The following is a 56,172-nucleotide window of genomic DNA, read 5'->3' on the forward strand; positions in this document are numbered from 1 at the left end:
CCCGTCTCCCCCTCCCCCGTGCGTCCCCCATCGCTCTCAGTTTGCTGTGAGTCCCCCCGGAACGGCCTCGTTCAGAGCCGCCTCAGAGGTTCACCGAGCACAGTTTCCACCCGGACCGCAAGAAAGCAGGACGGACGGATGACGACGCTGTACGAGCGGGCCGACCCGCGCACGACACGAGGACGCGGGCGGCCCCGGCCCTCCCCCGCGGGACCGCTGCTCGCCCTGCTGTGGGCGGGAGCGGCCGGGGTCCTCGCCCTCTGGTGGGCCGACACCCGCTCGGTGGTGGGCGCGGCCGGCTGGCTGACCGACGCCGGACGGATCGCGGGACTGCTCTGCGGCTACGCCTGCGCCGTCCTGGTGGCGCTGATGGCCCGGGTCCCGCTCCTGGAGCGGCGCGTCGGCTCCGACCGGGTGGCCCGCTGGCACGCCATGGCCGGCCGGTACACGATCTGTCTGCTGGTCGCGCACGTCACGCTGATCCTGTTCGGCTACGCCGCCCAGGACGGGACGGGCGTCGTCCACGAGACGCTCAGCGTGGTGTTCGACTATCCGGACATGCTCAAGGCCACGGCCGGGACCGTCATCCTGTTCGCCGTCGGGATCACGTCGGCACGCCTGGCCCGCCGCCGGATCAGCCACGAGTTCTGGTACTACGTGCACCTGCTGACGTACGCGGCGGTCTTCCTGGCCTTCTTCCACCAGCTCGCGCTCGGCTCCGACTTCGTGGGCAACGCGGCGGCGCGGGCCGCCTGGTACGCCCTGTACCTCGGTACGGCCGCGCTCGTCGTGTGGTTCCGGCTGCTCGCCCCGGTGCGCCTCAACCGGCGCCACCGGCTGCGGGTGGAGTCGGTGCACCGGGAGTCGCCCGGGGTCTTCTCGGTGGTGATCCGCGGGGAGCGGCTGGACGAACTGGACGCGCGGCCGGGTCAGTTCTTCCGCTGGCGGTTCCTCGCGGACGGCATGCGGTGGACGTCGACGCCGTATTCGCTGTCGGCGCCGCCCCGGCCGGACCTGATGCGGATCACGGTGAAGGCGCTCGGCGACCACAGCGCGGCCGTGGGAACGCTGCGCCCCGGTACCCGGGTGTGGGCGGAGGGTCCCTACGGCTCGCTGACCGCGGACCGCAGTACGTCCTCGAAGGCCCTGCTGATCGCGGGCGGTGTCGGCATCACCCCGCTGCGCGCCCTGTTCGAGACCCTGCCCGGCCGGGTCACGCTCCTCTACCGGGCGCGCTCCGCGGAGGACCTGGCGCTGGGCGGGGAGCTGGAGGACATCGCGCGCTGGCGCGGTGCCCGCGTCCTGTACGCGCTCAACGGCGCCGACGGCAGCCGCCCGCGGTTCACCGCCGAGTCCCTGCGCCGGGCCGTACCGGACGTCGCCGAGCACGACGTCTATCTCTGCGGGCCCCCGGCGATGGCCCGGGACCTGTACGGGGCGCTGCGCGAGGCAGGCGTACCCGACCGCCGTATCCACCACGAGTCGTTCGAGCTGTGAGGCCGCCGTGCACGCCCTGAAGAAGAACCGTCCGCTGCGCCGGGTGACGCTGGCGGCCGCCACCACGGTCACCGGTTTCGTCCTGCTGCTGTCCCTGAAGCCGCACACCCCGCCGACGCCGGCCGAGGCCTCGTCGTCGGTGGGCCGTTCCTCCACCGCGTCCCCGGGCGACTCCTCCGGGAACTCCTCGGGAAGCGGCTCGGGAAGCAGCTCAGGGGGTTCGTCCGGAACGTCCGGGGGCTCGAAGAGCACGGGGACCCACACCGTCACCGGCGATACGGTGCAGACCCGTTGGGGTCCGGTCCAGGTGCGGATCACGCTGAAGGACGGCCGGATCACCGAGTCCGCCGCGGTCGCCTATCCTTCGGACAATCCCCGGGACCAGGAGATCAACAGTTACGCGATTCCCCAGCTCAGGCGCGAGACCCTGGCCGCGCAGAGTGCGCAGATCGACTCCGTTTCCGGCGCCACCTACACCAGCGACGGATACAAGCAGTCACTTCAGTCGGCACTCGACTCGGCAGGTCTCTGAACGCACGGGCGTCGTGGACCGTATCTCTGGGCCAGGGGGCCACTCCCCTCACCCCGTCTCTCCAGGACGAACACGGAGGAACCGTGTCCACGATCGCCGGTGGTCGCGCCGCGCGGCGCCAGACCATGCGCCGAATCCGCCCTCGCCGCTCGCCCGCCGTCCCGCTGTTGATCGCCGTCTGGGCCGGCGCCGCCGCCGTCCTGTGGCTGTGGTGGAACAACACCCCGTCCATCGCGGACAACGACGGCAGGATCCTCAACGCCGGCCGTATCACCGGGCTGCTGGCGGGCTATCTGATGGCCCTGGTGGTCCTGCAGATGGCCCGCGTCCCGGCCCTCGAACGCCGGGTGGGATCCGACCGGGTGGCGCGCTGGCACGCCATGACCGGCCGCTACACCATCTGCCTGGTCCTCGCCCATCTCTTCCTGACGATGTGGGGCTACGCCCTGCAGTCCGGGAAGGGGCTCGGCGGGATCGTGCAGCAGACCGTCGACTCGGTCAACCAGCTGCCCGACATGGGCAAGGCGGCGATCGGCACGGGTCTGCTGGTGCTGATCGGGTTCATCTCCGTCGGCTGGCTCCGCCGGCTGATCCCGTACGACACCTGGTACCACGTCCACCTGCTGACGTACGCGGCGGTGTTCCTGACGTTCTGGCACCAGCTCTCCACCGGCAACGACTTCGCGGTGGAGCCCATCGCGAAGACGGTCTGGTACGGGCTCTACGGCTCGGTGACGGCCCTGGTCCTGTGGTACCGAATCCTTTCTCCGATCCGGCTGAACCTGAAGCACCAGATGCGGGTCCAGGCGGTCATCGAGGAGACGCCCGGCATCGTGTCGGTGCTGATCAGCGGGCGCAAGCTGCACCGGATGGGCGCGGAGGCGGGGCAGTTCTTCCGCTGGCGCTTCCTGGCCCCCGGGATGCGGTTCAGCTCCCACCCGTACTCGCTCTCCGCGTCCCCCCGCCCCAACATGCTGCGCATCACCGTGAAGGCGATCGGTGACCACAGCGCCGCGCTGCGGGACCTGGAGCCGGGCACCCGGGTCTGGGCCGAGGGCCCGTACGGCGCCCTGACGGCCGGCAAGCGCAGCCAGGGCAAGGTGCTCCTGGTGGCGGGCGGCGTCGGCATCACCCCGATGCGGACGCTGTTCGAGACCCTGCCCGGCGCGTCGGGCGACCTCACGCTGCTCTACCGGGCCAACACCACGCAGGATCTGGCCCTGTGGGACGAACTGGCCGCCATCTCCAAGGAGCGCGGGGCGCGTCTGATGTACGCGGTGAACAGCCCCGACGGCGAGCGTCCGGACATCTCCGCGGACTCGCTGCGCCGGAAGCTGCCGGACATAGACGACCACGACGTCTTCATGTGCGGGCCGCCCGGCTTCGCCCAGGAGGTGTACGCGGCACTGCGCGGCGCGGGGGTCCCCGCCCGCCGCATCCATCACGAGTCGTTCGAGATGTGAGCGACGGGAGTCAGGAACGATGAAGACGAATCACCCCATCCGCCGGTTCGTGCTGGCGAGCGCCGCCACCGTGTCCGGCATCGTGCTGCTGCTGGCGCTGAAGCCGGCGACCGACCCGGCCGCAGCGTCGGCGCAGGCCGGTGCGGCCTCCCAGCAGTCGGCGGGGCAGGGGTCGCCGCAGGGCGGCACGGCCCAGCAGTCGGCCGCCGGGACCGTCCTGGGCGACGTGGTGCGGACCGAGTACGGGCCGGTCCAGGTGCAGCTGACCATGAGCGGCGGCAGGATCGCCAAGGCGGACGCGGTGCAGGCGCCCGCGGGCGGGACCAGCGACCAGAAGACCGAGCTCGCGGTGCCCAAGCTGAACCAGGAGGCCGTCGCCGCGGGCAACGCGGACATCGACAGCGTCTCCGGCGCCACGTACACCAGCGAGGGCTACAAGAAGTCCCTCCAGTCCGCGCTGGACAAGGCGAAGGCCGCGGGCGGCGCGGCGGGCTCCGCCGGGTCCTCGGGCTCCGCCGGGTCCTCCGGTTCCTCGGGCGCGGCCTCCACGGCCCCGGCCGCGCAGGCGCGGGTCGTCACCGGAACCGTGTCCGACACCCAGTACGGCCCGGTGCAGGTCCGCCTCACCCTCAGCGGCAAGAAGATCACCAAGGCCGAGGCGGTACAGGCCCCCAAGGGCGGGACCAGCGACCAGAAGACCGCCCTCGCGGTGCCCAAGCTCAACCAGGAGGCCGTCGCCGCGGGCAACGCGGACATCGACAGCGTCTCCGGCGCCACCTACACCAGCGAGGGCTACAAGAAGTCCCTCCAGTCCGCCCTGGACAAGGCCGGTGTCTGAGCCCGCCGAGGACGCGCCGCAGGAGCTGCGTCACGCCGAGGAGGTGATGGGGACCGTCTTCTCCTTCGACGTGCGCGGCGGTGAATCGGGCGCAGTGCGGGCGGCGTTGGAGGAGGCGATCGCCGGACTGCACCGCGTGGACGAGGTGTTCAGCACCTATCGCGAGGACAGTCAGATCTCCCGGCTGGCCCGCGGTGAGCTCACCGTCGAGGAGTGCGACCCGGAGGTCGCGGAGGTGCTCGGTCTGGGCGCCGAGGCGGAACGCGCCAGCGACGGCTGGTTCAGCACCCGGTACGAAGGACGGCTCGACCCCACCGGGATCGTGAAGGGCTGGGCGGCGGAGCGCGCCGCCGAGCGCCTCGCCGCGGCCGGGGCGAGCGGGGTGAGCGTCAACGGCGGCGGTGACGTCCAGCTGGTCGGCGTCCCCGGACCGCACCGCCCCTGGCGGGTGGGCGTCTCCGACCCGCTGCGTCCCGGCGCGCTCGCCGCGGTGATCTCCGCGGCCGGCGCCGACCGGCTGGCGGTCGCGACCTCGGGCACAGCCGAACGCGGCGCCCACATCGTCGACCCGCGCACCGGCAGGTCCGCGGTCACCGACCTGCTGGCCGTGACCGTGGTGGGCCCCCGGCTGACCTGGGTGGACGCCTGGGCGACCGCGGCCTTCGCGATGGGCTCGCGGGCGGGCCTGGACTGGCTGGAATCCCTCCCGGACGTGGAGGCCCTGCTCATCACGGCGGGCAACGAGGTCCGGTGCACGGGAGGCCTCGCCCAGCGCCTGGGCTGACCCCCGGCGCCCGCGCACGTGCCGGCCGACGACGGTGGAGGCGCACCCCGGAGCGGGGTGCGCCTCCACCGTCGTACGTCACTCAGTGATCGTTCTGGGCCAGCCGCAGCATATGGTCGGCCAGCGCCTGGCCGCCCGTGGCGTCGCGGCTGATCAGCATCAGGGTGTCGTCCCCCGCGATCGTGCCGAGGACGTCGTGCAGCTCCGCCTGGTCGATCGCCGAGGCGAGGAACTGCGCGGCCCCGGGCGGGGTGCGCAGCACCACGAGATTGGCCGAGGCCTCCGCGGAGATCAGCAGCTCCGCGGACAGCCTGCGCATCCGCTCCTCCTTCGCCGACTCCCCCAGCGGCGCGCGCGGGGTGCGGAACCCGCCCTCGCTCGGCACCGCGTAGATGAGGTCGCCGTCGTTGTTGCGGATCTTCACCGCGTTCAGCTCGTCGAGGTCCCGGGAGAGCGTCGCCTGGGTGACGTTCAGCCCGTCGTCGGCGAGAAGCTTCGCCAACTGGCTCTGCGAGCGCACCGGTTGCCGGTTGAGAATGTCCACGATCCGGCGGTGGCGTGCGGTGCGGGTCTGCGGCACGGCAGGCCCTGCGTGCTCGTGGTCCTGCGCCTGACTCATCGTCGTCGTCCCATTTCCCGGGATCACCCGTCCCCGTTGGCTGCGTCGAGGATGCCGGGGAGTGCCTGGAGGAGCGCGTCCACCTCGTCGTCGCCGATGTTCAGCGGCGGCATGAGTCGTACGACATCGGGTGCGGGCGCGTTCACCAGGAGACCGGCGTCCTGAGCCGCCTTCTGCACCTGGGGCGCGAGCGGCTCGGTGAGCACGATACCCAGGAGCAGCCCGGCACCCCGGACGTGGTGGATCAACGGGTGGCCGGAACCGTCACGAAGCCCCTCGATCCCGTCCCGCAGCCTCTCGCCGGCCCGCTTGACGTTCTCCAGGAGTCCCTCGGACTCGATGGTGTCGAGGACGGCGAGTCCGGCGGCGCAGACGACGGGGTTGCCGCCGAAGGTCGTGCCGTGGTGGCCGGGCTCCAGCAGGGTGGCGGCCCGGCCGAAGGCGACGGTGGCGCCGAGCGGCAGTCCCCCGCCGAGGCCCTTGGCGAGCGTGACGACGTCGGGCAGGACGCCCTCGTGGGCCTGGTACTCGAACCAGTGGCCGGTGCGGCCGATGCCGGTCTGCACCTCGTCGAGGACGAGCAGGGCGCCGTGGGCCGCGGTGATGGCGCGGGCCGCCTTCAGATAGCCCGGGGGCGGTACGACCACGCCGTTCTCGCCCTGGATGGGCTCGATGATCACCAGTGCGGTGTCCTCGGTGACCGCCTGGGCGAGGGCCTGGGCGTCGCCGTACGGGACGTGGGTGACGTCGCCGGGCAGCGGCAGGAAGGGATCCTGTTTGGCGGGCTGGCCGGTGAGTGCGAGGGCGCCCATGGTCCGTCCGTGGAAGCCGCCGGTGGTGGCCACCATGTGGGTCCGGCCGGTCAGCCGGCCGATCTTGAACGCGCCCTCGTTGGCCTCGGCACCCGAGTTGCAGAAGTACACCCGGCCCTCCCGGCCGAACAGCTGCAGCAGCCGTTCGGCGAGGGCGACGGGCGGTTCGGCGACGAACAGGTTGGAGACATGGCCGAGGGTGGCGATCTGCCGGGTCACGGCCTCGACGACCGCGGGGTGGCCGTGTCCGAGGGCGTTGACCGCGATGCCGCCGACGAAGTCGAGGTACTCGTTGCCGTCGGCGTCCCACAGCCTGGTCCCGGCGCCGCGGACGAGCGGCAGCCGCGGGGTGCCGTAGTTGTCCATGAGCGCGCCCTGCCAGCGCCGGGTGAGCTCCTCGTTGGTCACGCCGCCGGTCATTTCGCGTCCCCCGTTTCCTCGTCGTCCGGCACGACCATCGTGCCGATGCCCTCGTCGGTGAAGATCTCCAGCAGGATCGAGTGCTGGACCCGGCCGTCGATGACGCGGGCGGTGGTGACGCCGTTGCGCACGGCGTGCAGACACCCCTCCATCTTCGGCACCATGCCGCTGGCCAGGTCGGGCAGCAGCTTCTCCAGCTGGGAGGCGGTCAGCCGGCTGATGACCTCGTCGCTGTCGGGCCAGTCCTCGTACAGTCCCTCGACGTCCGTGAGGACCATGAGGGTCTCGGCGTCCAGCGCGGCAGCGAGTGCCGCAGCCGCCGTATCAGCATTGACGTTGTAGACATGTCCGTCGTCCTGGCTCCGGGCGATCGAGGAGACGACCGGGATGCGGCCGTCGGCGAGCAGGGCCTCGATCGCGCCCGTGTCGATCGCGGTGATCTCGCCCACCCGCCCGATGTCGACGAGCTGTCCGTCGATCCGGGGCCGGTGCTTGGTGGCGGTGATGGTGTGCGCGTCCTCGCCGGTGAGTCCGACGGCGAGCGGTCCGTGCTCGTTGAGCAGTCCGACCAGCTCGCGCTGGACCTGTCCGGCCAGCACCATGCGGACGACGTCCATCGCGTCCTCGGTGGTGACGCGCAGGCCGGCCTTGAACTCGCTGACGATGCCGTGCCGGTCGAGGGCCGCGTTGATCTGCGGGCCGCCGCCGTGCACGACGACCGGCCTGAGGCCCGCGTGGTGCAGGAAGACGATGTCCTGGGCGAAGGCCGCCTTGAGCTCGGCGTCGATCATGGCGTTGCCGCCGAACTTGACGACGACGGTCTTGCCGCGGTGGCGGGTCAGCCAGGGCAGCGCCTCGATGAGGATCTGCGCCTTGGGCAGCGCGGTGTGCTTGCGGGTCGGATTGCTCATGAGGAGTAGGCGCTGTTCTCGTGGACGTAGTCGGCGGTGAGGTCGTTGGTCCAGATCGTGGCGGTCGCGTCGCCGGCGGCGAGGTCGGCGACGATGTGGACCTCGCGGAAGCGCATGTCGACCTTGTCGCGGTCCTCGCCGACGCCGCCGTTCTTGCAGACCCACACCCCGTTGATGGCGACGTTGAGCCGGTCGGGCTCGAAGGCGGCCCGGGTGGTGCCGATCGCGGACAGCACACGGCCCCAGTTGGGGTCCTCGCCGTGGATCGCGCACTTGAGGAGGTTGTTGCGGGCGATGGAGCGGCCCACCTCGACGGCGTCGTCCTCGGTCGCGGCGTTGATCACCTCGACCTTGATGTCCTTGCTCGCGCCCTCGGCGTCCCGGATGAGCTGCTGGCCGAGGTCGTCGCAGACCGCGCGGACCGCCTCGGCGAACTCCGCCTGGTCCGGGGTGACTTCACTGGCCCCGGAGGCGAGGAGGAGCACGGTGTCGTTGGTGGACATGCAGCCGTCGGAGTCGACGCGGTCGAAGGTGGTGCGGGTGGCCGCGCGCAACGCCCGGTCCAGGCCGGCGCTGTCCACGTCCGCGTCGGTGGTCAGCACGACGAGCATGGTGGCCAGGCCGGGGGCGAGCATGCCGGCGCCCTTGGCCATGCCGCCGACCGTCCAGCCGGGCCCGGTCACCACCGCGGTCTTGTGCACGGTGTCGGTCGTCTTGATGGCGATGGCGGCCTTCTCGCCGCCGTGCGCGCTCAGTTGGGCGGCGGCCAGGTCGACGCCCGGGAGCAGCTTGTCCATCGGGAGCAGTACGCCGATGAGGCCGGTGGAACACACGGCCACGCTTCCGGCGCCGATGTCCCCGAGCGTCTCGGCGACCTTCTCGGCGGTGGCGTGGGTGTCCTGGAAGCCCTTGGGTCCCGTACAGGCGTTGGCGCCGCCCGAGTTGAGGACGACGGCGTTCAGTTCGCCGCTCTTGAGCACCTGTTCCGACCACAGGACCGGCGCGGCCTTCACACGGTTGGAGGTGAAGACGCCCGCGGCGGCGCGGCGGGGCCCGGTGTTGACCACGAGGGCCAGGTCCGGGTTGCCGTTCGCCTTGATCCCGGCGGCGACGCCGGACGCGGTGAATCCCTGTGCTGCCGTGACACTCACGGTGCGACTCCGATCGTGGAAAGCCCCAGGTCCTCGGGGAGGCCGAGGGCGAGGTTCATGCTCTGGACGGCACCGCCCGCGGTGCCCTTGGTGAGGTTGTCGATGGCGCTGATCGCGATGATGCGGTGCGCGGCGGCGTCGTACGCGACCTGGACCTGAACGGCGTTGGAACCGTAGACGGACGCCGTGGCCGGCCACTGCCCCTCGGGCAGGAGGTGGACGAAGGGCTCGTCGGCGAAGGCCTTCTCGTAGGCGGCCCGTACCGCCTCGGCCGTGACGCCGGGCCTGGCCTTTGCGCTGCAGGTGGCGAGGATGCCGCGGGGCATCGGAGCGAGGGTGGGCGTGAAGGAGACGGTGACGGGTTCCCCGGCGGCGGCGGTGAGGTTCTGGATCATCTCCGGGGTGTGCCGGTGGACACCGCCGACGCCATACGGGCTCATCGAGCCCATGACCTCGCTGCCGAGCAGGTGCGCCTTGGGCGCCTTGCCCGCGCCCGAGGTGCCGGAGGCCGCGACGACGACGGCCTCGGCCTCCGCCAGCCCCGCCCCGTACGCGGGGAAGAGGGCCAGCGAGGCGGCCGTGGGGTAGCAACCGGGTACCGCGATGCGCTTGGACCCCTCCAGCGCGGCGCGGCCACCCGGCAGTTCGGGGAGGCCGTAGGGCCAGGTCCCGGCGTGGGCGGAACCGTAGAACCGCTCCCAGTCGGCCGGGTTGCGGAGCCGGAAGTCGGCGCCCATGTCGACCACGAGGACCTCGGGGCCCAGCTGTTCGGCGACCTCGGCGGACTGCCCGTGGGGCAGCGCGAGGAACACGACGTCGTGGCCGCGCAGCGCCTCGGCGGTGGTCTCGGTGAGGACGCGGTCCGCCAGCGGGAGCAGATGGGGCTGGAGCTCGCCGAGCCGCCGGCCCGCGTTGGAGTTGCCGGTCAGGGTGCCGATCTCGATCTCGGGGTGCGCCAGGAGCAGGCGCAGCAGTTCCCCGCCCGCGTACCCACTCGCTCCCGCCACCGCCGCACGCATCGTCATGGAACCCTCCTCTTGGATGGCATGACTATACGTTTCGCTGCACGTTTATGCAATCCTCTTCGAGCGGCGTCGGTGGTCACCCGGGCGTCGGGGCCGACACTTCGACACCACCCGATCGGGCCCGAAGGAAATGTGCGGGCCTGTTCGGTGAATTCCGGTCAAAGCCTGGCATCCGCCTCGCCGGGCGGCACCCGCTTGGAACCATCCCCCGCATGCGTCTTTCCCGGGCTCCTCACAGAGCCCTCCTCCTCTGCGCCGCCGCGACTGTGCTCGCCGCCTGCTCCGCGTCCGGCTCCGCGGACCGGTCCGCCGGCGCTCCGGGAGCCGGCGGCGCCTCGTCCACCGTCACGACGGACCCCCGGCGGTCCGTGGTGACCTTCACCGGGGAGACGGCGCTGGGGGCGGAGGCCGTACGGCGGACCGCGGACCGGATGCGGGCGCGGGTGAAGGCGCTGGGGCTCAAGGACGTACGCGTCGAGGAGCGTGAGGGGCGCGTCACCGTCACGGGTCCCACCGCCGACGAGAAGCGCCTGACGGAACTGGGCGCGGCCGGCCGGCTGGGCTTCCGGCCCGTCCTGGCCGAGATGTCCGTCGGTACGGCTCCGGCACCGCAGCCCTCGCCCAGCGCCTCCTCCGGACAAGGCCGTGCCGTCACCGAAGGCCTGCGTCCGCGGGCCGCCGGGTCGGCGAGCGCGAGCGCCGGGCCGGGCGCGGCCCAGGGGGGCTCAGCGGACGCGGCGCTCCAGGCGCGCTTCGCGGCGCTGGACTGCTCGGCGCGGGAGAGGCCGGCGACCGAGCGGGAGGCAGCCGCCGCCGTGCGGGACTCCGTCGTCGCCTGCGGGACGAACGGCTCCGCCTCCGCCCCGCCCACGAAGTTCGTCCTGGGCCCGACGGCGGTGGACGGCAGTCATGTTGCCTCGGCCAGGGCCGTGTACGACAAGCAGGGCCAGGGCTGGCGCGTCCGGCTGAGTTTCGACTCCGCCGGGGCCCGGGACTTCGCGGCACTGACCGGGAGTCTGTACGTGAACACACCGCCGCAGAACGAGATGGCCATCGTGATGGACGGCGCCGTGATCTCGGCCCCGTCCGTCAACCAGCAGCTCGGCGGCGGCGGTGCCGACATCTCCGGGAGCTTCACCCGGGAGTCCGCCGAGCAGTTCGCGGTCACCCTCGGCTCGGGCGCGCTCCCGGCACCGGTGTCGGTCGCCGAGGTGACGCGGCTCCCGCACGAATAGAGCGGTGCCGTCCGGCACCGCTCCCCCGAGAACCACGGAGGAACAACCGTGTCATCGTCGTCGTCCGCGCATTGGAGCGCGTACGAGATCTTCGCCGTCCTGTCGGGAATCATCCTGGTCGGGGCGGCCTTCGCGCCCGGGCTCTCGGTCAAGAACCGTGCCGGGGCGGTCCTGGGCGGGGTCTTCCTCACCTGTTACGGGTGGTACGTCGCGCACCAGACGACGGGCACGTTCCAGTTCCCCGTCGTGATCTTCCTGATCCCGCCCGGTGCGCTGATCTATCTGCTCGTCAAGGCGTTCGGGCGCTCGGGCGGGCAGGCCCCGCCGCCCGGCGCGGGCGGCTCCGCGGCACCCGGGGGCGACGGACGCGGCACCCCGGGAACCGGCCTCTGAGCCCCGGAGGGGCGCCGCGGCCGACCGTCGGCGCCACGCCCGGGGCCGACGGTTCAGGAACGCCCGGCGTCGTTCTCCGCGTTCTTCTGCTTGATGCGCGCGGTCTCCTTGCGGACCTCCGCCTGGGTGGCGCGCTCACGGCGCAGCCACTCGGGCTCCTCCGCCTTCAGCGCCTCGATCTGCTCGGTGGTCAGGGCCTCGCTGACCCCGCCGCGGGCGAGTCCGGCGATGGAGACACCGAGCTTGGCGGCGACGACCGGCCGCGGGTGCGGACCGGTGCGGCGCAGCTCCTGGAGCCACTCGGGCGGGTCGGTCTGCAGCGCGTTCAGCTCGGCACGCGAGACGACACCCTCCTGGAACTCGGCGGGGGTGGCCTCGAGGTACACACCCAGCTTCTTCGCCGCGGTGGCGGGCTTCATCGTCTGGGCGGTCTGGTGCGAACTCATGGGGTCAAGGGTATCGAGCGCGCGGAGCCCCGCCGACCATCGCCGGTACGGCCGCGGCGGCCACGCCGGGTAATCTGACGTGGTGACCGGCTCCGAAGCATCCCCCGCATTCAGGCTCGCCTACGTCCCGGGGGTGACACCCTCGAAGTGGGTGCGGATCTGGAACGAGCGGCTGCCCGACGTGCCGCTGGTCCTCGTCCCGGTGGCCGCGGCCGAGGTGTACGACGTCCTGCGGCGCGGTGAGGCCGACGCGGGCTTCGTCCGGCTGCCGGTGGACGCGGCCGATCTGAGCGCGATCCCCCTCTACACCGAAACAACAGTCGTCGTGGTCCCCAAGGACCACATCGTGGCGGCGGTCGAGCAGGTCTCGGGCGAGGACCTCGCCGACGACATCGTGCTGCACCCCCTCGACGACCCGCTGGAGTGGGAGCGACTGCCGGGCAGGCCCGCCCTGGAGCGCCCGGCCGCCACCGCGGACGCCGTCGAACTCGTCGCGGCGGGCATCGGGGTCGTGGTCGTACCGCAGTCCCTGGCCCGGCTCCACCACCGCAAGGACCTCACCTACCGGACGGTCACGGACGCCCCCGAGTCGCGGGTCGCGCTCGCCTGGCCCGAGGACCGGACGACCGACATGGTCGAGGACTTCATCGGCATCGTGCGCGGGCGCACGGTCAACAGCACCCGCGGGCGCACCCAGCCCCCGGCCGCGGCGAAGTCGTCCAAGCAGGCTCCCCGGAAGACGGACTCGGGGGGCGGTGCCCGGCGCAAGCCCGCGCCCGGCAAGGGCGGTGCCAGGGGCGCGGCCAAGAACGCCCGCGGCGGCAACGGCGGCCCCAAGGGCGGCGCGAAGCGCGGAAAGCCCCGCCGCAGCTCCTGACCCACCCGGCGACCCCCGGGGCGCCCGCCCGATCCGGATCTCACCCCCGCCCACCCAGTCCGGATCTCGCCCCGGCGACCCGCCCGGCCGCCCGCCGATCCCCGGCTCCCGCCCCCCGGTGACCCACCCAGGCCGGCTGCCCGATCCGCCCAGGTCCGGCTCCGCCCCGGAATGCTCTCCGGCGGCGCTTGACCTGGAGCGCGCTCCAGGTTCTACGGTTTTCCCATGAGCAGCGGACAGCCCCTCTCGCACCCCGTGGAACCGACCCTCACGATCGCCCAGGTCGTCGAGCGCACCGGCCTCTCGCACGACACGCTGCGCTACTACGAGAAGGCCGGCCTGATCGAACGGGTGGGCCGGACCACCGGGAACCAGCGGCGTTACCGCGCGGCCGATCTGGCCTGGCTGGAGTTCCTGATCCGGCTGCGGGAGACGGGCATGCCGATCGCGGACGTCCGGAGGTTCGCCGAACTGCGCTCCCGGGGCGACGAGACGGTCCCCGAGCGGCTGGCGATGCTCCGCGAGCACGGGGCCGGCCTCAGGGAACGGATCCGCGCGCTGCGCCGCGACGCGTCCGCTCTCGAAGACAAGATCGACCACTACGAACGGCTGCTGGAGCGGCCGGGATCGGACGACCTGATATGAGCGACACGGTGAGGAACGGCGAGTCCACCACCCGCGAGGAGCGCTTCGGGCACGGCATGAAGGTGCTCGACGAGGTGGACGGGGAGGCCGGGCGCCGGGTGCTCGCCGCGCTCGGGGACATCAGCCCCGAGCTGGGCCACCAGATCGTCGCATGGGGCTTCGGCGACATCTACGACCGGCCCGGACTCGCCCCGCGCGACCGCCAGTTGGTCACCCTCGGCATGCTGACCGCGCTCGGCGGCTGCGAGCCGCAGCTGGAGGTGCACGTCAACGCCTCGCTGAACGTGGGGCTGTCCCCGGAGCAGATCGTCGAGGCGCTGCTGCACTCCGCCGTCTACTGCGGCATGCCGAAGGCGATCAACGCGACCCTGGTGGCGAAGAAGGTGTTCGGCGAGCGCGGGCTGCTGCCGGCCGGTGCCGAAACTGCCGCGGCGGGTTCGGCAGGATAGGGGAGGCCGGGGCGCGCCGAGGGGCTGCGCCGGGCCGGACGGAACGGAGAGCGGGACGGCATGGGTGGGTTCTGGCCGGTGGAGGACGTCCTGGCGTATCTGGGCGGCGCCTGGCGCGTGGAGCGCTCGGTGCGGGACCTCGCGAGCGGCGCCGAGGGGCGGTTCACCGGCATGACGGTGTTCGATCCCCTCGAGGGCTCCGGGCTGCTGCACCGGGAGTCGGGCACGTTCGTGTGGCAGGGCGTCGCGCGGCCCGCCGAGCGGACGCTGCGGTTCCTTCCCGGCGACGGCCCGGGGAGGGCTCTGGTCCGGTTCGCCGACGGCCGCCCCTTCCACGACCTGGACCTCACGAGCGGGCACTGGGTCACCGACCACCCGTGTTCGGCGGACCTCTACCGGGGCGAGTTCACCGTCCGGGACGAGCACCACTGGCGGTCGCTCTGGCGGGTGCGGGGGCCCGCGAAGGACCTGGTGCTCACCACCGACTACACACGACAGGCCACCGCCGGCTGACCCGCGTCCAGCCGCCACTGCCCGACACGCACCCGTCCGCCGCCGCCCGACCCGCGTCCGGCCGCCGTCGGCTACACGCGGCCGACCTGGGCCGGCGCGCCGTCGACGCGCAGGTTCCAGCGGCCCGCCCGGCCCGTCACGGTGATCGCCGACAGGGGGCGGACGTCGATGTTCCAGTAGGTCGAGGGCGGTGCCTTGAGCGCGTAGACCAGCGCGGCCCGGACGACCGAGGGTTCGGCGACCGCGACGATGCTGCCGCCGTCCTCCCCGGGCCGGGTGTCGAGCCAGGCACCGACCCGGGCGATGAAGGCCAGCAGGCTCTCACCGCCGTGGGGCGTGGAGCGGGGATCGGACAGCCAGGAGTCCACGGCCTCGGGCTCGCGGGCCATGGCCTCGCCCAGGGTGAACCCCCGCCACCGGCCCATGTCGCAGTCACGCAGGGCGAGCTGGACGAGGGGGGCGTAACCGAGGACGTCGCCGGTGGCCCGGCTGCGGGGTGTCGGCGCGCAGTAGCGCAGCTCGGCCGCGGCCAGCGGCAGCAGCCCGGCGGCGGCGCGCTGCGCTTCCTCCCATCCCGCCTGGTCCAGCGGCCGGTCGTCCTCGAAGCGCTCCGCCAGCAGCGCGGAGCTGCGTGCCGCGGCGACGAACGTGACCCGAAGATGCATGCGCAGATCGTGGAGCGCCCGCCTCCACAGGTCAAGGGTGTCACGCAGAGTATCCGAATATTCACTGCGGCATCAGCCACCGGCCTGTGCCCCGGCTGTGCGGCGTTCCCGGGTCCGGTCCTCGGGCGGGTACGGCCGGGGCGGCTCCCCCCGGGGGCGGGGTGTCGCGGAGTCCGCGCGCGTCCGGTCAGGTCCGCACCTCGTCGTACGCCTCGGCCAGCCGCCGTACGCCCTCCGTGATCTCCTCGGTGCCCGCCACCGCCGCGAAACTCAACCGGAGCTGCGCGGCCGGGGGTTCGGCGCTGTAGTAGGGGCGGCCCGGGGTCACGGCCACGCCCGCGCGCAGGGCGGCCGCGGTGAACGCGGACTCGTCGGTGCCGTCGGGCAGCCGCGCCCACAGGTGGTAGCCGCCGAACGGGACGTGGGGCAGGGCGAGTTCGGGCAGCCGCAGTCGCAGGGCCGCGGTCATGGTGTCGCGCCGGGCCTTCAACTCGGCCGAAACCGTACGCAGATGACGCGGCCAGGCGGGCGAGCCGACGAGTTCGAGGGCGGCCTCCTGGAGCGGGCGCGGCACGAAGAAGGTGTCGACGACCTGGATGGCCCGCAGCCGTTCCAGCACCGGACCGCGCGCGGCCAGGGCGCTGACCCTGAAACTCGGCGAGGTGGCCTTGGTCAGCGAGCCGACGTGCACCACGACTCCGTCGGGGTCCTCGGCGGCCAGCGGACGCGGGAGCGGCGGGGCGTCCTCGTGGACCAGGCGGCGTACGAAGTCGTCCTCGACGACGAAGGCCCCGGCTTCCCGCGCGATGCGGAGCACCTCGCCACGCCGCTCGGGCGCGAGCACGGCACCGGTCGGGTTCTGGAACAGCGGCTGGCAGACGAAGACCCGGGCGCCGGTCGCCCGGAAGGCGTCGGCCAGGAGGTCGGGCTTGACCCCGTCGGGGTCGACCGGGACGGGGACGGGGCGCAGCCCGGCGGCGCGGGCGATGGCGAGCATGCCCGGATACGTGGGCGACTCGACCAGGACCGGGGCGCCGGGCGGCGCGAGGGCGCGCAGGGCGGTCGTGAGGGCGGTCTGGCCGCCCGCCGCGACCAGGACGTCGGCGGCGCCGATCGCCCCGCCGATGCCCCGGGCGAACCACTCGCGCAGTTCGGGCAGTCCCTCCATGGGCGGCCGGGACCACGCGCCGGGGCGGCGGCCCGCCCGGGAGAGGGCCGCGCCCATGGCCCGCTCCGGCTGGAGCGAGGGGTGCAGATAGCCGCCGTTGAACTCGACGACGCCGGGAGGCGGCGCGGCGAGGGAGACCAGTACGCCGGAGGCGTCCACGGTGCGGGGGACGGCCTCGGCCGCGGCGTCCGCACTGAGGGCGATCTCCTGCCACGAGGTGTCCCCGGTGGACGCGACGCCCGGCCGGGGTCGGGCGCGGAAGGCGCCGGCGCCCGGCCGGGTGACCACCAGGCCCTCCGCGGCGAGCTGGGCCAGCGCTCGCGACACGGTCACCGGACTCACGCGGAACCGCTCGACCAGGACCCGGCTGGACGGCAGCTTTCCACCCGGAGAGTAGCGGTCGAGCTCTTTTCTCAGACTGTTCGCCAGGTCACCCACACTGCTACGCTCTTGCATGAGAGCACAGAGTAGCGCTATCGATCGGACCGGGATAGCGGTCCGCACCGGCGCCGAGTCCCCCGCCACCACGGCCGCCCCGAGCCCCGCTCCGGCGGACCGCCGCTCGGGCACGCTTCTGGCGGCCCTCGGGGTCACCGCCTTCTCCCTCACGTTCCCCGCGACCGCCTGGGGCCTCGAAGGGTTCGGCCCCTGGTCGCTGGTGACCGTGCGCTGCGTCCTCGCCGCGGTCCTCGCGGGCGGCTGTCTGCTGGCGCTGAAGATCCCCAGGCCCGCCCGTCGGCATCTGCCGGGGCTCGCCGTGGTCGCCGCCGGTGTGGTCCTCGGCTTCCCGCTGCTGACGACCCTCGCCCTGCGGTCCTCGACCACGGCCCACGCCGCCGTCGTCGTCGGGCTGCTGCCGCTGACGACGGCGCTGTTCTCGGCGCTGCGCACCGGCGCCCGGCCCTCGCGGACGTTCTGGGTCGCGGCCTGCGCGGGTGCGGCGGCGGTGATCGCGTTCACCGTGCAGCAGAGCGGCGGTGCCCTGACCGGTGCGGACGCCTATCTGTTCGGGGCCCTGCTGATCTGCGCGGCGGGCTACACCGAGGGCGGCCGGCTGGCCCGGGTGATGCCGGGCTGGCAGGTCATCGGCTGGGCCCTGGTCCTGTGCCTGCCGCTGAGCGTTCCGGGCGCGCTGCTCGCGCTGTCGTACGAGCCGGTGCATCTGACGGCGCACGGCGTGGCCGGGCTGCTGTGGGTCGCGGCCGGTTCGCAGTTCCTCGGCCTGGTCGTCTGGTACCGGGGCATGGCGTCGATCGGGATCCCGAAGGCCAGCCAGTTGCAGCTCGCCCAGCCGCTGCTCACACTGGTGTGGTCGGTACTGCTCCTGGGCGAGCGGCTCACCCCGCCGGCGCCCCTGACGGCGGCCGCCGTCCTCGTCTGCATCGCTCTGACCCAGCGGGCACGGGGCTGACCCGCACGCACCGGCCCGGGCGGCCGGCGCCCCGGGCCCTGACCCCAGGACCGCGGACCGCCGCTCCCGTACAGACGAGGAGACCGTTCAGATGCACGCAAGCAAGGGCGACAAGCTGGTGCAGCACGGCAGGACCGTCGGCCAGCACGACAAGGTCGCGGAGATCACCGAGGTCATGGGCGCGGAAGGCGCTCCCCCCTACCGCGTGCGGTTCGAGGACGGTCACGAGGCAGTGTGCCTGCCGGGCCCGGACTCCGAGATCCGCCACGGTGACATGCCGCGGCGGGACATGCCGCGGTAGGACGACGACAGCACGGCCGGACGGACGCCGGCGGGCTCTCAGCGCGGGGGCTTCGCCGGCTGCCGGTAGTGGTCGGCGACGACGCGTGCCATCGCGCCGATGCGGTCGGCGCCGGCCTCCGAGGCCGCGAAGAAGACGTGCCCGCGCACTTCGGGGTGGCTGCGGGCGAGGGTGAGGTGCCGGGAGAGTTCGGCCGGGTCCTGCCAGGCCGGGGGCTGCGCCGGGTCGCCCGCCTTGTACAGCGCCTCACCCGCGTACAGCTGCACGCCCGTACCCCGGGCGACCCGCGCCCACCAGGGGAGCAGCTTCGCGTAGTCGGCGGCGGGGAAGCCGATGTTCCAGTACAGCTGGGGGCAGATGTAGTCGATCCAGTGCTCCCGGACCCATTTCCTGGTGTCCGCGTACAGGTCGTCGTAGGTCTGGACGCCGGCCCGGGTCGGTGAGCCGAGCGGGTCGGTCGAGGCGTTGCGCCAGACGCCGAAGGGGCTGATCCCGAAGCGGACCCCGGGGCGGGCCTGCTTGACGCCCGCCGCCATCTCCAGCACCAGCCGGTCGATGTTGTGGCGCCGCCAGGCCGCCCTGCTTCCGAAGCCCGCGCCGTGCTCGGCGTACGCCGCGTCGTCGTCGAAGCGCTCGCCGCGCACCGGGTACGGATAGAAGTAGTCGTCCCAGTGGACGCCGTCGACGGGATACCGGCGCACCGCGTCCAGCATCGCCGCGCGGACGAACGTGCGGACCGCCGGCAGTCCGGGGTTGTAGTAGAGCTTGCCGCCGTACGGCACGGTCCAGCCCGGATGGAGTCGCGCGGGGTGCGTGGGGGCGAGCTTCCGGGGGTCCGGCTGTCCGGAGACGCGGTACGGGTTGAACCAGGCGTGCAGTTCCAGGCCGCGGGCGTGGGCCTCGCGCACCGCGGTGCCCAGCGGGTCCCAGCCGGGGTCCTTGCCCTGGACGCCGGTCAGGTAGCGGGACCACGGCTCGTAGGGCGAGGGCCACAGCGCGTCGGCCGCGGGACGGACCTGGAAGAACACCGCGTTGAGACGCAGACGCACCGCCGTGTCCAGACGGCCGAGGAGTTCGGCGCGCTGGCGTGCGGGGCTCAGACCCGTACGGGAGGGCCAGTCGCGGTTGGAGGCGGTCGCCAGCCACATGCCCCGCAGGGCACGGGGAGCCGCCGCCCGGTCCGGCGCGGCCTCCTTCCGGGCGGCCGTGGCATCGCCCGGCGCGGCGAGGCCCGACAGTGTCGCGAGCGCGGCCGCGGTGAACGCCCTGCGTGGCAGTCGCCCCATACCTGTACCCCCTACGTTGCGAAGTCGTCCGGTCACGGAACGTATCGCGCTCCAGCATGCACCACCCCGACGATCGATCATCGATACTTGGGGGTAACGTGCACGTTCGGAGCAGGGACCGAACAACGGACGACCTGCCGGGCCGTGCAGATCAGCGAAGGGGACGATGTGACCGACATCGAACGCGTCGGAGTGGTGGGCTGCGGCCAGATGGGAGCGGGCATCGCCGAGGTGTGCGCCCGCGCCGGACTGGACGTGAAGGTCGCCGAGACCACCGGCGAGGCCCTGGAGATCGGCCGCACCCGGCTCTTCTCCTCCCTGGCCAAGGCGGCCGAGCGCGGGAAGATCACCGAGGACGAGCTCAAGGCCACCCAGGACCGGCTGAGCTTCACCACGGACCTCGGCGAGTTCGCCGACCGCGACCTGGTGATCGAGGCCGTCGTCGAGAACGAGCAGGTGAAGACCGAGATCTTCCAGGTGCTCGACCAGGTGGTGACCCGGCCGGACGCGATCCTGGCCTCCAACACCTCCTCGATCCCGCTGGTGAAGCTGGCCGTCGCGACCTCGCGGCCCGACCAGGTCATCGGCATCCACTTCTTCAACCCGGCCCCGGTGCAGCAGCTCGTCGAGCTGATCCCGGCGCTGACCACCTCCGAGGGCACCGTCGGCCGCGCCCAGCTGTTCGCCGAGAAGACGCTCGGCAAGCAGGCGATCCGCGCCCAGGACCGCTCGGGCTTCGTCGTCAACGCGCTGCTGATCCCGTACCTGCTGTCCGCGATCCGGATGTTCGAGTCGGGCATGGCGAGCCGCGAGGACATCGACAACGGCATGGAGATGGGCTGCGCCCACCCCATGGGCCCGCTCAAGCTGTCCGACCTGATCGGTCTCGACACGGTGGCCTCGGTCGCGTACTCGATGTACGAGGAGTACAAGGAGCCGCTGTACGCCGCTCCCCCGCTGCTCCAGCGCATGGTCGACGCCGGCCGCCTCGGCCGCAAGACCGGCTCGGGCTTCTACACCTACCGCTGACCGGCCGGACGCGGGCCGAACGCCCGCTCCGCGCACGGCGGTTCGCGGGCCCGGCACCGTTCTCGGTGCCGGGCCCGCGGCGTTCACACGGCGTGTGCGCACCGGGCCCGCATATGCCCGGCGCACACGCTCCCCGCGCGCCCACCAGGCGAGTTGACTTTCCGTGCACAGACACAGGGATGTGCCGACCACGGAAAGGAGCGGACTCGTGACCGCCGACCCCGAGCATCCCTCGGCACCGAAGGAGATCGCGGAGTTACGCCGGTCGCTCGAAGTGGGGTTCACCCGCATCGAGGGCGGACTGGCGCTGCTCACCCAGCGCGACGACCAGACGGCCAAGGACCTCGACGACCTCAGCACCCGGATCGTCGCCCTCGAACACACCCGCTGGCCCCTGCCCACCGTCGCCGTCGTCGCGGCCGTGGGCGCACTGGCCGTCGCGGTCTGGCAGGCCCTCGGCCACTAGGCGTCCGGGACGCGGAGGGCCGGTCAGGGCAACACGTCCTGTCCGAGCCTGAGATGGTGCAGGAGGAGCAGTGCGGCCGCCATGTTGGCGGCCGGGACCTCACCGCGGGCGACCATGTCGGGGACGAGTTTCAGGGAGACCCATTCCCGGCGGTCGGACTCGAAGTCGTCCACGGGGTGTCCGATGTACGCGCCCTCGTCCGCCCAGTAGATGTGGTGCCGGGCGTCGGTGAGCCCGTTGGAGGGCTCGACACTCATCAGATGCCGCAGGGGTCCCGGCCGCCACCCGGTCTCCTCCTCGAGTTCGCGGGCCGCCGCCACGGCGATGTCCTCGCCGTCCTCCACGACGCCCGCCGGGAGTTCCCACCCCCAGCTGTCGGTGATGAAGCGGTGCCGCCACAGGAGCAGCACCTCGTTGGCCTCGTTCACCACCGTGGCGACGGCGACGGGCCGCAGCCGTATCAGGAAGTGATCGAGATGCCGCCCGTCCGGCAGCTCCACATCTGCGAGATTGACGCTGAACCAGCGGTTTTCATAGACAGTTTGTTCGTTCTGTTTCGTCCACTGCACGGTTCTGCCACCTTCCGCCGAGTGAAGGCAATATCGCAGCAGCGACGTCCCGACAGCAGGGCTCACTGGGGTCGGGGCGCAGCACGACGGCGGCGGACACCGACGGGCACGCAGGTGCCCGCGTTCCGGCGGCGCCCGCCCCCGGGCGCCTCGGCTCGGCGTGGGAAACGGCTCGTCCGGCGGGTTCCTACAGCGGTACGCGCAGTGCGCCGTCGATGAGTTCGGCCGCCTCGGTGGTACCCGCGCAGCCGCTGCGCACCAGGTGCTCGCGTACCGCGCGCAGTCTGTCGCGCAGCCGCTGGGACTCCATCCCGCGCGCCTGCTCCGCCATCTGCACGGCCGTCGCGACCGCCTTGTCGGCGTTGCCCTGGCGCAGTTCGATCTGGCTGAGCATGGCCAGCCGGTGCACGCGCCCCCGGTCGTGCGCCGGCGTGTCCACCGCTGCCGCCGCGTGCTCCGCGGCGGCGACCAGGTCGCCGAGGCTGAGCAGCGCCTCCGCCACCTGTACGTTGACCAGTCCCGGCTGGACATAGCCGGTCTCGTCGGGTTCGTAACCGCGCCGGATGCGCTCGGCGGCCTGCTCGGCACGCCGTATGCAGGACAGCGCGCTGCTGCCGTCGCCGAGGTGCGCGTACGCCTTGGCCTGCATGGCGTAGAGATCGGAGGCGAGCGCCGGGGTGATGTGGCGTCCCGCGGCCCGCAGCGCGGCCTCGGCGAACGCGACCGCCTGCCGGTACTCGCGCATGAACAGCGACTGGTTGACCAGCAGCGCTATCACGTACGCCCCGAGTCCCCGGTCGTTGCTGGCCTTCGCCAGCCGCAGCGCCTGGTGGAAGTAGCGCTGGGCCAGTCCGTGCGCGTCGGAGTCGTAGGCGCAGATGCCGGCGATGGCCACCAGGCCGCCGGTCGCCCGGTGGAGCTGGCGGCCGGTGGCGTCGGTGTAGCTGCCCCGCAGCAGGGGCGCTGTCTCGGAGTTGAGGAAGCCGACGATCCGAGTGCGGGTCGCCATGCCCCCGGCCTTGCGGTACATCTGCTCGTAGTGGGCCCGGGCCGCGCGCAGCATCTCGATGTCGGCCATGCTCACCCGGTGGCGGCCGCCGCGGGAGACGTCCACGTCCTCGGGCGGGTTCTCCCACTCCCACACCGGCATCACGGCGGGGGTTCCGGTGACGGCCGGGGCGCCGAGGATGTGCGGGCGCTGCTGTTCGTCGGAGCGCCACAGCGCGGTGGCCCGCTCGACGAAGCCGGAGAGCGAGCCGGCGTGCGGGGAGGAGGGCTCTCCGGGGACCCCGAGGCCGATGTCGTCGAGCGTGACCGGCCGGTGCAGCCGCCCGGCGAGCACCTCGCAGATCAGGTCGGGCACCTGGCCGCGCGGCCGCTGGCCCTTCAGCCACCGTGCCACGGCGGTGTGTTCGTAACGCAGGGCGAGACCGCGGGCCCGTCCCGCCTGGTTGACGTGGGCGGCGAGTCCCGCGTGCGAGATGCCCGCCTCGTCGAGGATCGCGTCGAGCAGGGTGTTGGGCTGCATGGGAGGCCCCCCGAGTGGCTCGTGGCCGACGGCGTGCGGTCCGGCGGGCCGCGCCCGACCGCATCAGAGAGAGTAGTGCGTCCCCTTTCACACGGGGTGTGTTGGGAATGCCCGTATCCGCACGGTGCGCGCGCTGTCGCGGAGGGTTTCGCACCGGTTGACTGATATGCCTCGCAAGAGGCCGGCCGGGCCGCCGGCTCCCCCTCGTACAGTGCGGCGGCCCGCTCCGCGCCGTCCGCCCGGCCGCCTGCCCGACACTCCGTGGCCGGGCGGACGGCAGAGCCGGTCGGCCGGGGCGACCACGGGACTGCGGTCGTCCGGGCGCGGGTCCCGTGGCCGGTCGTCCCCCGGAACGCGAGGGAGCGCGGGCCGCCCCCGGCGGCGCTCACCGAAGGCCCGGCCGGACACCCGGCACGGGGCCTGGGGCGACCTCATCCCGGCACGTGCCGGGAGACCCGTCCCGGGTTCAGGGCGCGGGGCCGGCGGTCGTTGTGCAGCACCAGGACGGCCACGTCGTCGTCGGGGCGGCCGCCGGTGTGGCGCAGCAGGCCGGTGAACACCGCGCCGAGCACGGCCTGCGGAACGACCGGCCCGTCGCGGACGGCCGCCGCGAGCGCGGGGAGCAGCGGGAAGAACCGGCCCCGGGCGTCCCGCGCGTCCTCGGCGCCGTCGGTGTGCAGGAAGAGCCCCTCGCCGGGCCGGAGCCGGCCGCAGTGCTTCGCGGGCAGACACGCGGGCAGCGGGAACGGTCCGAGCGGCGGCATCGGTTCGGCCCGGACGAGCGGGCGGACACGGCCCCGGGCGAGCAGGTACGGCCAGGGGTGGCCGCAATTGAGGGCGTGCACCTCGCCGTCCCCGCGGATCTCCAGCAGCAGGACGGTGACGAACTCCTCGGCGGACCGGCCGTCGGGATCGGTCTCCGCGGAGGGCTGTCCGGCCCGGTCCCGGTCGCAGAGGTGCCGGGCCAGGGCCCGTTCGAGTCGTCTGAGGACGCCGCCGAGTTCGGCCTCGTCGTGGGCCGCCTCGCGGAACGCGCCGAGGACGGCGGCGACGGTGCCGATGGCCGCCAGGCCGTGTCCGCGGACGTCCCCCATCACGACCCGCACGCCGTGTTCGGTGGCGATCGCCTCGTACAGATCGCCGCCGATGCTCGCGCCGTGGTCCGCGGAGAGCTGGGCCGCGGCGAAGTCCAGTCCGTCGATCCGCGGGGGCAGCGGGCGCAGCAGGACGGCCTGCGCGGCTCCGGCGACCTTGCGGATCTGTTTGAGCTCGCGCAGGAGGGTTCTTCTGACGTGGAGTATGAGACCGGCGCCGACCGCGAAGAAGACCGCGCTGGTGACGATGCGGGCGCCGAGCCCGTTCTGCTGCGCGAGCGGGCAGGCCATCTTGTACGAGATCGCCAGCGCGCCCCAGACCGCGGGCAGCGCCAGGTTCACCGCCCGGCGCAGCGGCGGCCTGCCGGGGCCGCGCGGGACCCGGCGTCCGGGGCCGCCGCGGGTGCGGCGGCCGCAGGTCTCACGGGTGAACCGGAGCCGGGATCCCCGGCCGCGCACCGCCCGGTCGAATCCCGCCCTCAGCCGGTCCCGTCGGCGCCGCGGTCCGAGGACCGCCCTGGCCGGGTTCCGCGAATGCGTCCGGAGCGTCGCCCGTCGGGGAGCCCCAGCCTTGATACGGATCATGCCGATTGGCCCCCCAATAGGCACGGACAGCGCAGACGGCCTCGGAGAGACCGCTCCGATTCTGTCGCCGCCCGGACCGGCCCTGCCGGATCACCCGGACATGTCACCCGAATGAGTGAGGTGTCTTCGCACGCCCGCATTTATGCAGGCAGGAGCGGTGCAGGCCCCGATCTGACCCGGCGAGACCCCGGACCCCGCCCCGCCGAAGCCGCTGCCCCGAACCCGGGGGCCCGGGCAGGACACCCCGGCGGAACCGGGCCCCCGCCGCCGGAAAACCTGCCCGGCCGCCCACCGGGAACCGGCCCCGAGGACCCGCCCGACCGTCGCCGAAACCCGGGCCTCCGGACCCGGCAGACCCCGCACGACCGCCCGGCGAGGCCGGGACCGTGACCCGCCGGACCTCGAACAAACCCCCGACGAGACCCGCGCTCCGGGCTCGACGGCGCCCGGCCCCGGATCGAGTGGAACCCGGGATCCCGGCCCGGTTGCCCCCGGAAACGGGAACGGGGAACCGGGCGGCCCGGCCGCGGAGTCGTCCGCGGCCGGGTGCCCGGTTCCCCGGGTGAGCTGATGGAGCCGTCAGGCTCCGCGCAGCACTGCTCCCGTGCGCTCCGTCGCCAGCGCCACCGCCGCGTCACGGGCCGCCGAGGCCTCGTCCACGGTCAGCGTGCGGTCGGCGGCACGGAACCGCAGCGCGTAGGCGAGGGACTTCTTGTCCGCGCCGAGCTGCTCGCTCTCGTACTCGTCGAACAGCCGGATGGACTCGAGGAGTTCACCCGCGCCCTCGTGCAGCGCCGCCTCGACGTCCGCGTGCGGGACGCTCTTGTCGACGACCAGGGCGACGTCCTGCGTGGCGACCGGGAAGGTCGAGATCTTCGGGCCCTTGGGGTGGCCCGAGCTCGCCCGCTCCAGCAGGTCCAGGTCCAGCTCCATCGCGCAGGTGCGCGCGGGCAGCCCCAGGGTCTTCAGGACACCGGGGTGCAGCTCGCCGGCGTACCCGACGACCTGCTCCGCACCGTCCACGACGACCGCGAGCTCGGCACAGCGGCCCGGGTGCCACGGACCGTACTGGCCGGAGCGGACGAGGAGTTCGGTCCCCGACTCGCGGGCCAGGATGCGCGCGGCCTCGATCGCGTCGGCCCAGTCGGCCGGGCGGCCCTTGCCCCACCAGCCGGCCTGCTCGCGGGCGCCCGCGAGGACGACGGCGGCGTGCCGGGGCTGGAGGGGAAGCGCGGCGGTCAGGGACGCGATCTCCTCGTCGGTGGGACGGCGGTCGACGGGCAGCCGCCCGGCGACGCGCAGTTCGTCCTGCGGGTGGAAGACCAGACCGGTCTCGAAGAGCGCCAGGTCGTGGCTGCCGCGTCCGTCGTTGCGGCGCAGGGCACCGAGCAGGCCCGGCAGCAGCGTGGTGCGCAGCGCCGGCTCCTCGTCGGAGAGCGGGTTGACCAGCTTGACGACCTTGCGCTTCGGGTCGTCGGCGGCGAGGCCGAACTGGTCGAAGACGTGCTCCCCGATGAACGGGTAGTTCGGCGCCTCGACGTATCCGGCGCCGGCCAGCGCGCGGCCGACGCGGCGGTGCAGCCGCTGCCGGTCGGTGAGGCCGAGGCCCGCCGGGGGCTTGGGCAGGGTGGAGGGCAGGTTCTCGTAGCCCTCGAGCCGGATGACCTCTTCCGCGAGGTCGTTCGGGTCGGTCAGGTCGGGCCGCCAGGACGGCACGGTGACGATCAGCTCGTCCTGGCCGTACACGTCGCAGCCGACCTGCTGGAGGCGGCGGACGACGGTCTCGCGGCCGTAGGGCACACCGGCCACCTTGTCCGGGTGGTCGGCCGGGATGGTGATGGTGTGCGGCGCGGACGGCGCGATCACCTCGGTGACCCCGGCGTCGGCGGTGCCGCCGGCGAGGAGCACGAGGAGGTCGACGGTCCGCTGGGCCGCGGCCGAGGTGGCGGCCGGGTCGGCGCCGCGCTCGAAGCGCTTGGAGGCCTCGGAGGACAGCTTGTGCCGGCGGGCCGTGCGCGCGATCGAGATCGGGTCGAAGTGCGCGGCCTCGACGACGACCTCGGTCGTGGTGCCCTCGGTGTCGTCGATCTCGGTGTGGGCGCCGCCCATGACGCCCGCGAGGCCGATGGGGCCGCGGTCGTCGGTGATCACCAGGTCGCCGGCGTCGAGCGTGCGCTTGACGCCGTCCAGGGTGGTGAGCTTCTCGCCCTGCTCGGCCCGGCGCACGCCGATCGTGCCCTCGACCCGGTTGCGGTCGTAGGCGTGCAGGGGCTGGCCGAGCTCCAGCATCACGTAGTTGGTGACGTCGACGGCGAGCGAGACCGGGCGCATGCCGGCCTTCTGCAGCCGGCGGCGCAGCCAGATCGGGGACTGGGCGTCGGGGTCGAGCCCGGTCACCGTGCGCGCGGTGAAGCGGTCGCAGCCGATCGGGTCGGCGACCCGCACCGGGTGACCGAACGCGTTCGGGGCCGGCACGTCGAGCAGCGCGGGGTCGCGGAGCGGCAGACCGTAGGCGATGGCGGCCTCGCGGGCCACACCGCGCATCGACAGGGCGTAGCCGCGGTCGGGGGTGACCGCGATGTCGAGGACCTCGTCGACGAGCTGGAGCAGCTCGATCGCGTCGGTGCCGGGCTCCATCTCCGGCGGCAGCACGATGATGCCGCCGCTGCCGTCGTCGCCCATGCCCAGCTCGTCGCCGGAGCAGATCATGCCGTGCGAGGTCCTGCCGTACGTCTTGCGCGCGGCGATCGCGAAGTCGCCGGGCAGGACGGCGCCGGGCAGGACCACGACGACCTTGTCGCCGACGGCGAAGTTGCGGGCGCCGCAGACGATCTCCTGGGGCTCACCGGTGCCGTTGGCGGTGCCGACGTCGACGGTGCAGAAGCGGATGGGCTTCTTGAAGCCCTCCAGCTCCTCGATGGTGAGCACCTGGCCGACGACCAGGGGACCCTTGAGGTCGGCGCCGAGCTGCTCGACCCTCTCGACCTCGAGCCCTGCCGAAATGAGCTTGGCCTGGACGTCGCGCCCGGTCTCCGTCGCCGGCAGGTCGACGTACTCCCGCAGCCAAGAAAGCGGGACCCGCATCAGATCTCCATCCCGAACGGCCGGGTGAACCGGACGTCACCCTCGACCATGTCTCGCATGTCTTCAACGCTGTGACGGAACATCAGCATCCGCTCGATGCCGAACCCGAAGGCGAATCCGCTGTACTTCTCCGGGTCGACGCCACAGGCGACGAGCACCCGCGGGTTGACCATGCCGCAGCCGCCGAGCTCGATCCAGCCCTCGGAGGAGCAGGTCCGGCACGGGCGGTCGGGGTTGCCGACGGACTCGCCCTTGCAGACGTAGCAGAGCATGTCCATCTCGGCGGACGGCTCGGTGAAGGGGAAGTAGTTCGGGCGCAGCCGGGTCTTCATGTCCGAGCCGAAGAGCGACTGGACCATGTGGTCCAGGGTGCCCTTGAGGTCGGCCATGGTCAGGCCCTCGTCGACGGCCAGCAGTTCGATCTGGTGGAAGACCGGGGTGTGCGTGGCGTCGAGCTCGTCCGTGCGGTAGACGCGGCCGGGGCACACGACGTAGACGGGCGGCTCGCGGTCGAGCAGGGCGCGGGCCTGCACCGGCGAGGTGTGGGTGCGCAGCACGACACCGGACTCGTCGCCGTGGGTGCCCTCGGGGCCCTGGACGAAGAAGGTGTCCTGCATCTGCCGGGCCGGGTGGTCGGGCGTGAAGTTCAGGGCGTCGAAGTTGAACCACTCCGCCTCGACCTCGGGGCCCTCGGCGATCTCGTACCCCATGGACACGAAGACGTCCGCGACCCGCTCCATCATGGTGGTGAGCGGGTGCCGGGCGCCGGCCGGTACACGGTCGTACGGCAGGGTGACGTCGACCGCCTCCTCGACCAGTACGCGGGCGTCCCGCTCGGCCTCCAGTTCGCCCTGGCGGGCGGCGAGGGCCTTGTTCACGGCGCCCCGGGCCTGGCCGACGAGCTTGCCGGCCGCGGCCTTGGCCTGCGGGGGCAGTGCGCCGATCTCGCGGTTGGCGAGCGCCAGCGGGGAGGTGCCGCCGGTGTGGGCGACCTTGGCCTCCTGGAGCGCGTCGAGGTCACCGGCGGCGGCGAAGGCGGCGAGCGCCTCGTCCCGCATGCGCTCGATCTCTTCCGGTTTCAAGGCCTCGACCTCTACAGGGTCGTACGACTTATTAGGTGCCGACATCTCTTCCCGTGCTTCCGGTTGGCTGGCTGAGGGTCCCCGTCATCGACTCGGAGACGAATCGTCCGCAGATGCGTGGACGCAAAGGTGCCAAAGGCCGAGTCTATCGGGGGTCGGGGCCCGACCAGGACGGGGCGTCCCGGCGGTGTGCCCGTGCGAAGGAGCCCGTGGGGGCCGCTGCGGCGCTAGAGGAGATACGCCGGGGTGCCCACGGGCAGCGTAAATCGGAACTCGGCGCCGCCGCCGGGGGCGCGGCCGACCGTGATGGAGCCGCCGTGGGCTTCGACGATGCCCTTGACGATGTAGAGCCCGAGACCGGTGCCGCCGCGCTTGCTGCCCCGCCAGAAGCGGGTGAAGACGCGGTTCATGGACTCCTCCGGGATTCCGGTGCCCTCGTCGCTCACGGTGACCGACGTGACGGCGTTCGCCGTGCCCTCCTCGTCCGGCCGCTCGCGCGGGGAGGTGGAGGGTGCCACGTCGATGGTGACGGTTCCCTCGCCGTGGCGCACCGCATTTTCGATCAGGTTGCTGAGGACCTGGTCGATCTTGTCGGGGTCGGCCCACAGGGCGGGCAGCGGCTGCTCGATGCGCAGCAGGAAGCGGTCGGCGGGCTGGCCGGAGGCGACGTAGGCCTGGATGTGGCGGCCGACGGCGGCGCCGATGTCGACGGGCTGGCGGCGCACCTCGAGGCGGCCGGAGTCGATGCGGGAGATGTCGAGGAGCTCGGCGATGAGCCGGGTGACCCGGTTGGCGTCGGCGTCGACGGTCTCCAGCATCAGTTTCTTCTGGTCGTCGGTGAACCGTTCCCATTTGGCGAGCAGGGTCGCGGTGAAGCCCTTGACGGAGGTGAGCGGGGAGCGCAGTTCGTGGGCGACCGTGGCGATCAGTTCGGCGTGGCTGCGCTCGGTGCGCCGGCGGGCCTCGGTGTCGCGCAGACACACGACGACCCGGCGGACCGGTCCGGTGGGGTGGGTGCGCACATAGCGCGCGGAGACGAGGATCTCGCGTCCGCCGGGGAGCAGCAGGTTCCGCTCGGGCTGGCCGTTGCGGATGGCCAGCCCGCCGTAGGGGTCGGTCAGCTGCCACCAGCGGCGGCCCTCGAGGTCCTCCAGCGGGAGGGCGGCGTCGAGGCGGCGGCCGAGGGCCTCGGCGGCGGGGGTCGCGGTGATCCGGGCGGCGGCGGCGTTGAAGCAGACGACCCGGCCGTGTTCGTCGGCGACGACGATCCCGTCGGGCAGGTCGTCGGGGTCTATGCCGAGTCCGGGGCCGGCTGCGGTGGCGGGGTCCTCAGGCCGGGACGCGGAGGGGCCGCGCGCGTCTCGCGCTCGCAGCGCGCTCTGGGCTCCGCCCGTGCCGACACTCATCCCCGTACCCCACCTCTCGTCTGGCGCAGAGGGCCCCCGGGCCCGTCACCCTACTAGCTGCCGGTGACGGAGCGGCACCCTGTGGAGGCGCGCTGTGCACGGGCTGACGCGTAGAGACATACGGCCGCGGCCGTGGCCAGGTTCAGGCTCTCGGCCTTTCCGTGGATCGGAACGCGCACGACGGCGTCGGCCAGCGCTCGGGTCTCCTCCGGGAGCCCCCATGCCTCGTTGCCGAAGACCCAGGCGGTGGGGCCGCCCATGGTGCCCTGGTCGAGTTCGTCGTCGAGGTCGTCCTCCCCGGCGCCGTCGGCGGCGAGGATGCGGACGCCGGCGTCCTTGAGTCCGGCCACGGCCCGCTCGACGGGCACGCCGACGGCGACGGGCAGATGGAACAGGGATCCGACGGAGGCGCGGACGGACTTGGGGTTGTACAGGTCGACGGACGCGTCGGTGAGGACCACGGCGTCGGCGCCGGCGGCGTCCGCGCAGCGGAGAACGGTCCCGGCGTTCCCGGGGTCGCGGACGTGGGCGAGCACGGCGACGAGCCGGGGTCCGGCGGCGAGGATGTCCTCGAAGGGGGTGTCGAGGAAGCGGCAGATCCCGACGAGGCCCTGCGGGGTGACGGTGGTGGAGATGTCGGCGATGACCTGCTCGTCGGCGAGGTGCACCCGGGCGCCGACCCGGCGGGCGTCGTCGACGATGTCGGCGTAGCGCTCCGCGGCCTCGACGGTGGCGAACAGTTCCACGAGCGTGGGGTCGCCGTCGGCGCGGTGCGCGGCGGCCTCCCGGACGGCCTGCGGTCCCTCGGCGAGGAACAGCCGCTCCTTGCCCCGGAAGTTCCGCCGGGCGAGCCGTCGCGCGGCGGAGACACGCGGCGAGCGCGGAGAGATCAGCTCGGGGCTGGCGGAGGACATGTTCTGGTTCACCTTCGATAGCTGGGGACAACTGCAACCCCCTGGGGGCGCGGGGAACTGCGCGATCAACCCCCACCGGCCGGCACCCGGCCAAACAGCCGCAGGGGGGCGTCAGCAGCGAAGGACCCGCAGGAGAAACCTGCGGGTCCTTCGGTCACGTCGGCTGAAGCCAGCGCAGCGTCACGCGGCCTTCGGCGCGTTGACGTCCGCGGGGAGGGCCTTCTGCGCGACCTCGACGAGCGCGGCGAACGCGTTGGCGTCGTTGACGGCCAGCTCCGCGAGGATCTTGCGGTCCACCTCGATGTTGGCGGCCTTCAGACCCTGGATGAGGCGGTTGTACGTCATGCCGTTCTGGCGGGCCGCAGCGTTGATGCGCTGGATCCACAGCTGACGGAAGTCGCCCTTGCGCTTCTTGCGGTCGTTGTAGTTGTAGACCAGCGAGTGGGTGACCTGCTCCTTGGCCTTGCGGTACAGGCGCGAACGCTGACCGCGGTAGCCGGAGGCCGCCTCGAGGATCGCCCGGCGCTTCTTGTGGGCGTTGACTGCCCGCTTGACGCGTGCCACTTTTTAACTCCTTGTAGCGGGGCCGTGGTTGGACTCACACGGCCCGAAATCGATTGGGTCCCGGATCAGACGAACGGCGCTGGGCGCCGGTACGTCACTTGCCGAGAAGCTTCTTGATCTTCGCGGCGTCGCCCGGGGCCATCTCGGCGGTGCCGGTGAGACGGCGCGTCACGCGGGACGACTTGTGCTCGAGCAGGTGGCGCTTGCCGGCGCGCTCACGGAGCACCTTGCCGGAGCCGGTGATCTTGAAGCGCTTGCTGGCACCGCTGTGCGACTTGTTCTTCGGCATAGCGCCGTTCTCTCCTCGTCAGTGGCGTTCCGGTGCCCGGTCGCGGGACCGGGCACGGGTGGAACGTCATATGTATCGATTGACATCCCGGGGCGGGGGCCCTGGGATCAGGCCTCGGCTGACGCCTCGGCCGGGGTCTCGGCCGGCTCGGCCTCGGCGGGCGCGCCACCGGCGGCACCCTCCTCGGCGGCGTTCTGCGAGCGGCCGGGGTTGGCCTTCGCATCCGCCTTGCGAGCCGCCTGAGCCTCACGGGCCTCGGCCATCGCCTCGGTCTTCTTCTTGTGCGGACCGAGAACCATGATCATGTTTCGGCCGTCCTGCTTCGGGTTCGACTCGATGAACCCGAGGTCCTCGACGTCCGTGGCGAGACGCTGCAGCAGTCGGTAGCCGAGCTCCGGCCGGGACTGCTCGCGACCACGGAACATGATCGTGATCTTGACCTTGTCGCCCTGCTTGAGGAACCGGACGACGTGACCCTTTTTGGTGTCGTAGTCGTGCGGGTCGATCTTCGGCCGGAGCTTCATTTCCTTGATGACCGTGTGCGCCTGGTTCTTGCGCGCCTCACGGGCCTTCATGGCCGACTCGTACTTGAACTTGCCGTAGTCCATGAGCTTGCAGACGGGCGGGCGAGCGCTCGCCGCCACCTCGACCAGGTCGAGGTCGTATTCCTGAGCAAGCTCAAGGGCCTTGGCAAGCGGAACAATCCCGACCTGCTCGCCGCTGGGACCGACAAGTCGCACTTCGGGAACGCGAATCCGGTCGTTGATGCGGGGCTCGGTGCTGATGGATCCTCCTCGGTAGCACCACACGGCGGTCTGGCGGACAGCCGCGTATGTCTCTGATGACATGGTGACCAACCGCCGTGGGGCATGAAAAATGCCCCGGACGGGACACAGGCGGGGCTCCATGGAACAACCGGAGACACCGCCGCGTTCAACCGCGGGGCGCACATTCGGGCGACTCCATCGTCCGTACGGAACGATGGCGGCCGCCTGACCGGATGACCCGCCGTCCTGGAGGACGGTCAGGTGGGAGATCGGAGCCTCCACTTGTGGGCCGAGCACATACGTGTCCGGCCGGTCGTTACACAAGGTTAGCAGTTCCGCCGGGTACGCGCTAACCGGAGGCTTCCTCACCGCCGCTCGCGGGGGCGGGGCACCCCTCCCCACCGGCCCGGAGGCTCCCGTGGACGGGGCCGCGCGCGCCGGGGCCTATCGTGTGGGGCATGAGTGACACCCCTCCCCAGAACCCCGACTTCGACACCATGACCCGGGACATCGCCGAGGTCCCCGCCGTCGAGGTCATCGTGACGGTCGCCGTCAACCTGATGAGCGCCGCAGCCGTGAAGCTCGGTCTCACCGAGGAGGGCGACGAGCACAAGGACCTGGACGAGGCCCGCAAGCTGGTCACCGCGCTCGCCGGTCTCCTCGACGCGAGCGCGACCGAGATCAGCTCCTTCCACGCGGCGCCCCTGCGCGACGGCCTGAAGTCCCTCCAGCTGGCCTTCCGCGAGGCGTCCCTCGTCCCGGACGAGCCGGGCCAGGGCCCGGGCGAGAAGTACACGGGCCCCGTCTACGGCTGACCCGTGCCCGTCCGCACGACGGACACGGACCCTCCCGCGGACCTATCCGCGCACGTACAGGGGCTCGCCCGGAGGCGTCGCCTCGGCCGGCAGCAGTGCCAGGTCGAGGCCGCGCACCAGGCGGGCCCTCAGTGTCTCGTCGGCCGCGAGCCGCTCGGCCACCGCGCGGGCGGTCCCGGCCTGGTCCGCCGACGGGTCGAGCACGAGCGCGAGGGTGCCGTCGGCCGGGCCGCGGCCGAGATGGGCGCGGACCACCAGGGGCTCGGCGGCGACGGCGGCCCGGACCGCCCCGACCACGGCAGGATCGGCGAGCGGGTCGGTGGTCGTCCGCCCCTCGGCGAGCGCGAGCAGGGCGGACCCCGTCAGCTCGTAGGCCACGGGCCCGGCCAGGTCCACCACGATCGTGTCGGCCTTCTCGTGCGCCGCGGCCTCCAGGACCTGGTTCAGCCGTACGGCCACGGGGCGGGCCTGAGGGTCCCAGCGGGCCAGCGAGTCGGTGGAGGTGAAGGCGGGCAGGGCCGTGCGGCCGCCGGCCTTGAGCGTGGGCACGGCCATGTCGCTGGTCTTCTCGCGGCGCAGCCCGTTCTCGTCCTCCTCGACCTCGCCGAGGATCGCCACGACGGGTACGAGCAGCCGGGCGCCCGTGAGCGCCTCCAGGACCGGCGGCACGGCGGCGCGGTCGGCGGACCAGGCCGCGAGCGCGGCGCTCAGCCCGGGATCGGCGGAGCCGTCGTCGTCGGAGAAGCCGGAGTCGGGAATGTTCTTGTTCGCCACGGTCCCGACCCTATCGGGGGGATGCAGTTGCGCCTGTGCGGCCCCCGTAACACCGGGGCCACGGGATTCATGAGTTTCTCAGGCTTCCCTGACGCACCTTTCACACACGCCTAACGGCGGGCACAGCCCGGCCGTCCAGCATCGCCGGATGGACCGTCACAGAGCACGCGGGCGCCGCGCCCGGCCCTCCCGACTCACACCGCTGCTGTCCGTCGCGGTGGCCTCCGTCGTCCTGGTCGGCGCCACGGCGGCCGGGACCGTGTACATGAAGGCGCAGGCGCACGACGGCGGGTCCGTCGTATCGTCGGCGGCGCCGGCATCGTCCTCGTCCTCGCCGGCCAGGAGCCAGGAGGCATCGGTGGAACCCGTGGCGGAGCCCTCGGCGGACCGGGACGCACTGCTCGCGAAGGCGCTGAAGTCGGTGACCGTGGCGGCCGGCGCCAAGACCTCGGTCGCCGTCCTCGACGTCGACTCCGGCGAGAGCGCCTCCCACGGGGAGACCGCCTTCGACACAGCGAGCATCGTCAAGGTGAACATCCTGGCCGCGCTGCTGCTCCAGGCCCAGGACGCGGACCGGCATCTCACCGCGCAGGAGAAGGCGTACGCCACCAAAATGATCGAGAACAGCGACAACGCCTCGGCGACCGCGCTGTGGGCGGCGATCGGCCGGGCCGACGGTCTGGACTCGGCGAACAAGCGCTTCGGCCTGACGTCCACGCAGGGCGGCGACGGCGAGCTGTGGGGGCTGACCCAGACCACCGCGAGCGACCAACTGACGCTGCTCCAGCAGGTGTTCGGGAAGGACTCCAAGCTCAGCTCCGCCTCGCGGTCCTACCTCCAGGGACTCATGGGCGAGATCGAGACCGACCAGCAGTGGGGGGTGTCTGCGGCCGCGGACGGTTCCCGATGGGCGCTCAAGAACGGCTGGCTGGCGCGGAGCACGACCGGTCTGTGGGACGTCAACAGCATCGGGCGGATCTCGGCCGGGGGCCACGACTATCTGGTGGCGGCACTGTCGAACGGCAACTCCACCCAGGCGAAGGGCATTTCGCTGGTGGAGGCGGTGTCGAAGGCGGCGGTTTCGGCGTTCCAGGACACGGCCGAGGACTGAGTCCGTGCCTCCGGGCGCGGTGAACGCTCCCGGAGCCGGGGCCGCATGGGGCCGCCGGGCGAACGGCAACGGTCGGGTGGCAGCGGTCGGACGGCAATGGTCGGACGGCAACGGTCGGACAGGCCCTAAGGGCGTTCGAAGGGGTTCGTGCCTCGGCGTCCGCGCCACAGGAACACCGCCGCGGCCAGCAGGGCCAGGCCCAGGGCGCCCGCGAGGGGTGCGGCCCAGTCGGCCGAACCTCCGCCGTCGTCGGCGGGGGCCGGGCCCGTACCGAAGTACTTCTGGCCGTACGCCGCCGACTTGAGGCCCTCCGGCTTGAGCCGGGCGGCCGCCTTGATGGCGGCGGCGGGGTCGACGAAGCCGTAGCCGCGGGAGTCGTCACGGCCGCCGGCGGGAACGTTGCGGGCGGTGTCCTCCAGCAGCTTCTTGATCTGCGCCGGGGACAGGCCCGGGTGGGCGGCCTTGACGAGCGCGACCGCGCCGGAGACGAACGCGGACGCGGCGCTGGTCCCCCAGCCCTCGTAGTACCGGTCGTCGGGGTCGGCGATGACCACGTCGACGCCCGGGGCGCTGACGGTGGCGTACCAGCGGCGGGTGGAGAAGGAGGCGTGGGTCCCGTAGCGGTCGACGGCGGCCGCGGCGATCACTCCGGGATAGGCGGCCGGGTACGAGATGTGGTCGCCCTTCTCTCCGCCATTGCCGGCCGAGGCGACGACGGCGACCCCCTTCTTCAGCGCGTACTGGACGGCCTCGTCCTCGGCGGGTTCGGGGTGGGCGGACCGGGAGTCGTCGCCGAGGGAGAGGTTGATGACGTCGGCGCCGTGGTCGGTGGCCCAGCGGATGCCGTCCGCGAGCGCGTTGCCCCGGGTGTTGCGGGCCTTGGAACGGGCCGGGTCCTTGTCCTCCAGGATGACCCGGACGGGCAGGATCTTCGCCTCGGGCGCGATGCCCATGACTCCGTCGGCGTCACCGGGACCGTGGCCGTGCCCGGCGATGATGCCCGCCATGGCGGTGCCGTGCCGGGCCCAGGTCCGGTCGCCCCGGCTCGCGCCGAAACCGACCAGGTCCTTGTCCCCGAGCACATTGCCCTTGAGGTCCGGGTGCAGGGCGTCGACGCCGGTGTCGAGGACGGCGACGGTGATGCCCTTGCCCTTGGTCGTGCGCCACGCCTCCTGCGTGTGCATCGCGTCGAGGCCCCACTGCTGGGCGCGGATGCCGTCGGCGTGCGCGGCCGTGGAGGGCACCAGGGCGAGGGAGGCGGCGAGGAGCGTGGCGAGGGCGCCGGACCTGCGGGAGAGCGGGCCGGGGCGCCGGATGCCGGGGCGAGGGGCGCTCGGGCGAGGGGCGCCGGGGCGAGGGACGGTCACCGCTCCGGCCCGGCGGGCGGCTCCGCGGGGGCCGGCGGCCTCCGTGGTGACTTCCGTTACGGCGGTGGCAGCGGCATCAGCAGTGCGGGCAGTTCCGGGCGTATCCGCCGCGGCGGCGGTCTGTCGGATGCGGCCGTCGGGGCCGTCGGCGCGGGTCATGACGGCTTCTCCGTGGACGGGCTGACGGTCTTGCGAAGTCCTCGCTCGACCCGGTCGGCGAGGCCCTGGGCCTCGTGGCCGAGGCCCGCCTGGGCCGCGGCCGTGGTCGAGTCCGGCTTCATGGCCTCGGCGGCCGGCAGCGGGGCGGCGACCGTACGTCCGTCGGCGAACCCCGAGACCGCGTACACGACGACGGGGGCGTCGGTGAGCACGGACAGGGTCCAGGAGGCGCGCTGGGCCTTGCCGAAGCCCTCGGCGTCGGTGCCCTTGGCCGCGTAGGGCAGCGGCAGCAGGTCGGTGCGCCGCTCCAGGCCCTCCTTGCGGAAGCGGTTCTTCAGGGAGGTCATGCCGGCCGCGTCCGCCTTGGTGAACAGCAGGCCGACGGTGGTGACATGGCTGCGGGTCGCGTCCACGTAGGTGGCGCGCAGCAGGCGCAGACAGCCGACGGGGGCGAGGGCCTGGCGCAGCAGCGGGTCGAAGGCGTCCTTGCAGCCGGTGTCGGGCGCGACGGCGATCCGCGTCCAGGTGCGGTCGGATCCGCCGGGGCCCGCTCCGTCGCCGTTCACGGTAGGCGGGAACAGCTGGTCCACGGGGATGCTGTGCCAGAGCTGTCCGGCCGCCGTGAAGGCGCCGGGGGAACCGGGTCCGTCGGTGGGTTCACCGGCGAGCCAGCTGCCGGTCACGGCGCCGCCGATGAGCCCGAGACCGAGGACGACACAGGTCGCGGCGGTCACGGCACCCGGCCGGATCCGGCCGCGGAACGGACGCACCCGTGCGGTGTCGCCGCCGTACGGCTCCGGTTCCGCGAACGACACATAGGGGCGCCCGGCACCGGGGGCCGCCTGACCGGGCAGCGGAGGGTACGGCGGCGCGCCCACGGTGTCCGCCGCCGGCCGACCGTCCCGAGAGGGCTGAGCCTCCCACGCCGCCTCCGCGGCGGGCCGAGGCACGGAAGGAAGCGGGGCCCCGGCGGGGCGCGGGGGCTCGAAGGCACGCGGGGCCTCGGCGGGGCGCGGGGCCTCGAAGGAACGCGCGGCCTCCGCGGGACGCTGAGCATCAGCGGGACGCGAGGGATCGAAAGCCCGCGGGGCCTCGGCGGGGCGCGGAGCTTCGACCGGGCGCGGAGCTTCGACCGGACGCGAGGGATCGAAGGCACGCGGCGCTTCAGCGGGGTGCGGGGCCTCGAAGGAACGCGGCGCCTCGGCAGGACGCGAGGCTTCGACAGGATGCGGGGCCTGGAAGGAACGGGGAGCCTCGGCCGGACGCGCGGCCTCCGCGGGACGCTGGGCATCAGCGGGACGCGAGGGATCGAAAGCCCGCGGGGCCTCGGCGGTGCGCGGAGCCTCGACAGGGCGCGGAGCTTCGACCGGACGCGAGGGATCGAAGGCACGCGGCGCTTCAGCGGGGCGCGGGGCCTCGAAAGAACGCGGCGCCTCGGCCGGGCGCGGGGGCTCCGTCGGGCGTTGCGGTGCGGCGGGGTGCGACAGTCGGGCGGGGCGCGGCGCGGGACGCTGGGTCCCACCGGGCCGTGAGGGCCCTGCGGGGTGCGGTGCCTCGTCGGAGCGCGCCGAAGCGGCGGACGTCGGCGCCGGGGGCGTGTCCGGGAAGCGTGCGGAGGCCGCGGGGGGCGGCGGGGTCGGCGGCCCCGTCCGGCCCTCGGGACGCAGCGAGGGGTAGCGCCGGGCCTCGGGCGGCGCGGCGGTGGCGGCACCCTTTTCGTCGGCCTCCGGGGCGGAGCGCGGCGGGGCCGGACGCTCCGACGGAGCCGTGCCCGAGCCCTGCTGGGCGGTTTCCGGCGCGCGGCCCTGCCCGGCGGACGCCGCCGGGCGCGGTGCGCCGACCGCCGAGGTACCGGCCGGGGCGGACCGGGGCGCTTCGGATCCCGTGCCGGAGGAAGAGGCGGGCCCGGACCGGCGTGCGTCGGACCCCGTCCTGCCGTCCGCAGCGGACGGCGACGTGTCGCCACCTCGGGCAGGGGCCGGTACGGACACACGAGCGCCCGCTTCCGGCACACCGCTCCGCGCGGGACGCGAGTCGCCCAAACCGGGTGCAGTGCTCTGCGTGGGACCCGAGCCGTCGGACCCGGCTGCACCGCTGCGCGCGGAGCGCGGAGCGTCAAACCCGGGCGCACCGCTCTGCGCGGAGCGCGGAGCGTCAAACCCGGGCGCACCGCTCTGCGCGGAGCGCGAAGCGTCAAACCCGGGCGCACCGCTCTGCGCGGAACGCGAGGCATCGGCCCCGGGTGCACCGCTCTGCGCGGAACGCGAGGCATCGGCCCCGGGTGCACCGCTCTGCGCGGAGCGCGAGGCGTCAGGGCCCTGCGTGTCACGTGCGGCGGTCCACGGTCGGCCGGATTCCGGCGCGGCGGGAGGAACGGCTCCCGCGCCACCGGCCGAGGCCGGCCGCGACGCGCGAGGCGTGGCCGGTCCCTGCGCACCGGTCGCGCCAGTCGCACCCGTCGGAGTGGACGCCGGAGCGGTCCCGGAGCCTCCGGACCTGCCGGACCCGGAGTCACCGGTCGCGGCGGCCCTCGGCCGGACGAGCGAGGTGGGCCGGCTCGACGTCGGCGGTGCGGCGGCGGGCTGGGCCGGGACCGACGGTGACGTGCCGCGCGGCGGGCTCACGGGGCGCGGCGGGACCGAGGGAGTCCGATAGGAGGACGCGGGCTGCTCCGCGTCGGAGGCCGAGGACAACGCTGTCCCGGGGCCGGAAGGGGACACGTCCCGGTCGGACCAGTCGGGTCCGGAGGCGGCCCCGGGGCTGCCGGGGGCCGGGGCGGTCGTAGCGCTGCCGGGGGCCGGAGAGGTGGTGGTGGAGTGGCCGGCGGCCGGGGAGGTCGGGGTGGGGGTCTCCGCGGACCAGTCCTCGCCGGCCGACAGGTCCGGACCGGGGGGCCTCGGCGGGGCGGGAGGGTGAGCCGGCGGGGTCGGGCCGGCCGCGGGAGGGGCGGAGGGGCGCCGGGGATTCGAGGCGCGCCGCGCTTCCGTACTCATGCACCCCCCGTTTCCTCGTACCGGGCCGATCGGACGCCCCGTGACCCGGCGTACGTTTCGTGCGCGCGAGAGGTCCCCCACGGGCACGCATACCCGCGCCGGTGGCCCGTCACCCGGGCAGGGCCCGTCGGAGCGAGGGCCGTTCCTCCCTGCGTCCGCGTCACTCTACGGGTTGAGGAGCGCCGGGCGGGAACCAGTGCGAAGCCCCGGGGCATCTGCCCGGAACGTCCCCCTACCCTGCGGTAATCGAGTCTGGCAGTCTTCGCACATGACTGCCCGTGCCGCCGACAGGGCCCGCTACGACCGGGCCACCGCTCACCTCGACGCCCCCGTCGCCATCGTGGACCTGGAGGCCTTCGACGCGAACGCGGACGACCTCGTCCGCCGGGCCGGCGGGAAGCCGATCCGCGTCGCCAGCAAGTCCGTCCGCTGCCGCACCCTGCTGGAACGCGTCCTGGAGCGGGACGGCTTCGCCGGGATCATGTCGTTCACCCTCGCCGAGTCGATGTGGCTGGCCCGGTCCGGTTTCGAGGACGTCCTGCTCGCCTATCCGTCGGCCGACCGCAAGGGCTACGCCGAGCTGACCTCCGACCCCAAGCTCGCCGCCGCGGTGACCGTCATGATCGACGACCCGGCGCAGCTGCGTTTCATCGACGAGGCGCGCGAGGGCGGCAAGGAGGTCGTCCGGGTGTGTCTGGAGCTCGACACCTCGCTCAAGCTGTTCGGCGGCCGGGTCCGGGTCGGAGCGCTGCGCTCGCCGCTGCACTCCCCCGCCCAGGTCGCGGACCTGGCCCGTGCGGTCAAGCGCGCGCCGGGGTTCAAGCTGGTGGGGATCATGGCGTACGAGGGTCACATCGCGGGCGTCGGGGACGCGGTCTCGGGGCGTCCGCTGCGTTCACGCGCGGTCCGGCTGATGCAGGCGACCGCCCGCAAGGAGCTCGCCCAGCGCCGTGCCGAGGTCGTCCGGGCGGTGCGGGCCGTGGAGCCGGACCTCGAGTTCGTCAACGGCGGCGGCACCGGCAGTGTGCAGCACACGGCGGCCGAGGACGCGGTCACCGAGATCGCGGCCGGGTCGGGCCTCTACGTACCGAGGCTCTTCGACAACTACACGTCCTTCAGCGGGCGCCCCGCGGCGCTGTTCGCCCAGCCCGTGGTGCGCCGGCCGGGCGTGGGCGTGGTGACCGTGCTGGGCGGCGGATACCCCGCGTCCGGGGCCGCGGGCGCGGACCGGCTGCCCGTCCCGTATCTGCCGGAGGGTCTCTCGTACGACCCCCAGGAGGGTCCCGGCGAGGTGCAGACCCCGCTGCTCGGCTCCCCCGCGGACGATCTGCTGATCGGCGACAAGGTGTGGTTCCGGCACGCGAAGGCCGGTGAGCTGTGCGAGCGGTTCGACACGCTGCACCTGGTGGAGGGCGACACGGTCACGGCCTCCGTGCCGACGTACCGCGGAGAGGGCCACACCTTCCTCTGACCCTTCGGGGCGGGAGACCTGGCAGAGGGAAGACGGACGGCGGCCCGGCCCGGGCCGCCGTCGGTTCACTGCGAGGGGCCGATGCTGCTGCCCACACCGCCGCCGGCGTCCTTCGCGCCCACGGAGCGGATGCCCGCGGTGATCCGGTCCATGTCGGACAGGGGCGGGGCGTCGGCGCCGGAGTCTATGGCGATCCGGACGATGACCAGGGACTGCGAGCCGACGCTGGACTGGAAGGCCAGCGACTCGACGTAACCCCCGGGTCCCACACCGGTCTTGACCTTCCAGCGCACGTAATACCCGGCGCGTCCGGCGACGGCGACCGAGCCGGACTTCACCACGCTGTGCGAGGTGATGCCGTGGAAGGGGCGGCTGCCGACGAGGTCGTGGCCGTACGCGCTGTCGGCGGCGTCCTCGATGTCCCCCTCGGCGAGGGCCTTCGGGGAGGTCTCGTCGGTGGCCGTGGCGGTGCGCGAGTCGACCCGGCCGTGCCGGCAGAGACCGGGGTCGCCCGGGCAGTCGTAGGTGCGCGGGGTCGACAGGACCATGTCGTGGTCGGCGGCGTACTGCGGCTTCGCCCAGCCGTCCAGGACCGGAAAGGTGATGCCGTTCAGTTCGTCCACGACGACGGACTTGTCGCCGGCCGACGGCGAGGGCCCGGACGGGGACGGCGAGGGGCCGTCGTCCGGGGTGGAGGACGCGGCGGCGGGCGTGGTCCGCGCGGTGGCCTTGTCGTCGCCGTCGCCGCCGCCGTCGTCGTGGCGCAGCAGCACGCCGCCGGTGACGATCGCGGCCACGAGGACGACGGCGGCCGTCACGAGGGCGACGGTCCTGGCCCGGCCGGAGCCGGAGGAGTCGGCGGGCGGGGCCGGTACGAGGGGCTGCTGGGGGACTTCGGGCTGACGCCGGTGGTCGGTCCACGCGGTCCCGTCCCACCAGCGCTCGACGAGCGGGTACGACGGGTCGCGGTACCAGCCGGGTGGGGGCGTCATGCTCATCCCGGCACTCTAGTGCCGCTGCCGTCAGCGGGACGGGCCGGGACGAGCCGTCCACCGGCGGGCGGGGCAGGGCGTCGGGCCCTCCCGCGACCCGCCGGCCGTGTGCGTCGCCTGGCTACAGCGGGGTGACGTAGGCGCCCGAAATGCCCCCGTCCACCAGGAAGTCGGTGGCGTTCACGAAGGAGGAGTCGTCGCTGGCGAGGAAGGCGACGGCCGCCGCGATCTCCTCGGCCTCGGCGAACCGTCCCACCGGGATGTGCACGAGCCGGCGCGCTGCCCGCTCGGGGTCCTTGGCGAACAGCTCTTGGAGCAGCGGGGTGTTGACCGGGCCCGGGCAGAGCGCGTTGACCCGGATGCCCTCGCGGGCGAACTGGACGCCGAGTTCGCGGGACATGGCCAATACACCGCCCTTGGAGGCCGTGTAGGAGATCTGCGAGGTCGCCGCGCCCATCCGGGCCACGAACGAGGCGGTGTTGATGACGGAGCCCCGGCCCTGGCGGCGCATGTAGGGGATGGCGGCCTTGCAGCACAGGTAGACAGAGGTGAGGTTGACCTCCTGGACCCGCTTCCATGCCTCCAGGCCGGTCTCCAGGATGGAGTCGTCGTCGGGGGGCGAGATGCCGGCGTTGTTGAAGGCGATGTCGACCGAGCCGTAGGTGTCGTACGCCGTCCTGAACAGGTTCTCGACCTGGTCGGGGTCGGTCACGTCGACCTTGACGAAGGTCCCGCCGACCTCGGCGGCCACGGCCTTCCCCTGCTGCTCGTCGATGTCGCCGCAGACGACGCTCGCTCCCTCGGAGGCGAGCCGGCGCGCGGTGGCGAGGCCGATGCCGCTGGCGGCGCCGGTGATGACGGCGGTGCGGCCCACCAGGCGGCGGCAGATGGTCTCGGGGGTGTCTGAAGTCACTGTGCGGGACCCTCCGTGCTGATGAAGACGTTCTTGGTCTCGGTGAAGGCGGTGAGGGCGTCCGGGCCGAGCTCGCGGCCGATCCCCGACTGCTTGAAGCCGCCGAAGGGGGTCCAGTAGCGGACGCTTGAGTGGGAGTTGACGGACAGGTTGCCGGCGCGGACGGCCCCGGAGACGCGCAGGGCGCGGCCGACGTCGCGGGTCCAGATGGAGCCGGACAGACCGTAGTCGGTGGCGTTGGCGAGCCGGACGGCGTCGGCCTCGTCCTCGAAGGGCAGGACGACGGCGACGGGGCCGAAGACCTCCTCGACGGCCACGCGCGCGCCGGGGTCGACGCCGGTGAGGACGGTGGGCGCGAACCAGAAGCCGGGGCCTTCGGGGGCCTTGCCCCGGATGCCGGGCGCGTCGGCGTCGACGTAGGACCGGACGCGTTCCCGCTGGGCCGCGGAGATCAACGGGCCCATCTGGGTCCGTTCGTCGGCGGGGTCGCCGACGACCACGGACGCGACGGCGGGGGCGAGGAGTTCGAGGAAGCGGTCGTGGACGGAGCGCTGGACCAGGATGCGGGTGCGGGCGCAGCAGTCCTGGCCGGAGTTGTCGAGGAAGGACATCGGGGCAGCCGCCGCGGCGGCCTCGACGTCGGCGTCGGCGAAGACGATGTTGGGGCTCTTGCCGCCGAGTTCGAGGGTGACGCGCTTGAGGAGGGCGGAGCCCGTCGCCAGCACGCTCTTGCCGACCGCGGTCGACCCGGTGAAGACGATCTTCGCGACGCTCGGGTGCCGGACGAGTGCGTCGCCCGCGACCGGTCCCGCGCCGGGGAGCACCTGGAAGAGGTGCTCGGGCAGGCCCGCCTCCAGGGCGAGTTCGGCCAGCCGCAGTGCGGTGAGCGGAGTGGTCTCGGCGGGCTTGAGGATCACGGCGTTGCCCGCGGCGAGGGCGGGCGCGGTGCCCCAGGCGGCGATGGGCATGGGGAAGTTCCAGGGCGCGATGACACCGACGACGCCGAGCGGTTCGAGGAGGGTGACGTCGAGGCCGCCGGGAACCGGGATCTGACGGCCCAGCAGCCGTTCCACTCCCCCGGACGCGTAGTCGAGCAGATCGCGGACGTTGCCCGCCTCCCAGCGGGCGTTGCCGAGGGTGTGGCCGGCCTCGCGGACCTCCAGGCGGGCCAGTTCCTCGAGGTGGGCGTCGACCTCGGCGGCGAAGCGGCGCAGCAGCCGGGCCCGGTCGGCGGGTGCGAGGGCGGCCCAGCGGGTCTGCGCCCGCCCGGCCCGGACGACGGCCTCGTCCACGTCCCGGGCGGTGGCGGCGGGAACGGTGGCGACGACCTCCTCGGTGGCGGGGTTGAGGACCCGGAGCTCGGACTCGTTCGACACGGAACGACCTTTCACATGCGTTCGAAGGAGCGGCGCAGCTCCCAGTCGGTCACCGCGGCGTCGAAGGCCTCCAGTTCGACGCGCGCCATGTTGCGGTAGTGCTCGACGACCTCGTCGCCGAAGGCGGCCCGGGCGATCGGGCTGTTCTCCCAGAGCTCGGCGGCCTCGCGCAGGGTGGTGGGGACGTGCTCGTACGCGGCGCTGTAGGCGTTGCCCGCGCAGGCTTCGGGCAGTTCCAGCTTCCGCTCGATGCCGTACAGGCCGGCCGCCACGAGTCCGGCGACGGCCAGGTGCGGGTTGACGTCGCCGCCGGGCAGCCGGTTCTCGAAGCGCGTGGAGCGGCCGTGGCCGACGACCCGGAGCGCGCAGGTGCGGTTGTCGTGGCCCCAGGCGACCGCGGTCGGGGCGAAGGAGCCGGGCTGGAACCGCTTGTAGGAGTTGATGTTGGGCGCGTACAGGAGGGAGAAGTCGCGCAGGGCGGCCAGTTGTCCGGCGAGGAAGTGCCGCATCACCTCCGACATGCCGCCCGGGTCCTCGGCGGAGCCGGCCATCACGTTGGTGCCGTCGGCGTCGGCGAGGGAGAGGTGGATGTGGCAGGAGTTGCCCTCGCGCTCGTTGTACTTGGCCATGAAGGTGAGCGAGACGCCCTCCTGGGAGGCGATCTCCTTGGCGCCGGTCTTGTAGATCGCGTGCTGGTCGCAGGTGACGAGGGCCTCGTCGTAGCGGAAGGCGATCTCGTGCTGGCCGGGGTTGCACTCGCCCTTGGCCGACTCGACGGTCAGGCCCGCCGCCTGCATCTCGTTGCGGATGCGGCGCAGCAGGGGCTCGACGCGTCCGGTCCCCAGGACCGAGTAGTCGATGTTGTACTGGTTGGCCGGCGTCAGCCCGCGGTAGCCGCTGTCCCAGGCCTGTTCGTAGGTGTCCTTGAAGACGATGAACTCCAGCTCGGTGCCGACCTGGGCGGTGTAGCCGAGCGCGGCGAGGCGCTCCAGCTGGCGGCGCAGGATCTGGCGGGGCGCGGCCACCACGGGGGAGCCGTCGTTCCAGGCGAGGTCGGCGATGAGCAGGGCGGTGCCCGCGTTCCACGGGACGCGGCGCAGGGTGGCGAGGTCGGGGTGCAGGGCGAAGTCGCCGTAGCCGCGGTCCCAGGAGGACATGGCGTATCCGTCGACGGTGTTCATGTCGGTGTCGACGGCGAGGAGGTAGTTGCAGCCCTCCGTGCCGTGCTCCAGTACCTCGTCGAGGAAGAAGGTCGCGGCGAACCGCTTCCCCTGGAGCCGCCCCTGCATGTCGGGGAAGGCCAGGACGACCGTGTCGATGTCACCTGCCTCGACGAGGACGCTCAGTTCTTCGACGGTCAGCGGGGGTGTGCGGTCTGCCACCGGAAAAGCCTCCTTGGGTCAGCCGAGGGCCATAAGGTATTGCGGAGAACCATTGCTTGGGAAGGGGGCGCGACCTGATGACGCGGGCGGAACCCGGACGCGGGACGGACGACCGGCTGACGCCGGTGCTGCGGCCGGTGCGGGCGGGCAACGGCTTCGAGGAGGCATTGGAGCAGATCCTCCAGATCGTCCGGCTCGGTCTCGTACCCGGTGGCGAACGGCTGCCCGCGGAGCGGGAGTTGGCGGAACGGCTCGGCATCAGCCGGGTGACGCTGCGCGAGGTCCTGAAGGTGCTCCAGGACCAGGGGCTGATCGAGTCCCGGCGCGGACGCTACGGCGGCACGTTCGTGCTGGCGCGCACCGACACACCGGGCGAGCACGAGCTGCGCCGCCGGGTCGCCGCGGTCGACATCGAGGACGTGCTGCGGTTCCGCGAGGTCCTGGAGGTCGGCGCGGCCGGGCTGTGCGCGACGCACGGGCTCGACGCGGAGCAGGGCGCCCGGCTGCGGGCGGCCCTGGAACGGACGAACGACGCCCCGCTCGCCGACTACCGGCGCCTGGACACCCTGTTCCACCTCACGCTCGCCGAGCTGTGCGGCTCCCCTTCCCTGACCGCCCGGTACGCGGCCGTCCGGGCCGGCGTCAACGACCTCCTCGACTGCATCCCGCTGCTGGTCCGCAACCTGGAGCACTCGCAGCGCCAGCACACCGCCCTGGTCGGGGCGGTCCTCGACGGGGACGCGGACGGGGCGCGGGAGATCATGCGGGAGCACTGCGCGGGTACGGCGGCGCTGCTGCGGGGCTTCCTGGCGTGAGCGGGGTGCGGCGCGGGGCCGTCGCCGTCCGCCGCCGGGATACCCGTTCCGCTTCCCCGTCCGCAAAGGTATGAGAGCTTTCCATTGACGCCGTCGTGGAGATCCGAGGAGGAGCGCGTGGGCAGGCCGCTGGTCGGTGTGAGTACGTATCTGGAGGCCGGGACGCGCTGGGGCGTGTGGAACCTGGAGGCCGCGCTGCTGCCGGCCGGTTATCCGCGGCTCGTGCAGCGGGCGGGCGGGCTCGCGATGATGCTGCCTCCGGACGATCCCGCCCTGGCGCGCGAGACCGTCGCCCGGCTCGACGCGGTGGTGGTCGCGGGCGGTCCCGACGTCGACCCCGCCCGGTACGGCGCCGAGCGCTCCCCGCGTACGGGACCGCCCGCCCCCGCGCGCGACGCCTGGGAACTCGCGCTGATCCGGGCCGCGTTGGACTCGGGCACCCCGCTGCTCGGCATCTGCCGCGGCCACCAGCTGCTGAACGTGGCCCTCGGCGGCACGCTCGTCCAGCACCTGGAGGGGCACGTGGAGGACACCGGCGTCGTCGGGCTCCACGAGGTGATCCCCGTCGCGGGCACGCGGTACGCCGGTCTCGTACCGGAGCCGTGCGCCGTGCCGACGTACCACCACCAGGCGGTGGACCGCCTCGGGGACGGCCTCACGGTCGGCGCGCACGCGGTGGACGGCACGGTCGAGGCGGTCGAACTCCCCGGCCCCGCCTGGGTCCTGGGAGTCCAGTGGCACCCGGAGATGGGCGAGGACGTGAGGGTGATGCGGGGCCTGGTCAGCGCGGCATCCTGACCGGTCGGGTCCGGACGGGGCCCGCACAGTGGTTCCTCGTCCTCGATCGCCGGACGGGCCGGGAATCAGCCCCTCCGTCGTTTGAGGAGCGGGGGTCCGGGGGCGGCGCCCCCGGGGACGGGACGGGTCGGGGCGGAGGGGGCGAGACAACCGCCGTCCGCTCAAGCCCCCCGCGTCAGCGACAGCAGGTCGCGGGCCGGCCCCGTCGGCCGGTGCCCCGTCGGCCAGACGGCCCGCAGGGCACGGGTCAGCCGCACATCGGCCAGCGGGATACCCACCAGCCGGTGGGCGGACAACTCCTCGCCGAGCGCGAGCTCACTGAGCACGGCGGGCCCCGCCCCGCTCACGGCGGACGCCTTCACCGCCGTGGTCGAGGACAGCTCGATCAACGGCCGCGCGAGCCCCCCGAGCGCGGAGTCGAGGACCTGCCGGGTCCCCGACCCCTCCTCCCGCAGGATCAGCGGCGTCGCCGCCAGCTCCGCCGCCGCCAGCGGCGCACGGCGACGCGCCCAGGGATGCCCGGGCGCCGTCACCACGATCAGCCGGTCGTGCGCGATGACGGCGGCGTCGAGACCGGAGGGCACCGACAGCCCCTCCACGAACCCGAGGTCCGCCTCACCGGTCAGCAGCCTCTCGGCGACGGCCGCGGAGTTCCCGGCGAGCAGCGACACGGCGGTGTCGGGACGCTGCGCGCGCAGCGCGATCAGCCAGCCCGGCAGCAGATACTCGGCGATGGTCATGCTCGCGGCCACCCGCAGCCGGGAGTCGCGCCGGTCGCGCAGGGCCTGCGCCCCGGCGTCGAACGCCTCGGCCGCGTCCACCACCCGCCGGGCCCAGTCCGTGACCAGCGCCCCCTCGCGGGTGAGCCGGGACCCGCGCGGCGAACGGTCGACGAGCGCCACCCCGAGCTGCCGCTCCATGGAACGGATCCGGCTGCTGGCCGCCGGCTGCGTGATCCCCAGCTCCCGTGCGGCCCGTCCGAGACTGCCGAGGCGCGCGACCGCAAGCAGCAGTTCCAGCGCGCCCAGATCGGGCACCCGGTGCGCGATCCCGACGCCGGGCCGGTCCTCAGCACTGCTGCTCATAAACCCAGCTTATGTCGTCATAGGCGGGGACTCCCTGGTGGGGAACCCCCAGCGGCGCGATCTTGGTGACATGGTCACCGCAGCCCATCCCCTGTCCGCCCATCAGGCGGAAACCGTCCCCGGCACGAAGACCCCCCGTGTCCCGGGCAACCGCGCGCTCGCCGCCGTCCGGCATCTCGGCCCGAACTGGTACGCCTCCGTGATGGGTACCGCCATCGTGGCGACGGCGGGAGCCGGGCTCCCCGGCCACGTGCCGGGCCTGCGCACCGTGTGCACCGTCGTGTGGGCCCTGTCGTCCGCCCTGCTGGTGTCGCTGCTCGCGGCCCGGGTTCTGCACTGGGCGTACCACCGCGACCAGGCCCGCGCCCACCTCCTCGACCCGGCCATGGCCCCCTTCTACGGCTGCCTTTCGATGGCGCTGCTCGCGGTGGGCGGTGGCACCCTGCTGGTCGGCCGGGACTGGATCGGCCTGCCCGCGGCGCTCGCCGTGGACACCGTCCTGTTCACCGCCGGAACGGTGATCGGACTGGCCGCCGCGGTGGCCGTCCCGTACCTCATGGTCGTACGGCACCGCATCGAGCCGGGGCAGGCGTCGCCCGTGTGGCTGCTGCCGATCGTCGCCCCCATGGTGTCGGCCGCCGTCGGCCCGCTCCTCGTGCCCCATCTGTCGGCGGGACAGCCCCGGGAGACCCTGCTCCTCGCGTGTGTCGCGATGTTCGGGATCAGCCTGGTCGCCACCTTCGTGATGCTGCCGATGATCTTCGCGCGGCTCGTCACCGGGGGTCCGCTGCCCCTCGCGCTCACGCCGACGCTGTTCCTCGTGCTCGGCCCGCTGGGCCAGTCGACGACCGCGGTGGGCAAGTTCGCGGACGCCGCCCCCGGTGTGGTGCCCGCGCCCTACGACCAGGGTTTCGCGCTCCTGGCCGTCCTCTACGGGGTGCCCGTGCTCGGCTTCGCGCTGCTGTGGCTCGCGCTGGCCGTCGCGATGGTCGTACGGGCCCGCCGCCAGGGCATGGGCTTCGCGATGACCTGGTGGGCGTTCACCTTCCCCGTGGGCACCTGTGTGACCGGTGCCGAGGGTCTGGCCCGCCACACCGGGCTGGTCTCCTTCGAGGTGCTCGCCGTCGCCCTGTACGCGCTGCTGGTCGCCGCCTGGTCGGTGGCCGCGGTCCGGACGGCCCACGGCCTCGTCACCGGCAGGCTGCTCGCGGCGCCGCGCTGACGCCGGCCCGCGCAGGCGGTCGTCCCGGGCTTCCTCCCCGGGGTCCGGAGGGCGCGGCACCATCGGCGCTCCCCGGGTCCTGAGGGGACCCGGAGCCTTCCGTTGTCAGGGCTGTTCCCGCAAGAGGTGCGGGAACAGCAGGCGGGCACCCTCGCGTTCGGGCTCGGGGGCGACTTCGAGACGCCGTCGGGCCAGGCCGAGCACATGAGCGGTGTGCGGGCCCCCGGCGCCGCGGAGCGCGTGCGCCCAGGTGGGTTCGAGCAGCGACGGTCCGGTCTCCAGACGTGCGAGGACCTGGGCCGTCGCGTCCAGGCCCAGGACGCGAGCGGGGTGCAGGGCGAGGTGGAAGTCGGTGCGCAGGGGATCGGCGAGGTGCTCCAGCACGAGCGCGGGCCACCGGGGTTCGCTCAGCAGTCCCTCGTACCGCGCCGTCAGGTCCTCGAGGTCGCAGGAGGGCCAGCGCAGTTCCGGGGGCGGGTGGCGGAGGAACAGGGTGATGCCGATCAGGTCGCGCAGCCGGGCGACGCCGGGCGTCCGGTCCTGGATCAGCTGGGCGTAGCGGCGCAGTACGGGAACGGCGTGCGCGTAGTCGGCCAGGCCCGGCGCGGGTCCCCCCTGGCCCACGGCCATCGTGGCGAGGATGCCCCCGGCGCCGTCGAGGAGGGCCCCGTCCACGTCGGGGCGGCCCAGTGCGCCCCGCAGGTCGCCGGTGGTCGCGGCGAGGTGGGCGAGGTACTCGTCCATGATCGTGTTGCGGAAGCCCTCGCGCAGCAGCCACTCCTTGATCCGGGGATCGGTGGTGTCGCGCAGGAGCCGGACCGCCTGGATGCGTCCCCAGCCGGCGACCCCGCGCGCGAGCGCGTGCACGGCCGGGTCCGGATCGGGCTGGGAGCGGTGGAGCGCGACGGCCGCGTAGAGCGTGAGTTCGTCCAAAGTTCCCAGCAGGAGCAGCAGTTCCCGGTCCCGGACGTCTCCGCCGAGCCCGAGGAGCACCAGGCCGATCTTGACCGGGGCCCGGTGCGTGCCGTGCTCCGCCAGCCGGCGGCCGAGGCGGCGCAGGCCGTCGGACGGCAGGCCCCGGCGGCGGACCTCCGTGCCGAGGTCGTCGGCGACGTCGATCGGCGAGCACGTGACGAGGAGATCGTGGAGGCCCACGAGGCCGCGGCCGGGTGCGGACGGTGTCGCAGACAGCAGATGTTCGAGCCGGTCGGCGAGTTCGGCGCCGGTCGGAGGCGGAGGGCCGTCGGCGTCCGGGGAGGCGCGCAGCAGGGCGTCCTCACCGCCGCCGACGAAGACGGGCCGCCTGCCGCCCGGACGGGCGTCGGGGAGCGGATCGCCGGCCCGGGGCCAGGGGCCGGGACCGTGGAGTTCGCGCAGGGATCGCGCGTGGTCGAGGAGGGTGGGTCCGTCGCCGACGGCGTCGCCGTCAGGCCCCCACCACGAGCCGGTCAACGGCCGGAGGGCGTGCCGCCCTTTCGTGTGGTCATGGCGTGGATGGTGTCCGACCCGGCCCGCTCCCGGCAACCGGCTTTTCGAAGGACCCCGCCGTGACCGGCCGCCCCTGCTCACGGCGGACCGGTGTCCGGAGGCGTCTCAGCGGTGTGCCGCCCGCAGCGCCTCGGCGAGCCGCCCCGGGGCCTCGGCCAGTGAGGGTCCGTACCAGGTCAGCAGTCGGCCGTCGACCAGGGCACAGGGCGTGCCAGGGAAGGCCTCGGGTCCGTCGTCGGGGGTGAAGCGGTACGGCTCGTCGGGGAGCACCACGAGGTCGGCGCCCGCCGCGTTCAGCTCGTCCACGGGGACTCGGGGGTAGCGGTCCTCGTGGCGGGCGTAGGCGTTGTCGACGCCCAGCCTGGCCAGGACGTCCCCCGCGAAGGTGTCCCGGCCCAGCACCATCCAGGGCCGCCGCCAGACCGGCACGACCGCGGTCCTGCGGCGGTCGGGATCTGCGGGCGCGGCCCATGCCGCCTCCGCCTCGTCCAGCCAGCGCGGCCTGCCCCGCGCCCCGCAGGCGGCGAGCACCCGGTCCAGTTCGCGGATCGCCCCCGGTACGTCCCGCACCTCGGTGACCAGGACCTCGATCCCCGCGTCCCGCAGGGCGGCCAGGTCCGGCTCCCGGTTCTCCTCCTCGTTGGCGACGACGAGATCGGGCGCGAGCCGTACGACGGCGTCGACGTCGGGGTTCTTGGTGCCGCCGATCCGGGTGACGTCCAGGCCGGCCGGGTGGCTGCACCAGTCGGTCGCGCCGGCCAGGACGCCGGGCACCGACACGGCCACGGCCTCCGTCAGCGAGGGGACGAGCGACACCACCCGCATGTCTGCCCGCCTCTCCAGCGCCGTCCCGTGTCCCGCCATCCTCTCGCGCCGGCCGCGCACGCGCCCGTCACGGGGGGGCGCGTGCCTGTTACCGGCGGCGCGTGCCCGTCACGGGTCGCGCGTGCCCGTCATCGGCCGCACGTGACATCGCCCCGGCCGATGCGCGCGGCGCCCGCCGCCCCGCTAGCGCCGGCCGAAGGTGTGCGGGTCCTCCACCGCGTCGATGTGGTGGGCGACCTCGACGACGACCACCCGGGTGTCCGGGACGGTGGCGCGCCAGCGGTGCCGGACACCGCCCGTCAGATACATGGTGTCGCCGCGGCCCAGCCGATGGGCGCGCCCCTCCGCCTCGACCTCGACCCCGCCGTCGGCGACGTACATCAACTTGTCGTTGCGGTGCTGGAGTTCGCGTTCCTCTTCGTGGTCGCCGGTGAACTCGGTGGCGTGCAGCTGGTGGTGGCCGCGCACGAGCGGGCGTGCGTGGGAGCCGGGGGTGAACTCCTCCCCGGCGTCGGCGCGCACGACGTCGACGCTGCACGCCGGGTCGGCGGCGGCGAGCAGGTCGGCGGCCGTGGTGCCGAGGGCGTCGGCGACCCGCTCCAGGGAGCTTCTGCTGGGCCGCGCCCGCTCGTTCTCCACCTGGCTGAGAAAGGGCACCGACAGACCGCTGCGTTCGGCGACGGCCGCGAGCGTGAGCCGCAGTGCCCGGCGCCGCCGCCGTACGGCCGCGCCCACCCGAAGGGGCTGTTCTTTGTGGTCGCCCATCGCTCCGGCTCCCTCCCTCGCGTCGTCGGTCCGCGAGCCGCCCGGTTTTCCGGCCCGCCGCTTCTGTTGAGTTGTTTGCACCCTACGCATGTTCGGCAAACCGTTTCATGGACCCGTCACATCGCTGTCACTTCGAGGGAGTGTGAGGGTTACAGTTCGCGCCACCGCGCGAGCCGTCGCGCGCCCGGCGCCGCCGCCCCCTCGGACGGGGCGAAAGGGCCGATCACGGGGGCGGGCCGCCGTCAGGCGGTTCGGCAGAGTCCTGAAGTCCGCTTCACCGGCGCACAGTTGGCGCTTCGGGTCACTGCCGGGGCGCACGCCGGGCAGGGTGTCGGGGGCCGCCCGTGCGTACGGTGCTGATGTGCGGCGGGGCATCCGGACGCCGCCCGGGGAGGTCCACCACGGCGGATCCACGAACCCTGCCACGGACCGGCCCCCTCCGGAAGGGCCCGGTCGTCCGGCCCGGCACGGTTGTCCGGATCTCTCTCGTACGTCAGTACGCGGCCCCACCCACGATCGCCCGCACGTGCGGACCGGCCGGGGAACGCGGCGGAGGGGTGGTCCTCGCGGCGCGGGTCAAGGGGACCATGCGCCGAGGACCACCCCTCGGAGTGAACCGCGGACCGCCCCGTGCGGACGGGACGGCCCGCCTCCCGCCGGCCGCCGACCGGAGCGGGGCCGTGCGGGAGGTGCTGCCTGCCAGGTACGGGGAACCTAGCCCTTGACGGGGGCCAGTTCGCCGATGAGCGAGGGGTTCTTGTCCAGCCAGGAGCGCACCGCGTCCTGCTGCTTCCCCTTGCCGGCCTTGTTGATCTCGGCTTCGAGACCGGTGAGCTGCTTCTCGGTCAGCCTGAAGTCCTTCAGCCACTTCCCGACGACCGGGTCGTCCTGGGCGAAGCCCTTGCGGGAGAGGGTGTGCACCCCGTCGCCCTTGCCCCAGGCGCCCTTGGGGTCCTTGAGCTTCTTCAGGTCGTAGTCGCTGTAGGCCCAGTGCGGGGACCAGAGGGTGACGACGATCGGCTCCTTCTTCGCGTACGCGCGCTTCAGCTCGGCCAGCATCGCGGGCGTGGAGCTGTCGACGACCTTGTACTCCCCGTCAAGTCCGTACGCCTTGAGCACCTTGCTCTTGAGCAGGCCCATCATGCCGGCGCTGGACTCGATCCCGGTGATCCTGCCGTCGAACGTCCCGGCCTTCCCCTTGAGGTCGTCGAGGGAGTCGACGCCCTTCATATAGGCGGGCACCGACAGCTCCAGGGACGTCGGGCCGTACCAGGAGCCCAGATCGTCGAGCTGCTTGCCGTACTTCTTCCAGTACTCGGCGTGGGTGGTCGGCAGCCAGGAGTCGGTCTCGAAGTCGACGTCACCCTGGGCCAGGGAGGTGTAGAGCGGGCCGGCGTCGAACTGCCGGGCCTCCACCTGGTATCCGCGCCGCTCCAGGATCTCCTTCCAGAGGAAGGTGGAGGCGACGCCCTCGTCCCAGGGGATGTAGCCGATGGTGATCTTCCGGCCCTGGCCGACGTCCTTGCCGTCGGCCGCGGTGGCGGGCGTGGCCGGGCCGCCGAAGACGCCCATGCCGCCGGCGACGAGCGCGAGGACGACGACTCCCACGAGGGCGACGGCGGGGCGGGGCCGGTAGGACCAGATCCGCAGGCCCTCGGCGGCGCGGGCCCGGGCGGCGGCGCGGCGGCCGAGCGGGGAGACCTGGGTGCCGAGCGCGCCGGTCATGCGGTCGAGGTAGATCGCGAGGATGACGATGGCGACGCCGGCCTCCGAGCCGAGGCCCACGTCCAGCTGGCCGATGGCCTCGTTGACGTCTCCGCCGAGGCCGCCGGTGCCGACCATGCCGGCGATGGCGGCCATCGACAGGCCCAGCATGATGACCTGGTTCACGCCCGCCATCACGGTGGGCAGGGCGAGCGGCAGCTGGATGCGCAGCAGGGTGGCGCGCGGGGTGGTGCCGAACGCCTCGGCGGCCTCGACCAGTTCCGCGTCGACCTGGCGGATGCCCAGCTCGGTCATGCGGACCCCGGGGGCCAGCGCGAAGATCAGGGTGGCGACGATGCCGGCGGAGGCGCCGGTGCCGAAGAACAGGATCGCCGGGATCAGGTAGATCATCGCCGGCAGCGTCTGCATGAAGTCGAGGACGGGCCGGACGACGGCGCTCACCCGGTCGGAGCGGGCGGCCCAGATGCCCACGGGCACCGACACGACGAGCGCGATGAGGGTCGCGACGAGGACCAGGGAGAGGGTCACCATCGCGTCCTCCCACAGGCCGAGGGAGTCGATGAAGGCGAATCCGGCGAAGGTGAGGACGCCGGCGACGGTGCCGCGCAGCCAGAAGGCGACGACGGCGAGAATGCCGGCGAGGAGCAGCGGCTCGGGGGCCTGGAGGACCGCGTCGATGGCGTCGTAGGTGCCGGTGAAGACGGTCTTGAGGAGGTCGAAGAGCCACCCCATGTGGTGCAGCAGCCAGTCGACGGCCGCGTTGACGCCGTCGCCGAAGGGGATCCTAGGCATGGGCCTTCACCCCCTTGTCCCGTCCGCCGGGACACGGCCCGGGGGCGCCCCGCTCGTCGCCGAGGAAGCCGACCAGCCGCTGTCTGGGGACGACGCCGACGAGGGTGTGCCGCTCGTCGAGGACCGCGACCGGGTGCGCGAGGCGGGCGCTCATCGCGCACAGGTCCACGAACGGGGTGTCGGGGGTTGCGGTCTCGCAGGCGCAGTCGGCCTCGTCACCGCGCAGGTCGGTGTCCATGACCGCGGCGGCGGTCAGCACCCGCGAGCGGTCGACGTCCTGGGTGAAGGAGGCGACGTAGTCGTCGGCGGGCCGCACGAGGATGTCCTCGGCCGAGCCGGTCTGCACGATGCGGCCGTCGCGCATGACGGCGATGCGGTCGCCGAGGCGCATCGCCTCGTTGAGGTCGTGGGTGATGAAGACGATGGTCTTCGCGAGCTTCTTCTGGAGCTCGATGAGCTGGTCCTGCATGTCCCGGCGGATCAGCG

Annotated in this window: 52 protein-coding genes and 1 pseudogene (1 of these 53 only partly in view); 21 read left to right on the plus strand and 32 right to left on the minus strand. The window is 73.3% G+C overall.

The annotated features are described in order from the left end of the window. Positions 1-138 precede the first annotated feature (138 nt). The 5 genes from IO36_RS41130 to IO36_RS41150 all read left to right on the plus strand — a co-directional run bounded on the left by IO36_RS41130 (position 139) and on the right by IO36_RS41150 (position 5,114). Positions 139-1,497, plus strand: coding sequence for a ferredoxin reductase family protein (locus IO36_RS41130; protein ID WP_037628333.1), 1,359 nt, complete (start codon positions 139-141; stop codon positions 1,495-1,497). 7 nt (positions 1,498-1,504) lie between these two features. After that, positions 1,505-2,029: an FMN-binding protein gene (locus IO36_RS41135; protein WP_037628334.1), complete on the plus strand. Its 525-nt coding sequence runs from the start codon at positions 1,505-1,507 to the stop codon at positions 2,027-2,029. A gap of 125 nt (positions 2,030-2,154) precedes the next feature. Continuing rightward, positions 2,155-3,492, plus strand: coding sequence for a ferredoxin reductase family protein (locus IO36_RS41140; protein WP_051901341.1), 1,338 nt, complete (start codon positions 2,155-2,157; stop codon positions 3,490-3,492). 19 nt (positions 3,493-3,511) lie between these two features. Next, complete coding sequence (locus IO36_RS41145) at positions 3,512-4,330, plus strand: FMN-binding protein (protein ID WP_209441350.1); 819 nt, start codon at positions 3,512-3,514, stop codon at positions 4,328-4,330. Then, complete coding sequence (locus IO36_RS41150) at positions 4,323-5,114, plus strand: FAD:protein FMN transferase (RefSeq protein ID WP_037628336.1); 792 nt, start codon at positions 4,323-4,325, stop codon at positions 5,112-5,114. The genes IO36_RS41145 and IO36_RS41150 overlap by 8 nt, the downstream gene beginning before the upstream one ends. A gap of 82 nt (positions 5,115-5,196) precedes the next feature. On the opposite strand, the gene IO36_RS41155 is transcribed toward IO36_RS41150, so the two are convergent. The 5 genes from IO36_RS41155 to argC are packed head-to-tail and all read right to left on the minus strand — an operon-like array spanning position 5,197 to position 10,052. Then, complete coding sequence (locus IO36_RS41155; RefSeq protein WP_037628337.1) at positions 5,197-5,733, minus strand: arginine repressor; 537 nt, start codon at positions 5,731-5,733, stop codon at positions 5,197-5,199. 23 nt (positions 5,734-5,756) lie between these two features. After that, a complete protein-coding gene (locus tag IO36_RS41160; protein ID WP_209441351.1) occupies positions 5,757-6,965 on the minus strand; it encodes an acetylornithine transaminase in 1,209 nt (402 codons plus the stop codon). Next, a complete protein-coding gene (gene argB / locus IO36_RS41165) occupies positions 6,962-7,876 on the minus strand; it encodes an acetylglutamate kinase (RefSeq protein WP_037628338.1) in 915 nt (304 codons plus the stop codon). Before argB ends, IO36_RS41160 begins: the two co-directional genes overlap by 4 nt. Then, positions 7,873-9,027 carry a bifunctional glutamate N-acetyltransferase/amino-acid acetyltransferase ArgJ gene (argJ, locus tag IO36_RS41170; RefSeq protein WP_037628339.1) on the minus strand — a complete coding sequence of 385 codons (1,155 nt, stop codon included), beginning with the start codon at positions 9,025-9,027 and terminating at the stop codon, positions 7,873-7,875. The genes argB and argJ overlap by 4 nt, the downstream gene beginning before the upstream one ends. After that, positions 9,024-10,052, minus strand: a complete 1,029-nt coding sequence (argC, locus tag IO36_RS41175) for an N-acetyl-gamma-glutamyl-phosphate reductase (RefSeq protein WP_037628341.1) — start codon at positions 10,050-10,052, stop codon at positions 9,024-9,026. The genes argJ and argC overlap by 4 nt, the downstream gene beginning before the upstream one ends. A 212-nt stretch (positions 10,053-10,264) precedes the next feature. Here argC and IO36_RS41180 point away from each other — a divergent pair, with 212 nt between their 5' ends. Together IO36_RS41180 and IO36_RS41185 are read left to right on the plus strand one after the other, a co-directional pair. Continuing rightward, on the plus strand, positions 10,265-11,287 hold the full coding sequence (locus IO36_RS41180) for a SecDF P1 head subdomain-containing protein (RefSeq protein WP_158997770.1): 1,023 nt from the start codon (positions 10,265-10,267) through the stop codon (positions 11,285-11,287). A gap of 48 nt (positions 11,288-11,335) precedes the next feature. Then, entirely contained in the window at positions 11,336-11,680 is a 345-nt protein-coding gene (locus tag IO36_RS41185; RefSeq protein ID WP_063764957.1) for a hypothetical protein, read from the plus strand. 53 nt (positions 11,681-11,733) lie between these two features. Here the strand turns inward: IO36_RS41185 and IO36_RS41190 are convergent, their stop codons facing one another. Further along, positions 11,734-12,126 carry a DUF5997 family protein gene (locus IO36_RS41190; protein ID WP_037628342.1) on the minus strand — a complete coding sequence of 131 codons (393 nt, stop codon included), beginning with the start codon at positions 12,124-12,126 and terminating at the stop codon, positions 11,734-11,736. Between the two features lie 82 nt (positions 12,127-12,208). Between IO36_RS41190 and IO36_RS41195 the strand changes: the two genes are divergently transcribed. From IO36_RS41195 to IO36_RS41210, 4 genes are all read left to right on the plus strand, one after another. After that, positions 12,209-13,003 carry a LysR family transcriptional regulator substrate-binding protein gene (locus IO36_RS41195; RefSeq protein ID WP_037628637.1) on the plus strand — a complete coding sequence of 265 codons (795 nt, stop codon included), beginning with the start codon at positions 12,209-12,211 and terminating at the stop codon, positions 13,001-13,003. 225 nt (positions 13,004-13,228) lie between these two features. Beyond that, positions 13,229-13,648 (plus strand): MerR family transcriptional regulator, encoded by a 420-nt coding sequence (locus IO36_RS41200; RefSeq protein ID WP_037628343.1) that lies wholly within the window; start codon positions 13,229-13,231, stop codon positions 13,646-13,648. Then, on the plus strand, positions 13,645-14,097 hold the full coding sequence (locus IO36_RS41205; RefSeq protein WP_051901332.1) for a carboxymuconolactone decarboxylase family protein: 453 nt from the start codon (positions 13,645-13,647) through the stop codon (positions 14,095-14,097). The genes IO36_RS41200 and IO36_RS41205 overlap by 4 nt, the downstream gene beginning before the upstream one ends. A gap of 60 nt (positions 14,098-14,157) precedes the next feature. Further along, positions 14,158-14,610, plus strand: a complete 453-nt coding sequence (locus IO36_RS41210) for a DUF6314 family protein (RefSeq protein WP_037628344.1) — start codon at positions 14,158-14,160, stop codon at positions 14,608-14,610. 71 nt (positions 14,611-14,681) lie between these two features. On the opposite strand, the gene IO36_RS41215 is transcribed toward IO36_RS41210, so the two are convergent. Together IO36_RS41215 and IO36_RS41220 are read right to left on the minus strand one after the other, a co-directional pair. After that, positions 14,682-15,275 carry a histidine phosphatase family protein gene (locus tag IO36_RS41215; protein ID WP_037628345.1) on the minus strand — a complete coding sequence of 198 codons (594 nt, stop codon included), beginning with the start codon at positions 15,273-15,275 and terminating at the stop codon, positions 14,682-14,684. A gap of 187 nt (positions 15,276-15,462) precedes the next feature. After that, the gene (locus IO36_RS41220; RefSeq protein WP_078943776.1) at positions 15,463-16,899 is read right to left on the minus strand and encodes an aminotransferase-like domain-containing protein; all 1,437 of its coding nucleotides are present in this window, start codon (positions 16,897-16,899) and stop codon (positions 15,463-15,465) included. On the opposite strand from IO36_RS41220, the gene IO36_RS41225 reads away from it, so the two are divergent. Next, positions 16,898-17,854 carry a DMT family transporter gene (locus IO36_RS41225; protein WP_037628347.1) on the plus strand — a complete coding sequence of 319 codons (957 nt, stop codon included), beginning with the start codon at positions 16,898-16,900 and terminating at the stop codon, positions 17,852-17,854. The genes IO36_RS41220 and IO36_RS41225 overlap by 2 nt on opposite strands. 91 nt (positions 17,855-17,945) lie before the next feature. Further along, positions 17,946-18,155, plus strand: coding sequence for a DUF1918 domain-containing protein (locus IO36_RS41230; RefSeq protein WP_037628348.1), 210 nt, complete (start codon positions 17,946-17,948; stop codon positions 18,153-18,155). A 38-nt stretch (positions 18,156-18,193) separates the two neighbouring features. On the opposite strand, the gene IO36_RS41235 is transcribed toward IO36_RS41230, so the two are convergent. Continuing rightward, on the minus strand, positions 18,194-19,441 hold the full coding sequence (locus tag IO36_RS41235) for a glycoside hydrolase family 10-like protein (protein WP_037628349.1): 1,248 nt from the start codon (positions 19,439-19,441) through the stop codon (positions 18,194-18,196). 168 nt (positions 19,442-19,609) lie between these two features. Here IO36_RS41235 and IO36_RS41240 point away from each other — a divergent pair, with 168 nt between their 5' ends. Both IO36_RS41240 and IO36_RS41245 read left to right on the plus strand, forming a co-directional pair. Beyond that, the gene (locus tag IO36_RS41240) at positions 19,610-20,470 is read left to right on the plus strand and encodes a 3-hydroxybutyryl-CoA dehydrogenase (RefSeq protein WP_209441352.1); all 861 of its coding nucleotides are present in this window, start codon (positions 19,610-19,612) and stop codon (positions 20,468-20,470) included. A 208-nt stretch (positions 20,471-20,678) separates the two neighbouring features. After that, positions 20,679-20,936: a hypothetical protein gene (locus IO36_RS41245; RefSeq protein ID WP_037628352.1), complete on the plus strand. Its 258-nt coding sequence runs from the start codon at positions 20,679-20,681 to the stop codon at positions 20,934-20,936. 23 nt (positions 20,937-20,959) lie between these two features. Here IO36_RS41245 and IO36_RS41250 read toward each other — a convergent pair whose 3' ends face one another. The 10 genes from IO36_RS41250 to infC all read right to left on the minus strand — a co-directional run bounded on the left by IO36_RS41250 (position 20,960) and on the right by infC (position 32,860). Next, positions 20,960-21,505: an NUDIX hydrolase gene (locus tag IO36_RS41250; RefSeq protein ID WP_037628353.1), complete on the minus strand. Its 546-nt coding sequence runs from the start codon at positions 21,503-21,505 to the stop codon at positions 20,960-20,962. Between the two features lie 187 nt (positions 21,506-21,692). Then, positions 21,693-23,033: an NsdA family TPR-like regulatory protein gene (locus tag IO36_RS41255; protein ID WP_037628354.1), complete on the minus strand. Its 1,341-nt coding sequence runs from the start codon at positions 23,031-23,033 to the stop codon at positions 21,693-21,695. Between the two features lie 431 nt (positions 23,034-23,464). Beyond that, positions 23,465-24,418 (minus strand): PP2C family protein-serine/threonine phosphatase, encoded by a 954-nt coding sequence (locus IO36_RS41260; protein WP_107065939.1) that lies wholly within the window; start codon positions 24,416-24,418, stop codon positions 23,465-23,467. A gap of 873 nt (positions 24,419-25,291) precedes the next feature. After that, positions 25,292-27,796 carry a phenylalanine--tRNA ligase subunit beta gene (gene pheT / locus IO36_RS41270; protein ID WP_037628359.1) on the minus strand — a complete coding sequence of 835 codons (2,505 nt, stop codon included), beginning with the start codon at positions 27,794-27,796 and terminating at the stop codon, positions 25,292-25,294. Beyond that, entirely contained in the window at positions 27,796-28,923 is a 1,128-nt protein-coding gene (gene pheS, locus IO36_RS41275; protein ID WP_037628360.1) for a phenylalanine--tRNA ligase subunit alpha, read from the minus strand. Before pheS ends, pheT begins: the two co-directional genes overlap by 1 nt. A gap of 182 nt (positions 28,924-29,105) precedes the next feature. Continuing rightward, a complete protein-coding gene (locus tag IO36_RS41280) occupies positions 29,106-30,284 on the minus strand; it encodes a sensor histidine kinase (protein ID WP_037628361.1) in 1,179 nt (392 codons plus the stop codon). Positions 30,285-30,337: 53 nt separating this feature from the next. Then, a complete protein-coding gene (locus tag IO36_RS41285; RefSeq protein WP_037628362.1) occupies positions 30,338-31,198 on the minus strand; it encodes a TrmH family RNA methyltransferase in 861 nt (286 codons plus the stop codon). Between the two features lie 180 nt (positions 31,199-31,378). Next, complete coding sequence (gene rplT, locus IO36_RS41290) at positions 31,379-31,762, minus strand: 50S ribosomal protein L20 (RefSeq protein ID WP_037628363.1); 384 nt, start codon at positions 31,760-31,762, stop codon at positions 31,379-31,381. Positions 31,763-31,856: 94 nt separating this feature from the next. Continuing rightward, positions 31,857-32,051, minus strand: coding sequence for a 50S ribosomal protein L35 (gene rpmI / locus IO36_RS41295; protein WP_006374321.1), 195 nt, complete (start codon positions 32,049-32,051; stop codon positions 31,857-31,859). A gap of 107 nt (positions 32,052-32,158) precedes the next feature. Next, the gene (gene infC / locus IO36_RS41300) at positions 32,159-32,860 is read right to left on the minus strand and encodes a translation initiation factor IF-3 (protein ID WP_245173674.1); all 702 of its coding nucleotides are present in this window, start codon (positions 32,858-32,860) and stop codon (positions 32,159-32,161) included. Between the two features lie 416 nt (positions 32,861-33,276). Here infC and IO36_RS41305 point away from each other — a divergent pair, with 416 nt between their 5' ends. Beyond that, complete coding sequence (locus tag IO36_RS41305; protein ID WP_037628367.1) at positions 33,277-33,633, plus strand: DUF1844 domain-containing protein; 357 nt, start codon at positions 33,277-33,279, stop codon at positions 33,631-33,633. A 42-nt stretch (positions 33,634-33,675) separates the two neighbouring features. On the opposite strand, the gene IO36_RS41310 is transcribed toward IO36_RS41305, so the two are convergent. Further along, positions 33,676-34,407, minus strand: a complete 732-nt coding sequence (locus IO36_RS41310) for an SseB family protein (RefSeq protein WP_037628368.1) — start codon at positions 34,405-34,407, stop codon at positions 33,676-33,678. Between the two features lie 148 nt (positions 34,408-34,555). Here IO36_RS41310 and IO36_RS41315 point away from each other — a divergent pair, with 148 nt between their 5' ends. Further along, positions 34,556-35,518 (plus strand): serine hydrolase, encoded by a 963-nt coding sequence (locus tag IO36_RS41315; protein WP_037628369.1) that lies wholly within the window; start codon positions 34,556-34,558, stop codon positions 35,516-35,518. A 125-nt stretch (positions 35,519-35,643) separates the two neighbouring features. On the opposite strand, the gene mycP is transcribed toward IO36_RS41315, so the two are convergent. Continuing rightward, positions 35,644-37,044 carry a type VII secretion-associated serine protease mycosin gene (gene mycP / locus IO36_RS41320; protein ID WP_245173671.1) on the minus strand — a complete coding sequence of 467 codons (1,401 nt, stop codon included), beginning with the start codon at positions 37,042-37,044 and terminating at the stop codon, positions 35,644-35,646. Then, complete coding sequence (locus IO36_RS41325; protein ID WP_245173672.1) at positions 37,041-37,922, minus strand: hypothetical protein; 882 nt, start codon at positions 37,920-37,922, stop codon at positions 37,041-37,043. Before IO36_RS41325 ends, mycP begins: the two co-directional genes overlap by 4 nt. 2,383 nt (positions 37,923-40,305) lie before the next feature. On the opposite strand from IO36_RS41325, the gene IO36_RS41335 reads away from it, so the two are divergent. Continuing rightward, entirely contained in the window at positions 40,306-41,508 is a 1,203-nt protein-coding gene (locus tag IO36_RS41335; protein ID WP_037628374.1) for an amino acid deaminase/aldolase, read from the plus strand. Positions 41,509-41,573: 65 nt separating this feature from the next. On the opposite strand, the gene IO36_RS41340 is transcribed toward IO36_RS41335, so the two are convergent. The 4 genes from IO36_RS41340 to IO36_RS41355 all read right to left on the minus strand — a co-directional run bounded on the left by IO36_RS41340 (position 41,574) and on the right by IO36_RS41355 (position 46,171). Beyond that, on the minus strand, positions 41,574-42,506 hold the full coding sequence (locus IO36_RS41340) for a DUF2510 domain-containing protein (RefSeq protein ID WP_037628376.1): 933 nt from the start codon (positions 42,504-42,506) through the stop codon (positions 41,574-41,576). 115 nt (positions 42,507-42,621) lie between these two features. Next, positions 42,622-43,413 carry a 3-oxoacyl-ACP reductase gene (locus IO36_RS41345; RefSeq protein ID WP_037628378.1) on the minus strand — a complete coding sequence of 264 codons (792 nt, stop codon included), beginning with the start codon at positions 43,411-43,413 and terminating at the stop codon, positions 42,622-42,624. Next, complete coding sequence (locus IO36_RS41350) at positions 43,410-44,789, minus strand: aldehyde dehydrogenase family protein (protein ID WP_037628382.1); 1,380 nt, start codon at positions 44,787-44,789, stop codon at positions 43,410-43,412. The genes IO36_RS41345 and IO36_RS41350 overlap by 4 nt, the downstream gene beginning before the upstream one ends. Positions 44,790-44,800: 11 nt before the next feature. After that, positions 44,801-46,171 carry a glutamine synthetase family protein gene (locus tag IO36_RS41355; protein ID WP_037628383.1) on the minus strand — a complete coding sequence of 457 codons (1,371 nt, stop codon included), beginning with the start codon at positions 46,169-46,171 and terminating at the stop codon, positions 44,801-44,803. 77 nt (positions 46,172-46,248) lie between these two features. On the opposite strand from IO36_RS41355, the gene IO36_RS41360 reads away from it, so the two are divergent. Together IO36_RS41360 and IO36_RS41365 are read left to right on the plus strand one after the other, a co-directional pair. Further along, positions 46,249-46,986, plus strand: a complete 738-nt coding sequence (locus tag IO36_RS41360; protein ID WP_037628385.1) for a FadR/GntR family transcriptional regulator — start codon at positions 46,249-46,251, stop codon at positions 46,984-46,986. Positions 46,987-47,103: 117 nt separating this feature from the next. Beyond that, positions 47,104-47,784, plus strand: coding sequence for a gamma-glutamyl-gamma-aminobutyrate hydrolase family protein (locus IO36_RS41365; RefSeq protein WP_037628386.1), 681 nt, complete (start codon positions 47,104-47,106; stop codon positions 47,782-47,784). A 161-nt stretch (positions 47,785-47,945) separates the two neighbouring features. On the opposite strand, the gene IO36_RS41370 is transcribed toward IO36_RS41365, so the two are convergent. Further along, a complete protein-coding gene (locus tag IO36_RS41370) occupies positions 47,946-48,869 on the minus strand; it encodes a LysR family transcriptional regulator (RefSeq protein WP_037628388.1) in 924 nt (307 codons plus the stop codon). Between the two features lie 70 nt (positions 48,870-48,939). Between IO36_RS41370 and IO36_RS41375 the strand changes: the two genes are divergently transcribed. Then, positions 48,940-50,091 carry a TDT family transporter gene (locus IO36_RS41375; protein ID WP_037628391.1) on the plus strand — a complete coding sequence of 384 codons (1,152 nt, stop codon included), beginning with the start codon at positions 48,940-48,942 and terminating at the stop codon, positions 50,089-50,091. A gap of 105 nt (positions 50,092-50,196) precedes the next feature. Here the strand turns inward: IO36_RS41375 and IO36_RS43605 are convergent, their stop codons facing one another. The 5 genes and pseudogenes from IO36_RS43605 to IO36_RS41400 all read right to left on the minus strand — a co-directional run. Beyond that, a complete protein-coding gene (locus IO36_RS43605) occupies positions 50,197-51,543 on the minus strand; it encodes a hypothetical protein (RefSeq protein WP_051901333.1) in 1,347 nt (448 codons plus the stop codon). 141 nt (positions 51,544-51,684) lie between these two features. Beyond that, a complete protein-coding gene (locus IO36_RS41385; protein ID WP_037628393.1) occupies positions 51,685-52,404 on the minus strand; it encodes a helical backbone metal receptor in 720 nt (239 codons plus the stop codon). Positions 52,405-52,587: 183 nt separating this feature from the next. Next, positions 52,588-53,169: a helix-turn-helix domain-containing protein gene (locus IO36_RS41390; RefSeq protein ID WP_037628395.1), complete on the minus strand. Its 582-nt coding sequence runs from the start codon at positions 53,167-53,169 to the stop codon at positions 52,588-52,590. A 720-nt stretch (positions 53,170-53,889) separates the two neighbouring features. Further along, positions 53,890-55,686 (minus strand): annotated as a pseudogene (locus IO36_RS41395) (ABC transporter permease/substrate binding protein); the annotation flags it as partial. Further along, a protein-coding gene (locus IO36_RS41400) for a quaternary amine ABC transporter ATP-binding protein (protein ID WP_037628397.1) crosses the window boundary here: on the minus strand, positions 55,679-56,172 show its end. Its footprint extends 586 nt past the window's final position; the window shows 494 of its 1,080 coding nt (coding positions 587-1,080); the start codon falls outside the window, past its right edge; its stop codon occupies positions 55,679-55,681. The pseudogene IO36_RS41395 and the gene IO36_RS41400, both read right to left, overlap by 8 nt.

The organism is Streptomyces aureus (genome assembly GCF_000725495.1).
Taxonomy (GTDB): Bacteria; Actinomycetota; Actinomycetes; order Streptomycetales; family Streptomycetaceae; genus Streptomyces; species Streptomyces aureus_B.

What these genes read in the sequence shown, in the direction of transcription:
- IO36_RS41130 (WP_037628333.1), top strand. Translation starts at nt 139, where the DNA reads ATGACGACGCTGTACGAGCGGGCCGACCCGCGCACGACACGAGGACGC.
- IO36_RS41140 (WP_051901341.1), top strand. Translation starts at nt 2,155, where the DNA reads ATGCGCCGAATCCGCCCTCGCCGCTCGCCCGCCGTCCCGCTGTTGATC.
- IO36_RS41145 (WP_209441350.1), top strand. Translation starts at nt 3,512, where the DNA reads ATGAAGACGAATCACCCCATCCGCCGGTTCGTGCTGGCGAGCGCCGCC.
- IO36_RS41155 (WP_037628337.1), bottom strand. Translation starts at nt 5,733, where the DNA reads ATGAGTCAGGCGCAGGACCACGAGCACGCAGGGCCTGCCGTGCCGCAG.
- IO36_RS41160 (WP_209441351.1), bottom strand. Translation starts at nt 6,965, where the DNA reads ATGACCGGCGGCGTGACCAACGAGGAGCTCACCCGGCGCTGGCAGGGC.
- argB (WP_037628338.1), bottom strand. Translation starts at nt 7,876, where the DNA reads ATGAGCAATCCGACCCGCAAGCACACCGCGCTGCCCAAGGCGCAGATC.
- argC (WP_037628341.1), bottom strand. Translation starts at nt 10,052, where the DNA reads ATGACGATGCGTGCGGCGGTGGCGGGAGCGAGTGGGTACGCGGGCGGG.
- IO36_RS41180 (WP_158997770.1), top strand. Translation starts at nt 10,265, where the DNA reads ATGCGTCTTTCCCGGGCTCCTCACAGAGCCCTCCTCCTCTGCGCCGCC.
- IO36_RS41190 (WP_037628342.1), bottom strand. Translation starts at nt 12,126, where the DNA reads ATGAGTTCGCACCAGACCGCCCAGACGATGAAGCCCGCCACCGCGGCG.
- IO36_RS41200 (WP_037628343.1), top strand. Translation starts at nt 13,229, where the DNA reads ATGAGCAGCGGACAGCCCCTCTCGCACCCCGTGGAACCGACCCTCACG.
- IO36_RS41205 (WP_051901332.1), top strand. Translation starts at nt 13,645, where the DNA reads ATGAGCGACACGGTGAGGAACGGCGAGTCCACCACCCGCGAGGAGCGC.
- IO36_RS41210 (WP_037628344.1), top strand. Translation starts at nt 14,158, where the DNA reads ATGGGTGGGTTCTGGCCGGTGGAGGACGTCCTGGCGTATCTGGGCGGC.
- IO36_RS41215 (WP_037628345.1), bottom strand. Translation starts at nt 15,275, where the DNA reads ATGCATCTTCGGGTCACGTTCGTCGCCGCGGCACGCAGCTCCGCGCTG.
- IO36_RS41225 (WP_037628347.1), top strand. Translation starts at nt 16,898, where the DNA reads ATGAGAGCACAGAGTAGCGCTATCGATCGGACCGGGATAGCGGTCCGC.
- IO36_RS41220 (WP_078943776.1), bottom strand. Translation starts at nt 16,899, where the DNA reads ATGCAAGAGCGTAGCAGTGTGGGTGACCTGGCGAACAGTCTGAGAAAA.
- IO36_RS41230 (WP_037628348.1), top strand. Translation starts at nt 17,946, where the DNA reads ATGCACGCAAGCAAGGGCGACAAGCTGGTGCAGCACGGCAGGACCGTC.
- IO36_RS41235 (WP_037628349.1), bottom strand. Translation starts at nt 19,441, where the DNA reads ATGGGGCGACTGCCACGCAGGGCGTTCACCGCGGCCGCGCTCGCGACA.
- IO36_RS41255 (WP_037628354.1), bottom strand. Translation starts at nt 23,033, where the DNA reads ATGCAGCCCAACACCCTGCTCGACGCGATCCTCGACGAGGCGGGCATC.
- IO36_RS41260 (WP_107065939.1), bottom strand. Translation starts at nt 24,418, where the DNA reads ATGGCCTGCCCGCTCGCGCAGCAGAACGGGCTCGGCGCCCGCATCGTC.
- pheT (WP_037628359.1), bottom strand. Translation starts at nt 27,796, where the DNA reads ATGCGGGTCCCGCTTTCTTGGCTGCGGGAGTACGTCGACCTGCCGGCG.
- pheS (WP_037628360.1), bottom strand. Translation starts at nt 28,923, where the DNA reads ATGTCGGCACCTAATAAGTCGTACGACCCTGTAGAGGTCGAGGCCTTG.
- IO36_RS41280 (WP_037628361.1), bottom strand. Translation starts at nt 30,284, where the DNA reads ATGAGTGTCGGCACGGGCGGAGCCCAGAGCGCGCTGCGAGCGCGAGAC.
- IO36_RS41285 (WP_037628362.1), bottom strand. Translation starts at nt 31,198, where the DNA reads ATGTCCTCCGCCAGCCCCGAGCTGATCTCTCCGCGCTCGCCGCGTGTC.
- rpmI (WP_006374321.1), bottom strand. Translation starts at nt 32,051, where the DNA reads ATGCCGAAGAACAAGTCGCACAGCGGTGCCAGCAAGCGCTTCAAGATC.
- IO36_RS41305 (WP_037628367.1), top strand. Translation starts at nt 33,277, where the DNA reads ATGAGTGACACCCCTCCCCAGAACCCCGACTTCGACACCATGACCCGG.
- IO36_RS41315 (WP_037628369.1), top strand. Translation starts at nt 34,556, where the DNA reads ATGGACCGTCACAGAGCACGCGGGCGCCGCGCCCGGCCCTCCCGACTC.
- mycP (WP_245173671.1), bottom strand. Translation starts at nt 37,044, where the DNA reads ATGACCCGCGCCGACGGCCCCGACGGCCGCATCCGACAGACCGCCGCC.
- IO36_RS41335 (WP_037628374.1), top strand. Translation starts at nt 40,306, where the DNA reads ATGACTGCCCGTGCCGCCGACAGGGCCCGCTACGACCGGGCCACCGCT.
- IO36_RS41340 (WP_037628376.1), bottom strand. Translation starts at nt 42,506, where the DNA reads ATGAGCATGACGCCCCCACCCGGCTGGTACCGCGACCCGTCGTACCCG.
- IO36_RS41360 (WP_037628385.1), top strand. Translation starts at nt 46,249, where the DNA reads ATGACGCGGGCGGAACCCGGACGCGGGACGGACGACCGGCTGACGCCG.
- IO36_RS41370 (WP_037628388.1), bottom strand. Translation starts at nt 48,869, where the DNA reads ATGAGCAGCAGTGCTGAGGACCGGCCCGGCGTCGGGATCGCGCACCGG.
- IO36_RS41375 (WP_037628391.1), top strand. Translation starts at nt 48,940, where the DNA reads ATGGTCACCGCAGCCCATCCCCTGTCCGCCCATCAGGCGGAAACCGTC.
- IO36_RS41385 (WP_037628393.1), bottom strand. Translation starts at nt 52,404, where the DNA reads ATGCGGGTGGTGTCGCTCGTCCCCTCGCTGACGGAGGCCGTGGCCGTG.
- IO36_RS41390 (WP_037628395.1), bottom strand. Translation starts at nt 53,169, where the DNA reads ATGGGCGACCACAAAGAACAGCCCCTTCGGGTGGGCGCGGCCGTACGG.